46 protein-coding genes (1 of these 46 cut by a window edge) are annotated in these 44,149 nt (G+C 68.2%); 23 read left to right on the top strand and 23 right to left on the bottom strand.

Translation table 11 applies throughout. The features are described 5' to 3' along the window. The first annotated feature begins 161 nt into the window (after nt 1-161). From hypB to A5764_RS21125, 19 genes are all read left to right on the top strand, one after another. Complete coding sequence (hypB, locus tag A5764_RS21210; RefSeq protein ID WP_067116681.1) at nt 162-932, top strand: hydrogenase nickel incorporation protein HypB; 771 nt, start codon at nt 162-164, stop codon at nt 930-932. A gap of 302 nt (nt 933-1,234) precedes the next feature. After that, nucleotides 1,235-2,290 (top strand): hydrogenase expression protein HypE, encoded by a 1,056-nt coding sequence (locus tag A5764_RS21205; RefSeq protein WP_067116680.1) that lies wholly within the window; start codon nt 1,235-1,237, stop codon nt 2,288-2,290. A 75-nt stretch (nt 2,291-2,365) separates the two neighbouring features. Continuing rightward, on the top strand, nt 2,366-4,168 hold the full coding sequence (locus A5764_RS21200; RefSeq protein WP_067116675.1) for a nickel-dependent hydrogenase large subunit: 1,803 nt from the start codon (nt 2,366-2,368) through the stop codon (nt 4,166-4,168). 3 nt (nt 4,169-4,171) lie between these two features. Then, the gene (locus A5764_RS21195; RefSeq protein WP_067116672.1) at nt 4,172-5,101 is read left to right on the top strand and encodes a NifU family protein; all 930 of its coding nucleotides are present in this window, start codon (nt 4,172-4,174) and stop codon (nt 5,099-5,101) included. Between the two features lie 47 nt (nt 5,102-5,148). Beyond that, complete coding sequence (locus tag A5764_RS21190) at nt 5,149-5,790, top strand: DUF5947 family protein (RefSeq protein WP_067116669.1); 642 nt, start codon at nt 5,149-5,151, stop codon at nt 5,788-5,790. Continuing rightward, a complete protein-coding gene (locus A5764_RS21185) occupies nt 5,787-6,449 on the top strand; it encodes a DUF6084 family protein (protein WP_067116665.1) in 663 nt (220 codons plus the stop codon). The genes A5764_RS21190 and A5764_RS21185 overlap by 4 nt, the downstream gene beginning before the upstream one ends. Next, nucleotides 6,446-7,810 carry a hypothetical protein gene (locus A5764_RS21180; RefSeq protein ID WP_067116662.1) on the top strand — a complete coding sequence of 455 codons (1,365 nt, stop codon included), beginning with the start codon at nt 6,446-6,448 and terminating at the stop codon, nt 7,808-7,810. Before A5764_RS21185 ends, A5764_RS21180 begins: the two co-directional genes overlap by 4 nt. Nucleotides 7,811-7,958: 148 nt before the next feature. Then, nucleotides 7,959-8,456 carry a hydrogenase maturation protease gene (locus A5764_RS21175; RefSeq protein ID WP_067116659.1) on the top strand — a complete coding sequence of 166 codons (498 nt, stop codon included), beginning with the start codon at nt 7,959-7,961 and terminating at the stop codon, nt 8,454-8,456. Between the two features lie 3 nt (nt 8,457-8,459). After that, the gene (locus tag A5764_RS21170; protein WP_067116656.1) at nt 8,460-8,726 is read left to right on the top strand and encodes a HypC/HybG/HupF family hydrogenase formation chaperone; all 267 of its coding nucleotides are present in this window, start codon (nt 8,460-8,462) and stop codon (nt 8,724-8,726) included. A 1-nt stretch (nt 8,727) separates the two neighbouring features. Then, a complete protein-coding gene (gene hypF / locus A5764_RS21165) occupies nt 8,728-11,106 on the top strand; it encodes a carbamoyltransferase HypF (RefSeq protein ID WP_067116654.1) in 2,379 nt (792 codons plus the stop codon). Next, nucleotides 11,103-11,825 (top strand): HypC/HybG/HupF family hydrogenase formation chaperone, encoded by a 723-nt coding sequence (locus A5764_RS21160; protein ID WP_067116651.1) that lies wholly within the window; start codon nt 11,103-11,105, stop codon nt 11,823-11,825. The genes hypF and A5764_RS21160 overlap by 4 nt, the downstream gene beginning before the upstream one ends. Then, nucleotides 11,822-12,487, top strand: a complete 666-nt coding sequence (locus A5764_RS21155; protein WP_067116648.1) for an SIS domain-containing protein — start codon at nt 11,822-11,824, stop codon at nt 12,485-12,487. Before A5764_RS21160 ends, A5764_RS21155 begins: the two co-directional genes overlap by 4 nt. Beyond that, nucleotides 12,484-13,596: a hydrogenase expression/formation protein HypE gene (gene hypE / locus A5764_RS21150; RefSeq protein WP_082951830.1), complete on the top strand. Its 1,113-nt coding sequence runs from the start codon at nt 12,484-12,486 to the stop codon at nt 13,594-13,596. Before A5764_RS21155 ends, hypE begins: the two co-directional genes overlap by 4 nt. A 12-nt stretch (nt 13,597-13,608) precedes the next feature. After that, nucleotides 13,609-13,881 (top strand): HypC/HybG/HupF family hydrogenase formation chaperone, encoded by a 273-nt coding sequence (locus A5764_RS21145; protein WP_067116645.1) that lies wholly within the window; start codon nt 13,609-13,611, stop codon nt 13,879-13,881. A gap of 12 nt (nt 13,882-13,893) precedes the next feature. Further along, nucleotides 13,894-15,021, top strand: coding sequence for a hydrogenase formation protein HypD (hypD, locus tag A5764_RS21140; protein ID WP_067116642.1), 1,128 nt, complete (start codon nt 13,894-13,896; stop codon nt 15,019-15,021). Then, complete coding sequence (locus A5764_RS21135; RefSeq protein ID WP_255361117.1) at nt 15,018-15,758, top strand: DUF6390 family protein; 741 nt, start codon at nt 15,018-15,020, stop codon at nt 15,756-15,758. Before hypD ends, A5764_RS21135 begins: the two co-directional genes overlap by 4 nt. Before the next feature lie 75 nt (nt 15,759-15,833). After that, nucleotides 15,834-16,532 (top strand): hypothetical protein, encoded by a 699-nt coding sequence (locus A5764_RS28495; protein ID WP_156664791.1) that lies wholly within the window; start codon nt 15,834-15,836, stop codon nt 16,530-16,532. A gap of 40 nt (nt 16,533-16,572) precedes the next feature. Further along, nucleotides 16,573-17,694 (top strand): alkaline phosphatase family protein, encoded by a 1,122-nt coding sequence (locus tag A5764_RS21130; RefSeq protein WP_231989775.1) that lies wholly within the window; start codon nt 16,573-16,575, stop codon nt 17,692-17,694. A 104-nt stretch (nt 17,695-17,798) separates the two neighbouring features. Next, nucleotides 17,799-18,674 carry a PPE family protein gene (locus A5764_RS21125; protein WP_156664790.1) on the top strand — a complete coding sequence of 292 codons (876 nt, stop codon included), beginning with the start codon at nt 17,799-17,801 and terminating at the stop codon, nt 18,672-18,674. Nucleotides 18,675-18,680: 6 nt separating this feature from the next. Here the strand turns inward: A5764_RS21125 and A5764_RS21120 are convergent, their stop codons facing one another. From A5764_RS21120 to dxr, 12 genes are all read right to left on the bottom strand, one after another. After that, nucleotides 18,681-19,457 carry a 3-oxoacyl-ACP reductase gene (locus A5764_RS21120; protein WP_197501656.1) on the bottom strand — a complete coding sequence of 259 codons (777 nt, stop codon included), beginning with the start codon at nt 19,455-19,457 and terminating at the stop codon, nt 18,681-18,683. Beyond that, nucleotides 19,454-20,821: an aldehyde dehydrogenase gene (locus A5764_RS21115; RefSeq protein WP_067116628.1), complete on the bottom strand. Its 1,368-nt coding sequence runs from the start codon at nt 20,819-20,821 to the stop codon at nt 19,454-19,456. Before A5764_RS21115 ends, A5764_RS21120 begins: the two co-directional genes overlap by 4 nt. Beyond that, complete coding sequence (locus A5764_RS21110; protein WP_231989774.1) at nt 20,818-21,573, bottom strand: gamma-glutamyl-gamma-aminobutyrate hydrolase family protein; 756 nt, start codon at nt 21,571-21,573, stop codon at nt 20,818-20,820. The genes A5764_RS21115 and A5764_RS21110 overlap by 4 nt, the downstream gene beginning before the upstream one ends. After that, nucleotides 21,539-22,900, bottom strand: a complete 1,362-nt coding sequence (locus A5764_RS21105) for a glutamine synthetase family protein (protein ID WP_067116620.1) — start codon at nt 22,898-22,900, stop codon at nt 21,539-21,541. Before A5764_RS21105 ends, A5764_RS21110 begins: the two co-directional genes overlap by 35 nt. Nucleotides 22,901-22,917: 17 nt before the next feature. Then, nucleotides 22,918-23,469 (bottom strand): alpha/beta hydrolase, encoded by a 552-nt coding sequence (locus A5764_RS21100; protein ID WP_067116617.1) that lies wholly within the window; start codon nt 23,467-23,469, stop codon nt 22,918-22,920. Nucleotides 23,470-23,538: 69 nt separating this feature from the next. Further along, nucleotides 23,539-25,050, bottom strand: a complete 1,512-nt coding sequence (locus tag A5764_RS21095) for a cobyric acid synthase (RefSeq protein ID WP_067116614.1) — start codon at nt 25,048-25,050, stop codon at nt 23,539-23,541. Nucleotides 25,051-25,129: 79 nt separating this feature from the next. Next, nucleotides 25,130-25,987, bottom strand: a complete 858-nt coding sequence (map, locus tag A5764_RS21090) for a type I methionyl aminopeptidase (RefSeq protein WP_067116716.1) — start codon at nt 25,985-25,987, stop codon at nt 25,130-25,132. A gap of 161 nt (nt 25,988-26,148) precedes the next feature. Beyond that, a complete protein-coding gene (locus A5764_RS21085) occupies nt 26,149-27,966 on the bottom strand; it encodes a penicillin-binding transpeptidase domain-containing protein (protein ID WP_067116609.1) in 1,818 nt (605 codons plus the stop codon). Nucleotides 27,967-28,110: 144 nt separating this feature from the next. Beyond that, a complete protein-coding gene (locus A5764_RS21080) occupies nt 28,111-28,965 on the bottom strand; it encodes a GNAT family N-acetyltransferase (protein WP_067116606.1) in 855 nt (284 codons plus the stop codon). A gap of 55 nt (nt 28,966-29,020) precedes the next feature. Further along, nucleotides 29,021-30,169: a flavodoxin-dependent (E)-4-hydroxy-3-methylbut-2-enyl-diphosphate synthase gene (ispG, locus tag A5764_RS21075; RefSeq protein ID WP_067116604.1), complete on the bottom strand. Its 1,149-nt coding sequence runs from the start codon at nt 30,167-30,169 to the stop codon at nt 29,021-29,023. A gap of 23 nt (nt 30,170-30,192) precedes the next feature. Beyond that, nucleotides 30,193-31,407, bottom strand: a complete 1,215-nt coding sequence (locus tag A5764_RS21070; RefSeq protein WP_067116601.1) for an RIP metalloprotease — start codon at nt 31,405-31,407, stop codon at nt 30,193-30,195. Next, entirely contained in the window at nt 31,407-32,624 is a 1,218-nt protein-coding gene (gene dxr, locus A5764_RS21065) for a 1-deoxy-D-xylulose-5-phosphate reductoisomerase (protein ID WP_067116599.1), read from the bottom strand. Before dxr ends, A5764_RS21070 begins: the two co-directional genes overlap by 1 nt. 95 nt (nt 32,625-32,719) lie before the next feature. Between dxr and A5764_RS21060 the strand changes: the two genes are divergently transcribed. Continuing rightward, nucleotides 32,720-32,974, top strand: coding sequence for a DUF2631 domain-containing protein (locus tag A5764_RS21060; RefSeq protein ID WP_067116713.1), 255 nt, complete (start codon nt 32,720-32,722; stop codon nt 32,972-32,974). On the opposite strand, the gene A5764_RS21055 is transcribed toward A5764_RS21060, so the two are convergent. The 8 genes from A5764_RS21055 to pyrH all read right to left on the bottom strand — a co-directional run bounded on the left by A5764_RS21055 (nt 32,967) and on the right by pyrH (nt 39,370). After that, nucleotides 32,967-33,785 carry a DUF4097 family beta strand repeat-containing protein gene (locus A5764_RS21055; protein ID WP_067116596.1) on the bottom strand — a complete coding sequence of 273 codons (819 nt, stop codon included), beginning with the start codon at nt 33,783-33,785 and terminating at the stop codon, nt 32,967-32,969. The genes A5764_RS21060 and A5764_RS21055 overlap by 8 nt on opposite strands. A gap of 16 nt (nt 33,786-33,801) precedes the next feature. Next, nucleotides 33,802-34,314, bottom strand: coding sequence for a histidine kinase (locus tag A5764_RS21050; RefSeq protein ID WP_067116593.1), 513 nt, complete (start codon nt 34,312-34,314; stop codon nt 33,802-33,804). Nucleotides 34,315-34,318: 4 nt separating this feature from the next. Then, entirely contained in the window at nt 34,319-35,221 is a 903-nt protein-coding gene (locus tag A5764_RS21045) for a cytochrome c biogenesis CcdA family protein (protein ID WP_067116591.1), read from the bottom strand. Between the two features lie 4 nt (nt 35,222-35,225). Next, nucleotides 35,226-35,735 carry a protein disulfide oxidoreductase gene (locus A5764_RS21040; protein WP_067116588.1) on the bottom strand — a complete coding sequence of 170 codons (510 nt, stop codon included), beginning with the start codon at nt 35,733-35,735 and terminating at the stop codon, nt 35,226-35,228. Nucleotides 35,736-35,872: 137 nt separating this feature from the next. Next, entirely contained in the window at nt 35,873-36,967 is a 1,095-nt protein-coding gene (rlmN, locus tag A5764_RS21035) for a 23S rRNA (adenine(2503)-C(2))-methyltransferase RlmN (RefSeq protein WP_067116585.1), read from the bottom strand. Nucleotides 36,968-37,008: 41 nt separating this feature from the next. Further along, the gene (locus A5764_RS21030) at nt 37,009-37,932 is read right to left on the bottom strand and encodes a phosphatidate cytidylyltransferase (RefSeq protein ID WP_067116582.1); all 924 of its coding nucleotides are present in this window, start codon (nt 37,930-37,932) and stop codon (nt 37,009-37,011) included. 31 nt (nt 37,933-37,963) lie between these two features. Continuing rightward, nucleotides 37,964-38,521 carry a ribosome recycling factor gene (gene frr, locus A5764_RS21025; protein ID WP_067116579.1) on the bottom strand — a complete coding sequence of 186 codons (558 nt, stop codon included), beginning with the start codon at nt 38,519-38,521 and terminating at the stop codon, nt 37,964-37,966. Between the two features lie 15 nt (nt 38,522-38,536). Next, on the bottom strand, nt 38,537-39,370 hold the full coding sequence (pyrH, locus tag A5764_RS21020; RefSeq protein ID WP_067116577.1) for a UMP kinase: 834 nt from the start codon (nt 39,368-39,370) through the stop codon (nt 38,537-38,539). A gap of 317 nt (nt 39,371-39,687) precedes the next feature. Between pyrH and A5764_RS21015 the strand changes: the two genes are divergently transcribed. Together A5764_RS21015 and A5764_RS21010 are read left to right on the top strand one after the other, a co-directional pair. After that, entirely contained in the window at nt 39,688-39,924 is a 237-nt protein-coding gene (locus A5764_RS21015; protein ID WP_067116574.1) for a CsbD family protein, read from the top strand. Between the two features lie 214 nt (nt 39,925-40,138). After that, entirely contained in the window at nt 40,139-40,885 is a 747-nt protein-coding gene (locus A5764_RS21010; RefSeq protein ID WP_067116571.1) for a response regulator transcription factor, read from the top strand. 49 nt (nt 40,886-40,934) lie between these two features. Here A5764_RS21010 and A5764_RS21005 read toward each other — a convergent pair whose 3' ends face one another. Beyond that, nucleotides 40,935-41,870: a lysophospholipid acyltransferase family protein gene (locus A5764_RS21005; RefSeq protein WP_067116568.1), complete on the bottom strand. Its 936-nt coding sequence runs from the start codon at nt 41,868-41,870 to the stop codon at nt 40,935-40,937. 97 nt (nt 41,871-41,967) lie between these two features. Continuing rightward, on the bottom strand, nt 41,968-42,534 hold the full coding sequence (locus A5764_RS21000) for an MPT63 family protein (protein ID WP_067116566.1): 567 nt from the start codon (nt 42,532-42,534) through the stop codon (nt 41,968-41,970). 545 nt (nt 42,535-43,079) lie between these two features. Between A5764_RS21000 and A5764_RS20995 the strand changes: the two genes are divergently transcribed. Continuing rightward, complete coding sequence (locus A5764_RS20995; RefSeq protein ID WP_067116563.1) at nt 43,080-43,919, top strand: glucose 1-dehydrogenase; 840 nt, start codon at nt 43,080-43,082, stop codon at nt 43,917-43,919. Nucleotides 43,920-43,960: 41 nt separating this feature from the next. Here A5764_RS20995 and A5764_RS20990 read toward each other — a convergent pair whose 3' ends face one another. Next, a protein-coding gene (locus A5764_RS20990; protein WP_197501654.1) for a DUF2795 domain-containing protein crosses the window boundary here: on the bottom strand, nt 43,961-44,149 show its 3' portion. 150 nt of this gene lie beyond the right edge of the window; only the last 189 of its 339 coding nucleotides appear in the window; the start codon falls outside the window, past its right edge; its stop codon occupies nt 43,961-43,963.

Raw genomic sequence — 44,149 nt, 5'->3', positions numbered from 1 at the left:
ACCAGCCCAAGTCCTCAACCGAGTACTGTCGAACCCGACAACAACCACTGTTGCAACTAAACCCTGAATTCACCCCGAGAACGCGTCACGCAACGCACGCTCGGCGGCCCCGGCGGAAAGCGTTAAGATGCGGCCATAGCGCCACGCGAACGGATCCGGTCATGGGTAGATTTCATCGCCACGACGACGGAACCGTGCACACCCACGAACACGATGACCCGGGGCATGGGCACGGTGATCACAGCGGCTACCAAACGGGCAAGCAGCGCATCGACGTCCTGGAGGCGATCTTCGCCGAAAACGACGTGCTCGCCGATGCCAACCGGGCGGCATTCGACACCAACGGCATCCGCACGCTGAACCTGATGAGTTCGCCCGGGTCGGGAAAGACGACCATCCTGCAGGCAACGCTTGAAGAGCTCGCCGGCGAATTCGCGATCGGTGTGATCGAAGGCGACATCGCCACCGATCTGGACGCGGCCAAGCTCAGCGGTCGCGGCGCTCAGGTGTCCTTGCTGAACACCAGCAATGGGTTTGGCGGCGAATGCCATCTGGACGCGCCGATGGTCAACCGTGCGCTGCCCGGCCTCGACCTTCCCGGCCTGGACCTGGTGATCATCGAGAACGTCGGCAACCTGGTCTGCCCGGCGGAGTTCGACGTCGGCGAGCATGCCAAGGCGATGGTGTACTCGGTGACCGAGGGCGAGGACAAGCCACTGAAGTACCCGGTGATGTTCCGGTCGGTGGATGTGGTGCTGCTCAACAAGATCGACCTGGTGCCGCACCTGGATGTCGACGTGGACAGCTACATCGCGCACGTGCGCAAGGTCAACGCGACGGCCACCATCCTGCCGCTCAGCGCGCGTAGCGGGGCGGGCATGGGCGCCTGGTTTGGGTGGCTGCGACGGTTCGCGCGAGACCCCGACGCCTGATGCAATCGGTTCGCATGACGATATCTTGCGAACTACTTGCATGACAGTGGGATTGGCGGTGCTTTGTTAGCCGGGCTCGCCGGTTGGTGGCGCGCGGCCGGCCGGGCGCCGAAATCCGTTGCGGCACAAGGAGGATTGGCGTCCGCGAAAGCCTATAGAACGGCTGTGCATTTACCGGCAAGCCGTGGACCGTTGACAACGCTGAGCGGCGGGAGTAGACCCAAAACCAGCGCTGCGCAAGTGGGCCGATGGTCGACTCCTGCAGCGCAGGAGCCTTCAGCCCGGCTCCGGAAAGCTGCAGCATGCCAACAGAAGCGGCAGTCAAAGCAGAAGAGACATTGATTCATGTTCTATGGATTAATGCGGGCCTCAGTTGTGACGGAGATTCGGTGGCGTTGACTGCCGCCACCCAGCCCAGCGTCGAGGAAATCGCACTCGGTGCGCTCCCGGGCTTGCCGAAGGTCGCCGTGCACTGGCCCCTGATCGATTTCGAGTGCGGACCCAACGGGGGGGCGGACGATTTCCTCGCCTGGTTCTTCAAGGCCGACCGCGGCGAACTGGAGCCCTTCGTGCTCGTCGTCGAAGGGTCTATCCCCAACGAGAAGATCAAGGACGAGGGCTACTGGTGCGGGTTCGGCAACGACCCGGCCACCGGCCAGCCGATGACCACCAGCGAGTGGCTCGACCGGCTGGCGCCCAAGGCCACCGCGATCGTGGCAGTGGGGACCTGCGCCACCTACGGTGGCATCCACGCGATGGCCGGCAATCCGACCGGGGCGATGGGAGTGCCGGACTACCTCGGCTGGGATTGGAAGAGCAAGGCCGGCATCCCGATCGTCTGCGTTCCGGGCTGCCCGATCCAACCCGACAACCTGTCGGAGACGCTGACCTACCTGCTCTACATGGCCACTGGCCAGGCACCGATGATCCCGCTCGACGACGCGTTGCGGCCCACCTGGTTGTTCGGCAGGACCGTGCACGAGGGGTGTGACCGCGCCGGCTACTACGAGCAGGGTGATTTCGCCACCGAGTATGGGTCACCGAAATGCATTGTCAAGCTTGGCTGTTGGGGCCCGGTCGTGAAGTGCAACGTGCCCAAGCGCGGGTGGATCAACGGCGTCGGTGGTTGCCCGAACGTCGGCGGCATCTGCATCGGATGCACGATGCCCGGCTTCCCGGACAAGTTCATGCCGTTCATGGACGAGCCGCCGGGCGGCAAGCTCTCGAGTGCAGCGTCGGGACTGTACGGGGGCGTGATCCGAAGCCTGCGCGGCATTACCGGCCGCACGGTCGACAAGGAGCCGCGCTGGCGCCACAACGGCGACCAACTCACCACCGGAGCGCGCCGCACCTGGTAGGTCGGCACGCCACCCACCCCATTCGTACCGGAGCCGTAGGGCGTGAGAGCCCAAAGCGGAGATAGAAGTACTGCTATGACAACCATCACTCCCAAGCCCACCCACGCCAAGCGCGAACCCGGCCAGCTCGTCGACATGGCGTGGGACCCGATCACCCGGATCGTGGGCAGCCTCGGCATCTACACCAAGATCGATTTCGAGAACCGGGAAGTCGTCGAGTGCCACAGCACTTCGTCGATCTTCCGCGGCTACTCGATCTTCATGAAGGGCAAGGATCCCCGCGACGCCCACTTCATCACCAGCCGGATCTGCGGCATCTGCGGCGACAACCACGCCACCTGTTCGTGCTACACGCAGAACATGGCCTACGGCGTCAAGCCGCCGCACTTGGGCGAGTGGATCGTCAACCTCGGCGAGGCCGCGGAATACATGTTCGACCACAACATCTTCCAGGAGAACCTGGTGGGGGTGGACTTCTGCGAGAAGATGGTCGCCGAGACCAACCCGAGCGTGCTCTCCCTGGCGGAGAAAACCCCGGCACCGCACGCCGACGCGCACGGGTACAAGACGATCGCCGACATCATGCGGTCGCTCAACCCGTTCAGCGGGGAGTTCTACCGAGAAGCCCTTGTGGTCAGCCGCTGGACGCGAGAGATGTTCTGCCTCATGGAGGGTCGTCACGTGCATCCCTCCACGCTGTACCCCGGCGGCGTCGGCACCGTCGCCACCATCCAGCTGATGACGGACTACATGACGCGGCTGATGCGCTACGTCGAGTTCATGAAGAAGGTCGTGCCGATGCACGACGACCTGTTCGACTTCTTCTATGAGGCCCTGCCCGGGTACGAGAAGGTCGGGCTGCGCCGCACCCTGCTGGGCTGCTGGGGCTCCTTCCAGGATCCCGAGGTGTGCAACTTCGAATACAAGGACATGGAGCGTTGGGGCAACGCGATGTTCGTCACGCCCGGCGTGGTGGTCGACGGCAAGCTGGTCACCCACTCGCTGGTGGACATCAACCTGGGCATCCGAATCCTTTTGGGCAGTTCGTATTACGACGACTGGACCGAGCAGGAGATGTTCGTCAAGACCGACCCGCTGGGCAACCAGGTGGACCGGCGCCACCCATGGAATCAGCACACCAACCCGCATCCGCAGAAGCGGGACATGGAAGAAGGCGGCAAGTACAGCTGGGTGATGTCGCCGCGCTGGTTCGACGGCAAGGACCACCTGGCACTGGACACCGGCGGTGGCCCGCTGGCCCGGTTGTGGTCGACGGCGCTCGCTGGGCTGGTCGACATCGGGTATGTGAAAGCGACCGGGAACAGCGTCAAGATCAACCTGCCCAAGACCGCGCTGAAGGGCCCGGTGGAGCTCGAGTGGCACATCCCCAGGTACGGCAGCAACACGATCGAACGCGACCGGGCCCGCACCTACTTCCAGGCCTACGCGGCCGCGTGCGCACTGCACTTCGCCGAGAAGGCGCTCGCCGAGATCCGCGCCGGACGAACCAAGACCTGGGAGAAGTTCGACGTGCCCGACGAGGCGATCGGCTGCGGGTTCACCGAGGCGGTCCGCGGCGTGCTCAGCCACCACATGGTGATCCGGGACGGCAAGATCGCCAACTACCACCCGTACCCGCCCACCCCGTGGAACGCCAACCCTCGCGACAGCTACGGCACGCCGGGTCCCTACGAGGACGCGGTGCAGGGGCAGCCGATCTTCGAGGAGAACGGCCGGGAGAACTTCAAGGGCATCGACGTCATGCGCACGGTGCGCAGCTTCGACCCCTGCCTGCCCTGCGGTGTGCACATGTATCTGGGGAAGGGCAAGACCCTGGAGAGACTGCACACTCCCACTCAGTCACCCGCCGGGGAGTGACGCATGGCGGATCGCCCGAAAATCCCGGCAGGGAACCCCGAGAACGACGCGCAGTGGCGTACGGCGGGCGATCGGATCCAGACCCTCCTGGATTCCTGCGCGGCGAGTGGGCCCGCCGCGTATGAACGCGCCCAGCAGTTGGTCCGCGAGGTCGTCGGGCTTTACGGGGCCGGGCTGGAGCGGATCGTTGCGGCCTGCGACCCCGGCGTGACCGAGCGGCTGGCCGCCGACGACCTGGTGGCCAGCCTGCTGCTGGTGCACGGGCTGCATCCGCACGGCGTGCGCCGGCGGGTGTCCGACGCGCTGGAGCGGGTGCGGCCCTACCTGGGCTCGCACGGCGGCGACATCGAGCTGCTGGAAATCACGGACGGGCCGGCGGGTGCCGGCGTGCTCCTATCGTTCAAAGGGAGCTGCAAGAGCTGCCCGTCCTCGGCGGTGACGCTGGAGCTGGCCGTCGAGGACGCGATCCGCGCGGCCGCACCGGAGATCTCGTCGATCGAGGTGGTCACGGCCGAACCCGCTGGCGTGATTCCGGCCGAATCCCTGCTGGCGCCCATGCGTTCGAAGGGCCACAGCCATGCGGATGGTCACTCGCGCGCGATCTGGCACCCGGCGCCCGAACTTGCCGAGCTGCGGCCCGGCCAGGTGGCGGGGTTCCGCGTCGCCGACACCACGATGCTGGCCTGCCGGGTCGACGGTCAGACGTTCGCCTATCGGGATCTGTGCCCGGTTTGCCACGACACGCTGGCCGGTGCCGCGCTGCAGGGCGGCCTGCTCGAATGCCCGCGCTGCGGATCGCAATTCGATGTCGTGCACGCCGGCGCGGGCCTGGATCCGCACGGCGGCGCCCACCTCGAACCCCTCCCGCTGCTGACCCGCGACGGCGTGTTGTCGGTGGCGCTGCGGGACGAACCGGCGGGAGCCCCGGCATGACGCGCCGGCGACGATGCGGAGCGAAGCGATGAGGAGGAACGGCGCTCATGGCTAGCCCGTATGACGTGCTGGCCCGCGTCACCGACACCCGGCGGGCCCCCGAGCCCGAGGGCGAACGGTGCGAGATGTGCTCGGAGCTGATTTCCGACGACCATCAGCACGTGGTGAACGTGGCCGGCCGGCAGCTGCTGTGCGTGTGCCGGGCCTGCTATCTGCTGTTCACCGACTCGGAAGCCGAGCTGCGCTATCGGGCGGTGCCCGACCGGTACCTGGCGTTTCCGGGCTTCGCGCTGGATCGCCGCGCGTGGGAGGCGCTGCAGATCCCGGTCGGCGTGGCGTTCTTCTTCACCAACTCCGCGCTCGGACGCACCGTCGCGTTCTATCCCGGCCCGGCCGGGGCCACCGAGTCCGAGCTGGATCTGGACGCCTGGAACGCCATCGGCCGTGCCGACCCGCGGGTGCGGCTGCTGGCCGACGACGTCGAGGCCCTGCTGGTCCGGGTTCCCCAAAACGACGAAGCTGAAAGCGCCGAGCCGCAAACGTATCTCGTTCCGATCGACGCCTGCTACGAGTTCGTCGGGCGCCTGCGCATGATGTGGCGTGGGTTCGACGGCGGGCAGGAGGCCCGCGCGTTCCTCGACGACTTCTTCAAGCGCATCGAGGCCCGGGCGGTGACGACGCCGCCATGACCGGACAGCACATGGACGTCAACTTCGCCGTCCTCGACGTGGCCCCGGAGCCGTACACCGTCAGCCCGGTGCTGACCGCCCGCGTCAGCGTCGCCGCCGGCGGCCCAGATGGAGGGGACCCGGTGCACGCCATAGCGCTGCGCTGCCAGGTCCGCATCGAACCACTGCGGCGTTCCTACTCCGACACCGAAGCGGCCGGGCTGATCGACCTGTTCGGACCCCGTGAACGCTGGGCGAACACGCAACGCACGTTCCTCTGGCAGCATTGCACCGCGATGGTGCAGGGCTTCGCCGGTAACACGACGGTGGCGCTCCCGCTGGACTGCACCTACGACTTCGAGGTGGCCGCCGCCAAGTACCTGCACGCCCTGCGCGACGGTGCGCTACCCCTCCAATTCCTGTTCAGCGGAACCATTTTCGTCAAGTCAGAACGCGGGTTTTCGGTTCAACAGGTGCCGTGGGACTGCGAGTACCGCTACGACATGCCGGTCGCGGTCTGGCGGGATCTGATGGCCCAGCACTTTCCCAACACCGGCTGGGTGCGGCTGAGCCACGAAACCGTCGCCGCGCTGGCCGCCTACAAGTCGACGCAGGGGTTACTCGACCTCGACCACGCGATCACCTCACTGCTGGACGCCGACCGGGAGACGGCCGGATGACCTCGAACTGGGACCGGGCCCGCGCCGTCGCCGACGCGGTGCTCTACGAGGGCTATCTGCTCTACCCGTACCGCGGGACGTCGAGCAAGAACCAATCGCGCTGGCAGTTCGGCGTTCTAGGGCCGCCCGGCGCCGCCGCCACCGGCCTGGGCGAAGATGACACCCTCGCGGCGCAGTTTCTGGTCGACGGGGCCCAGGCGATCACCCTGACGGTGCGGTTCCTGCAGCTGCAGCACCGCATGGCCGAGCGCGAGATCAGCAAAGCCCAATTCGAAGCCCAATTCGAAGGCGAATTCGAGCCCGTCGGCGAGCTGACCACCCCGGCCGGGTCGTGGCTGACCTGGGACGAGGCGGTCGAATGCGAGAGGTCCTTCGGCCCTATCGCGCTGGACGGCCAGCGGTGGACGCTTCCGGTGGCGGCGGAAGAAGGAACCGACGTCGAAATCCTTGAGGGCGGACGGTTGGTACGCCAGCGGCGGGAGGTGCGTGGCGAGTTGGCGGTGACCAGCGAGCCGGACGGCGAGCTGCGCCGGGTGTCGGTGCGGGTCAGCAACCTCGGCGACGGCGGCGACGGCATGGCCGACGGAAAAGACTCGGTGATCGCACGGTCCATGATCGGAACCCACATCATCGCAGAAGTCGTTGGCGGACAGTTCGTTTCGCTGCTCGAGCCGCCGCCGGAGGCCGCCGACGCTGTGTCCCGGTGTAGCCAGCACCGCTGCTTCCCCGTGTTGGCGGGGCCGCCCGGCACCCAAGACACCCTGCTGATTTCGCCGATCATCCTCTACGACCATCCGGAAGTGGCCGAACAAAGCAGCACCGCCCTGTTTGACTGCACGGAGATCGACGAGATCCTCACCCTGCGCGTGATGACGATGACGGACGAGGAAAAGGCGCAGGCACGCGCCACCGACCCACGGGCCGCGCAGATCATCGACCAGTGTGACGCCATGTCGCCGGAGGCCATGGCTCGCTTGCACGGTGTGCTGCGGGATCCCCACGCGCTCACTGTCCAGCCTGCGCTGGTGCCCGAGATTCCCGAGGGCGTCGATTGGTGGGATCCACTGGCCGACAGCGCCGTGCGTCCCGAGATCGACGCGGTGCTGGTAAACGGGGTCAGGGTCGCCCGGGGCAGCCGGGTCCGATTGCGGCCACGGCGCAATGGCGACGCGCAGGACATCTTCGTCGCCGGCAAGACCGCCCGCGTCACGTCGGTGCATGAGGACGTGGAAGGCAACAAGCATGTCGGGGTGGTCGTCGACGACGACCCCGCCGCCGACATGCACGACTGGTACGGCCGCTATCTGTACTTCTCCCCCGACGAAGTGGAGCCACTCGAAGCGGGACAGCCCGCAAGGTGAAAGGAAATCGAAATGGAAGTCTTGGGTTGGATATTCATAGCCATCCTCGCGCTGATGGTCACGATCGGGCTCGTGCTCGGAGTGGTCTCGTTACCTGATGCCCGGCGCTACCTCAAGCTGAGGCGGATGTAGCCGACCGGACAATCAGATGACAGCACGCATCCTGGTGGCCGGCATCGGAAATATCTTTTTGGGTGACGACGGATTCGGTTCGGAGGTGGTCCGCAACGCCGAGATCCCGCAGGACGATCCCCGTGTCCGCGTCATCGACTACGGCGTCAGAGGCATGCACTTGGCCTACGACCTGCTCGAGGAATGGGACACCCTGGTGCTCGTCGACGCGGTACCCAGCCGGGGCAACCCCGGCACGCTGCACGTCTTCCAGGCCGACTGCGAACCCGATTCCTGCGCACAGGGTCTCGACGGCCACAGCATGGATCCGGCCGCGGTGTTCGCCAGCCTTCGAGCGCTGGGCGGCAATCCGCCCTACACGGTCGTCGTCGGCTGCGAGGCGGGCAGCGTCGAGGGGGGGATCGGCCTCACCGAGCCCGTGGCCAGGGCGGTCCCGCGGGCCGCGCGGGCCGTCGAGGAGATCGTCGCGGCGTTGCAAGCCCCCACGGCACCCACCGCGCCGGTGGACGGCTGAGCCATGTGCCTCGGCATACCCGGCGAGGTGATCCGGATGCTGGACGGCTACGAGGGACAGCTCGCGCTGGTCGACGTCGTCGGCGAGCGGCGCAAGGTCAACGTCGGCATGCTGCCGGAAGAGACGTTTTCGCCCGGCGACTGGGTGATCATCCACATGGGCTTCGCGGTCGAGAAGACGGACCGCGCCGGGGCGGAGCAGGCGATGGCCGGCCTCGAACTGATGGGCAGGGGCGGCACCGATCCGACGGACGGCCCGGGGGGCGGTTGAGATGACCGAGTCCCCCCTGATGATGCGGCCCGACGTCCGGCAGCGCGTCACGGTGACCGGTGTGGTCCAGGGGGTTGGCTTCCGGCCTTTCGTCCACCGAATCGCCAGCGAGCTGGGTCTGGCGGGATTCGTCGGAAACGATTCGGGCGCGGTCTTTCTCGAGGTGCAAGGCGACCGCGCGCGCGTGGACGAGTTCGGTCGACGGCTGCGCGCCGAGGCCCCGCCGCTGGCGCACATCGGCACCATCACGGTCGCCGACCTCACCGCCGACGCCGCGTGCGGACGTGATTTCCGCATCGTAGAAAGCCGAGTGAGCCGCACGGTCGCCGGCGGGACAACACCGATTCCGCCCGACATCGCGGTGTGCGACGACTGTGTCGCCGAGCTGTTCGACCCGCACGACCGGCGCTACCGGCACCCGTTCGTGACCTGCACCAACTGCGGGCCGCGGTTCACCATCATCCGCGAGCTGCCATACGACCGCCCCGCCACCACCATGTCGGCGTTCGTCATGTGTGAGCGGTGCGCCGCCGAATACCATGATCCGGCCGATCGCCGGTTCCACGCCCAGCCCATCGCCTGCCCCGACTGCGGGCCGTCGCTGCGGTTCCGATCGGCGGCCGGCCGCGTAGACGGATCGGATGCCGCGCTGGCGGCCACGCAGCGGGCGCTGGCCGCGGGCGCGGTGGTGGCCATCAAGGGCATCGGCGGCTACCACCTGGCCTGCGCCGCCGACGACGACGCGGCGGTCGGCGCGCTGAGGGCGCGAAAGGCGCGGGGCGCCAAGCCTTTCGCCATGCTGGTCCGCGACCTCGACGTCGCGCGCCGCTACGCGCACATCGGCGACGACGAGGCCGCAGTGCTGTCCAGCCCCGCGCGCCCGATTGTGCTGCTGCGGCGGCTCGCACGAAACGACACTGCGCGGGTAGCCGACGCCGTCGCGCCCGGCAGCCCGCTGCTTGGGCTGATGCTGCCCTACTCCCCGATCCATCACCTGCTGCTCGCGCCGGTGCCCGGTGCCGCCGAGCGGGTGCCCGACGCGCTCGTGCTGACGAGCGCCAACCGTTCCGACGAGCCGATCTGCTTCACCGACGGCGATGCCGCCGAGCGGCTTTCGGTGCTGTGCGACGCCGTCCTCGAGCACAACCGGCCGATCCACGTCCCGTGTGACGACTCCGTGGTGCGCGTCATCCGAGACCAGGACGGCGCTCGCGAACTGCCGATCCGCCGGTCGCGCGGCTACGCGCCGCTGCCCATCGATATGGGCCGGCCGGCTCCGGCCGTGCTCGCCGTGGGCGGCGAGCTGAAGAACACCTTCTGCCTCACCGACGGCTCGCGTGCCTACATGTCCGCCCACATCGGCGACATGGGCACCTGGGAGACGACGCGCGCGTTCGAGCGCGCGGTGAGTCAGCTCAGCGAAATACGGGGCGCACCAAGCCGAATCGCCGCCGATCTGCATCCCGGCTACCACACCCGGACCTGGGCGGAGCGTCACTCGGGCGATCGACCGCTGGACCTGGTGCAGCACCACCACGCGCACGTCGTCTCGCTGCTGGCCGAGCACCGGCGGATCGGAGAACCCATCGTCGGGGTCTCCTTCGACGGGACCGGTTACGGCTGCGACGAAACCATCTGGGGCGGAGAGATTCTGGCGCTCGGAACCGACAGCCACCATTTCGTCCGGGCCGGCCACCTGTTGCCGGTACCGCTGCCGGGCGGGGACGCCGCGGTGCGCAATCCGTGGCGCATGGCGCTGTCCCAGTTGTGGGCGGCCGGCGTTGACTGGACTGGCGACCTGGCGCCGGTCGCCGCGGCGGCTCCCGATGAATTGCGGCTCGTCCGTTCGCAATTGGAGAGCGGTTCGGGATGCGTGCCGTGTTCGAGCATGGGCCGGCTGTTCGACGCGGTCGCCTCCCTGCTGGGGGTGCGGCAGCGGATCGACTACGAAGGCCAGGCCGCCATCGAGCTCGAGGCGCTCGCGGAGTCGGTCGGCGCGCCGGCCGGACCGTCGCTGCCGCTCGTCGTGCGCGGCGACGGGGTGATCGACCCCGCCCCCATGGTGCGGGCGATCGTCGCGGCCCTGCGCGCCGGCACGCGCCCGGCGGTGCTGGCCGCGGCCTTCCATGACGCGGTCGCGGGCGCCGTTGCACAGCTGGTCGGTCAGGTGGCCGGCGAGGTGCGCCTGGTGGGCCTGACGGGCGGGGTGTTCCAGAACGTGCTGTTGCTGTGCGCGTGTCGTAATCGGTTGCGGCGGGCCGGATTCGAGGTGTTGACCCACCACACGGTGCCGCCGAACGACGGCGGCCTGGCGCTGGGCCAGGCCGCGATATCGATGCTCAAGGGGTGGGAAGAGGGCTGGAGAGAGGGGGACCGATGACCACCACCACCGCCATTGACCGCGGGCTGGGCGCCGAGTTGGCCGAGGACTTGGCCGCCACCGCCTTGACGCTGGCCAAGCGGTTCGCCGCGGGCGCCACCATGTGGTCCATCGCGCCGTCGTGGGAACCGCACGCGCTGCACATCGCGGTCGAGTTCGTGCACCCGGTGATCATGGGGAAACGGGCCCTGCCCGCGGTGGCGCTGACCGGGCCCGACCTGGTGGATCTGGTGCGGGTGTCGGCGCGACCCGGCGACATCGTGATCGCGGTCTCCGGCGCGGACGACCCGCAGGTGCGCTCGGTGATGCGCCGCAGCCCGGCGTGGGGGGCCACCACCATCTGGATCGGCTCCGGTGCACGACCCGCGGCGGGAATGGCCGACCACGTGCTGTGGCTGGACGATCCCGACCCACGGGTGCCGGCGACGGGTGGGTTCGTGTTGTTCTACCACCTGCTGTGGGAGCTGACCCACGTCTGTTTCGAGCATTCCGGGCTGCTCAAACCCGAACCCTCCGAGGAGGTTTGCCTCACCTGCAGCGACGAGGGGCGCCTCGGCGAGGTGGTGAGCCTGTCGGAAAGCGGGCAAGCGGCGGTGCGCACGGCGCAGGGCGTCGAGAACGTGGTCACCACGCTCGTCGACCCGGTGGCCGCCGGCCAGCTTGTCCTGGTGCACGCCGGCACGGTGATCAGTCGACTCGACGAGGAGGACGTCTCGTGAGTGACGAACCCACCAACTTTCTGTACCCCTTCATCGACGCCGAGGAAGATGACCCGCAATCGCTGCTCGCCGACCTGGCCGCGTCGGCGCAGGCCAAGGCGGCCGAAAGCCTGGCCCTGCGGCGCTCCAGTCTGGAAGCCAACGCCGACCTGTTGGAGGGGGCCGCCACCGAGATGGCGCGGCGTTTCGCGGCGGGCGGTCGGATGTTCACCTTCGGAAACGGTGGCAGCTGCACCGATTCCACGACATTGGCGCGGTTATTCGCCCGGCCACCGATGGGAAGGCCGTTACCGGCGTGGTCGTTGACCGCCGATCAGGCGGTCATGACGGCGCTGGGCAACGACGTCGGGTTCGAGCTGGTGTTCGCCCGCCAGTTGATCGCCCGCGCCAAGGCCGGCGACATCGCGATCGCCATGTCGACCAGCGGCGGTTCGCCCAACCTGCTCGCCGCGCTGGCCGAGGCGCGCCGGCGCGGCCTGTACACAATCGGTTTCGCCGGCTACGGCGGCGGTGCGTTCGTCGACAACCCAGACGTGGACGCCTGCTTCGTCGTTCGTTCCCAAAGCGTGCACCGGATCCAGGAATCCCAAGCGCTGCTGGGCTATCAGCTGTGGTTGAGCGTGCACGAACGATTCGGGGATAAGGGTTTGGGGGCAGCATGAGCAACCACGCGGGCGAGTACCTGTCGTCGGGACCGCGGTTCGGCGAGGGCGAGGTGATCGAGCGGATCGAGTCGTTTCGCCGGCGCCGTCCCCGGTTGCGCGACGAGCATGTGACGCTGGCGCACGGCGCCGGGGGGAAGGCGTCGGCGGCGCTGGTGGATGCGGTGTTTGTGGAGGCGTTTCGCAATCCGGTGCTGGAGTCGCTGGGTGACGGCGCGGTGCTGGCGTTGCCCGGTGGCGAGCGGCTGACGATGTCCACGGATTCGTTTGTGGTGTCGCCGCGGCGTTTTCCCGGCGGGTCGATCGGAGAGCTCGCCGTGAACGGCACCTGCAACGACGTGGCGATGGCCGGCGCGGTGCCGGCCTGGATCGCGGCGGCGTTCGTGCTCGAAGAGGGATTCCCGGTCGCGGAGTTGAAGGAGATCGTCGCCGACATGGCCGCCGCGGCCGCGGCGGCGGGGGTACAGGTCGTCACCGGCGACACCAAAGTGGTGCCCAAGGGCGCCGCCGACGGGCTGTTCATCACCACCACCGGCGCCGGCGTCATCCCGGAAGGCCGCGCCTTGTCGGCGTCGCTGGTGCGCACCGGGGACAAGGTGTTGTTGTCGGGGTCGATGGGCGACCACGGCATGGCCGTCATGCTGGCCCGCGGCGACCTGGCGATCGAGGCCGACATCGCATCCGACACCGCGAGTGTGAGCCCGCTGGTCGAGTTACTGCTGGCCGCCGCCCCATCGACGCGGTGGCTGCGTGACGCGACCCGGGGCGGGGTGGGCACGGTGTGCAACGAGTTGGCGCAGGCCTGCGGCCTGGGTGTGTTGCTCGACGAGGAGCGGCTGCCGGTGGCGCCCATGGTCAATGGGGCGTGTGAGTTGCTGGGGATCGACCCGCTCTATGTGGCCAACGAGGGCAAGTTCGTCGCCGTCGTCGCCCCCGAGGAAGCCGAGACCGGGCTGGCGGCGCTGCGCTCGCACCCGCTGGGCGCCCAGGCGGCCGAGGTTGGGCAGATCGTGACCGAACCGGCCGAAAGCGTCGTGTTACGAACCGGATTCGGCGGCACCCGCATAGTCGACATGCTCGTCGGCGATCCGCTGCCGCGAATCTGCTGAAAGGAGACTGAGATGTGTTTGGGGATTCCCGGCCGGATCGTCGAAATCACCGATCCGGCAAACTATCTGGCGAAGGTCGACGTCAGTGGGGTACAGCGCACGATCAGCGTGCGGCTGCTGGCCGACGACCTGCCCATCCCCGACGAGTGGGTGTTGGTCCATGTCGGGTTCGCGATGGCCAAGATCGACGAGACCGAGGCTCTGCTCACCCTGGCGGCCATCAAGAAACTCGGCGAGGCCTATGCCACCGAGATGGAAGCCTTCGACTCGTCCGCGATCGTCTGAGGAGGCGCCGCAATGAAATTCGTTGACGAATTCCGTGATCCGGCCGCGGCCCGCAAGCTGCTGGGCGCCATCGAGCATCTGGCGAGCGGCGGTGAGGAGTTCAAGTTCATGGAGGTGTGCGGTGGGCACACCCACACCATCTACCGCCACGGCATCGAACACCTGCTGCCCGACAACGTCGAACTGGTGCACGGCCCGGGGTGTCCGGTGTGCGTGATTCCGATGGGCCGCATCGACGACGCGATGTGGCTGGCCGGCCAGCCCGAGGTGATCTTCACCTGCTTTGGCGACATGATGCGGGTGCCCGGCTCGAACGGGAGCCTGCTGGACGCCAAAGCCAAAGGCGCCGACGTGCGGTTCGTCTACTCACCGCTGGACGCGCTGAAGATCGCGGTCGACAACCCCGACAAACAGGTGGTGTTCTTCGCCATCGGTTTTGAGACCACCGCACCCTCGACCGCGGTGACGCTGGTCCGGGCCCGCGACCTCGGACTGCCCAACTTCAGCGTGTTCTGCAACCACGTCACCATCGTCCCGCCGATCAAGGCCATCCTGGAATCCCCGGATCTGCGGCTCTCGGGGTTCATCGGCCCCGGGCACGTCTCGACCGTGGTGGGCAACCGGCCCTACCGGTTCGTGCCGGAGGTGTATCGAAAGCCGTTGGTGGTGGCCGGGTTCGAGCCGCTCGATATTCTGGCGGCGGTCGCCATGCTGTTGACCCAGATCCGCGAGGGCCGCTGCGAGGTGGAAAACCAGTACAAGCGGGTCGTGCCCGAGCACGGCAACCCCGCCGCGCTGGCGCTGCTGGGCCGCGTGTTTGCGCTGCGCCCGCACTTCGAGTGGCGCGGCCTGGGGTTCATCTCCCAAAGCGCCCTGCGGCTGCACGACGACTTCGCGGAGTTCGACGCCGAGTTGCGGTTCGCCATGCCCGGCGTGCGGGTCGCCGACCCCAAGGCCTGCCAATGCGGCGAGGTGCTCAAGGGAGTGCTCAAGCCCTGGGAATGCAAGGTTTTCGGCACCGCCTGCACCCCGGAGACGCCGATCGGAACATGCATGGTCTCCCCCGAAGGAGCCTGCGCGGCGTACTACAACTTCGGGCGCATGCACCGTGACGCCGCCAAACTCGTAGGCCGAACTTGACCACCACCCACACCCGCGGCGCCGAGATGTTCGCCCGATACGCGTATGCCCCCAACGCCCTGGGTTACTGCGGTCCCCCGCTGGGGGCCACGCTGCGCGATGGCTCCGTCGACGAGGTGCGCCGCGCGGCGACCAGGTTTTCCGGGGCCTGGCCATACCTGCGTGTGCTGTCTCAACTGACCGGAATCGCCGATCCGCTGGATTATCGGCTCGTTGAGTCGTACTGGCTCGGCGGCGGTCTCGGCGCCGAGCTGGACCCCCTAGACTTCTTCGACGCGCTGCTGGCCGTCATCGGCCCCCAAGCCGGCCACTACTGGACCCACCTCACCCCCGACCTCGCCCGCGAAGCCGCCCCCGACCACAACTTCCACGTGTTCGGCGTCTACCCCTGGACCCGGTTCTTGGGCCGGGGCATGGATGAGCAGCCACTCAATGTCCTCGACAACTGCCGAATCACCTGGGGCACAGTGGTTTCCCGCGCCGACGATGACGTCGAGGTGTTGTGCCGGAAGCTGGCGTGGAACGGCCGGGAGCTCGCGCTGTCCGAGCCGTCGGTGCGCCGGCTCGACATCTGGGCCGACGGGTACAGCGCGGTGCCCGACGTCGCCGTCGGCGACGAGGTCGCGGTGCACTGGGGCCGGCTGTGCGGCCGGCTCGCGCCTGAGCAGCTTCGCGCGCTCGCCGACAGCACCGAACGTCAGCTGCGGGTGACGAGCCAGCGGCTCGCGCACGTGTAGTTCAAGCCGGGCTGTCAGCGCCGGGATATTTGACGGCCGCTCAAAGGGGATGCGCGGCGAAGTAGTCTGTGCCACATGACCCAAGGCACTTCGCCACCGCCGAACGGGCCTGAAGAGGAGCCGGACAAAGCAAGCCCGGACAACTCAACCAAAGATGCCGGTCCGCCGCGGCCGAGCACCCGCGAGCAAGAAGCGGCCAAGTCACGCTCACGCCGCTCAAACGAGTTCTGGTTAGCGCTGGCGGGAATATTTGCGACCGTAGTGGTGGGTGTGACGGCCAGTAGCCTGGCCTACCGTGCATCCGGCAACCAAATCAAAGCTGAGACGGACCGCGTCGCCGTCCAATTCAGCAAGGAGCAGCGAAAGTCCGCGTACGCAGATTTTCTCACCGCATATACCGATTTGTCAGAAGTAGAGTTCGAATTCACTCATCAATTGGCGAGAACCGATGACTTCGAGATGAGTGCGGTGGTCGACAAAAGCGCTGCTTACGCCACCCAGAGCGGCAAGTGCCGAAGCGCCTCGGCGACAGTCGAACTCATCGGTTCAGCTGCAGTTGATAAAGCGCGAGGAGAACTCGTTGATAAGCATAACGATATACAGAACTTAATCCAGCCGCTGGCTCTGGCGATTGCCAAGGCCGGCAATCCCCGAAGTTACGGAGGCAAGGTGTCAGAATTGCAAAGAGTCGTAGAAAAGGTGCAACGCGATGACGACCGTCTGCGACAAGCTTTTATCGAGGCAGCCAAGAGAGATCTTGGCTTCGTCGACTAGCGGCGCGACTCGCCGTCAAACCGGTCCAGCGCCCGGTTCGATCTGCGACGTGCTGCCCGCCGCGGCGGCGTTGCTCGGTGCGCCGGGCGCTGTCGACAGCCTCGGCGTCGCGGAATCGGTGGGCGCGAAGGATCGCGTAGCGGTGGTATTGGTCGACGGACTTGGTTGGCACCTGCTCCCGCAACTGGCCGGCAGCGCACCCCTGCTCGCGTCCGTCCTGGCCGGTGGCGCGGGACGGCTCAGCGAACTCACCTGCACCTTTCCGTCGACCACCCCGAGCAGCCTGGTGTCCCTGGCCACTGGAGCCCAGCCCGGCGAACACGGCATCCTCGGTTTCACGCTCAACGTGCCCGGCACCGACAGGGTGCTCAATCACATCCAGTGGCGCGACGACCCGCCGCCCGCCGAATGGCAACCGCTGCCCACCTGGTTCGAACGGCTCGGGCGGGCCGGCATCGGCGCGCGCGCCGTGCTGCCCGCCGCTTTCCTGGGCAGCGGACTGACCGACGCGGCGTATCGCGGCGCCCGCTTTCGCCCCACATATCCGGACGACGACTACGCCCAGCAGCTGACTGACGAGCTGAACGCGGCGCCGGGCCTGGTCTATGGCTACATCGCCGACCTGGACACCGCGGCCCATGTGTTCGGCATCGGCTCCGTCCAGTGGCACGAAGCGGCGGCTCGTGTCGATGCGCTGCTGACCCGGCTCGTCGAGGCGCTACCCGCGAGCGCGGCGCTGCTGGCGACCGCCGACCACGGCGGTCTCAACGTCCCGCCGGAGGCCCGCTTCGACCTCGACACCGACCCCCGGCTGGCGGCGGGGGTGCGGGTGGTCGTCGGCGAGCCACGGGTGCGCTACTTGCACACCCAACCCGGGGCCGCCGCCGACGTGCAGGCGGCGTGGAGCGAGGCGCTCGACGGTTCGGCACAGGTGTATAGCCGTGAGCAGGCCGTGGCCACCGGCATGTTCGGGCCGGTCAACCCAAGACATCTGCCGCGGATCGGCGACGTCGTCATCGTCTGCACCGGCGACGCCGCCGTGCTGGCGACCGGCCACGAGCCGCCGGAGGCGGCCCGCCTCATAGGTTTTCACGGCGCCGCGACCGCGGTGGAAATGGCCATCCCGTTAATCGCTTTCACGGGCGACCGCAATCACAGCTGAAATGGGCTAGCGCCTCGTCGGGGACCACGCGCGACGCGCTGGGGTGTGTGAAGCATTACATGAACGAGGCGATGTAACCCCGACGTCTATGGGTTGAAGTAGACGTGAGTGTTTTGGGGCAGACGCAGATGAATTTCATGATGCTGGCGCCGGAGATCAACTCCGGACGCATGTACCGAGGTGCCGGCTCGGGATCGATGATCAAGGCCGTCATTTCTTGGGACCGGCTGGCCGCAGGCCTGCACGCCGCAGCGGCCAAGACGCCAAGGACGGAAGCCACGGCGCCCTACATCGATTGGCTGAACGCGAGCGCGGCACGGGCCGGGCAAGCCGCCGCCCAGGCCGCGGCGGCCGCCAACGCCCATCAGTCGGCGTTGGCGGCGATGGTCGCCCCGCCGATAATCGACGCCAACCGTGCGGAGCTGAGGTCGCTGGTCGCGGCAAACCGCCTCGGCCAAGCCGGCCCGGAAATCGCGGCGACCGAGGCCGAATACGAACGGATCTGGGCCCAGGACGTCGCCGCCATGTACGCCTACGCCACCGCCTCGGCGAAGGCATCGACCATGACGCCCTTCACCCCGCCGCCCACTTCCGCCGCCGGCGGAGCGCCTCGCACGTGGGCACTGCGATCGGCGCCGGAGGTCGTGTCGACCGGCCTAGCTGTGATCACAACCATTCCCCTGGCGCTGCAGGCGTTTTCGCTGTCGCCGGTGGCCTCGCTCGATGCGTCCCTGGGTCCGGTGACGTCGTCCCTGTCGAGGCTGGGCTCGCTGAGCGCGCCGTCGGGCGTGGCGATCAGTCAACTGAATTCGCTCAACAAGGCGGCGGCCTTGCGCTGGCTCCTACCGAACCAGGGTGGCGCCCGTGGCGCGCCGATCGCTGCGGCGTTCGGCAGCGCGACGTCGATCGGCGCCCTGTCGGTCCCAGCGGCCTGGGCGGCCGCGGCACCAATCCCCGTCTACCGTGGCACCGTCGCGTAGGGGCGCTCAGAGCGGAGTGACGTAGGCGGAGCTGATGCCGCCGTCCACCAAGAACGTCGACGCGGTGATAAACGACGCGTCATCGCTGGCCAAAAATGCTACGGCGGAAGCGATTTCGTCGGGCTCGGCGAAGCGGCCCAACGGAACGTGCACCAGCCGGCGGGCGGCCCTTTCGGGGTCATTGGCGAAAAGCTCTTGCAACAGTGGGGTGTTGACCGGTCCTGGGCACAGCGCGTTGACCCGGATGCCCTGCCGGGCGAATTGCACACCCAGCTCCCGCGACATGGCCAGCACCCCGCCCTTGGAGGCGGTGTAGGAGATCTGCGACGTCGCCGACCCCAGCACGGCGACGAACGACGCAGTGTTGATGATCGAACCCTTCTGCGCGGGCACCATGTGGCGCAGCGCGGCCCGGCAGCACAGGTACACCGAGGTGAGGTTGACGTCCTGGACTCGTTGCCACGCCGCAAGTTCGGTGTTCTCGATCAGGTCGTCCTCGGGCGGTGAGATCCCCGCGTTGTTGAACGCGACGTCGACCCGGCCGTAGGTTTCGGCCGCGGCGTCGAACAGCGCGTTGACCGCGGCCTCGTCGGAAACATCCGTGGGCACAAACAAACCCGACAGCTCCCGCGCCGCCCCGGCGCCGGCGTCGCGGTCGATGTCGCCGACGACGATGGTCGCGCCTTCGGCGCGCATCCGCCGTCCGCCGGCCAAACCGATTCCGCTGCCACCGCCGGTGATGACCACTACCCGGCCGGCCAGCCGTCGCGTCAGGTCCATCACGGTCCCTCCTTGATCGCGATGAAGACGTTCTTGGTTTCCGTGAAGTGCAGCGGCGCGTCCGCGCCTAGCTCGCGGCCCAGCCCCGACTGCTTGAAACCGCCGAACGGCGTGTGGTACCGGACCGACGAGTGCGAATTCACAGACAGGTTGCCGGCCTCGACCGCCCGCGATACCCGCAGCGCCCGGGACAGGTCGTCGGTCCAGACCGATCCCGACAGGCCGTAGGCGGTGTCGTTGGCCAACGTGATGGCGTCGTGTTCGTCGCCGAAGGGCAACACGGTGACGACCGGGCCGAAGATCTCGTCGGTGACGCTGCGGTCGGTGCGCTGCGGGGTCAGAACCGTTGGTGGGAACCAGAATCCGCGGCCGGCCGGTGCGGTGCCGCGGAACGCGACGGGGGCGCCGTCGGGCACGTAGGAGGCCACCTTGTCGCGGTGCGCGCCCGACACCAATGGGCCCATCTCGGTGTCGCGGGAGCTGGGGTCGCCCACGGCGATGGCCTTCACCGCGGGCTCGAGCAGTTCCATGAACCGGTCATAAACGCTGCGCTGCACCAGGATCCGGCTCCGTGCGCAGCAGTCTTGCCCGGCGTTGTCGAACACGCCGGCGGGCGCGGTTGCCGCCGCGCGCTCGAGGTCGCAGTCGTCGAAAACGATGTTGGCGCTCTTGCCGCCCAGCTCCAGCGTCACCCGCTTGACGTTCGCCGCCGCGCCGGCCATCACCCGCTTGCCGACTTCGGTGGAGCCGGTGAACACGATCTTGCGAACGTCCGGGTGGGTGACGAACCGCTCCCCCACCACCGCGCCCCGTCCCGGCAGCACCTGCAGCAGGTCGGCGTCCAGCCCGGCCTCGACGGCCAGCTCGCCCAGCCGCATCGTCGTCAGCGGCGTCCATTCGGCGGGCTTGACCAGCACCGCGTTGCCCGCGGCCAGCGCGGGCGCGATGCCCCAGGACGCGATCATCATCGGAAAGTTCCACGGCGTGATGATCCCGACCACGCCCAACGGTTCGTGAAAGGTGACGTCGAGTCCCCCAGCCACGGGAATCTGCTTGCCGGACAAGCGCTCCGGGCTGCCCGCGTAGAACGCCAGCACGTCGCGCACGTGACCGGCCTCCCACTCGGCCGCGGTGATCGGGTGTCCGGAATTGGCCACCTCGAGGGCGGCCAGTTCGCCGGTGTGGGCGTCGACCGCGGCGGCGAACGCCCGCAGGGCCGCCGCGCGGTCGGCCGGCGCCAACCGCGCCCAGCGCCGCTGGGCCACCCGCGCCCGCCGCACGGCGTCGTCAACCGCGGCGGCGTCCAGCAACTCGACCGAACGCAACGCTTCCTCGGTCGCGGGGTTGATCAGCTCCGTCGCGGTCATCGGCCGGCCGCGTGCGATCGAGCCGCCTCCACCACCGCCTTGAACAGCCGCAGGTCGTCGAGCGACTTCTCCGGGTGCCATTGCACCGCGAGCATGAAGCTTTCGCCGGGCAGCTCCACCGCCTCGACCACGCCGTCGGGGTCCCACGCGCTGACCACCAGCCCCTCTCCGACCTTGTCGATCGCCTGGTGGTGGTAGCACGGCGCGTCGGCGCATTCCCCGATCAGCGCGGCGAGTCGGGTGCCCGCCACGGTGCGAACCGGCAGCCTGGTGAACACCCCGTTGCCCGCCCGATGGCCGCTGTGGCCGAGGACGTCGGGAAGGTGCTGGTGCAGCGTGCCGCCGAACGCGACGTTGAGCACCTGCGCGCCGCGGCAGATGCCCAGCACCGGAAGCCCACGGTCCAGCGCCCCGCGCAGCAGCGCGAATTCCCAGGCGTCGCGGTCGGTGCGGGGGCGATCGGTGGCCGGGTGCGGTTGCTGGGCGTAGCGCTCGGGGTCGACGTCGTAGCCGCCGGTGATCACCAGGGCGTCCAGGCCGTCGAGCAGGCTTTCTACTATCTCGGGGTCCAGCGGCTGCGGCGGCAATAGCACCGCGATGCCCCCGGCCATCGTGACGCCCTCGAAGTAATCGGCCGGCAGGTAACCGGCGGGGATGTCCCAGGCCCCGGTCTGGATCTGTTCGAGATAGGCCGTCAGGCCCACCACCGGCCTCGCCCTACAGCCGCTCAAAGCCACGCATCCTTTCCCAATCGGTGACCGCTGCGTTGTACGCCGTCAGCTCCACGTGGGCGTTGTTCAGGTAATGCGCGACGACATCCTCACCGAACGCCTCGCGGGCCAGCGCCGACCCGGAGAACAGCGTGGCGGCCTCGGCCAGCGTGGCCGGCAACCGCTCGACTCCCGTTGCGTCATAAGCATTGCCGGCGTAGGGCTCGGGCGGCTCGAGGCCCCGTTCGATACCGTACAGGCCGCCGGCGACGAGCGCCGCCACCGCCAGATAGGGATTGACATCGCCGCCTGGGACGCGGCATTCCACCCGTTTGTTGCGCCCGTGCCCGACCACCCGCAACGCACAGGTGCGGTTGTCCAGCCCCCAGGCCACCGCGGTGGGCGCGAAGCTACCGTGGGCGAATCGCTTGTAGGAGTTGATGTTTGGGGCGTAGAACAGGGTGAACTCGCGCAACGTCGCCAGCAGCCCCGCCAGGAAGCCGGAAAATGTCGGCGACATGCCGTGCGGGCGGGAGCTGTCGGCGAACACGGGGCTGTTCTCGGCGCCGTCATTGCCGCGCAGCGAGAGGTGAATGTGGCAGCTATTGCCTTCGCGCTCATCGTATTTGGCCATGAACGTCAGGCTCTTGCTGTGCTGGTCGGCAATCTCCTTGGCGCCGTTCTTGTAGATGGCGTGGTTGTCGCAGGTGACCAGCGCCTCGTCGTAGCGGAAGCCGATCTCCTGCTGTCCCTTGTTGCATTCGCCTTTGACGGCCTCGAACCGCAGGCCTGCCCCCTGCATGCCCCGCCGGATGTCGTGCAGCAGCGGTTCCATCCGCGACGACGCCAGGATCGCGTAGTCGATGTTGTAGTCGCTGGCCGGTGTCAGCCCGCACCAGCCGGCGGCCCATGCCTCGCGATACGACTGGTCGAACACGATGAACTCCAGCTCCGTCGCGACATCGCCGACCAGCCCGCGCTCGCGGAGCCGGTCGAGCTGGCGCCGCAGGACAGCCCGGGGCGCGACCGCGACCTCGCTGCCGTCGGCCCAACCCAGGTCGGCGATCACCAGGGCCGTGTTGGGCAGCCATGGGGTCAGCCGCAGGGTGGACAGGTCCGGCCGCATCACCATGTCGCCGTAGCCGGTGTCCCAGCTCGACATCGCGTAGCCGGCCACCGTGTTCATGTCCACGTCGACGGCGAGCAGATAGCTACAGCACTCGGCGCCGTCGGCGGCGACCTCGTCGAGGAACAGCCGGGCGGCCACCCGCTTGCCGACCAGCCGGCCCTGCATGTCGGTGAACGCGACGATCACGGTGTCCACCGCGTCGCTTGCCACCAGTTCTTGCAGCGCTCCCAACGACAACATCGGGGAATCCCGACCAGCTACCAGGTGCTGGTGCGCAAGACGATCTCGGCCGCCAACTGCGCGGTCGACTCCTGCACGTTGCGCCGGCCCAGCTCGACCAGGCGGTATTCGGCGTACACGAACCGCTGGCTGGCCCGCGCCACCGACCGAGCCGCCGCGGAGCTGACCAGCACGGTGGTGCCGATCTCCACCGGGGGGCAGTGTTCGTCCTGAACCACACCCTTGGGGTCGGCCACCTGCGGATGTCCGCGGTCGATCACCACCAGCCCGACAAACCGGCCCAGCTTGGTTGCCGCGAGTTCCCAGGCGAGCTCACCGCCGGCGCGGTCGCCGACGACGACGGCCCAGCCGATGCCCAAAGCATCGAGGATGCCGACGACGGACTTGGGGGTGAGCCGCTCATGGTGGCCGATGACGACGGTGCGAAGCGATGCGGTATGCAGCCGCTCGCACACCGCGTCATAGGCGACCGGCGCACGCTGACCGTCGCCCAGTATGACGACGACAATGCCGTTCTCCGGGCCGGCTACGGCCACCGGGACAGGAAACCCGTCGAGCGTGGTCATCATGGAGGACACTCACGCACGCTACAGGCAATGGCCTGCGCGCGCGAGGCTTCCGCCGCTCGCCAGCTCCGCCTACGGCCGCAACCCGGTTGCGATACGGGGTCGCCGCGGCGGTGGCCCGTCGAGCAGCCCGAGGACGGTGTCGACGTCGAGGTGGGCCGCCAGCAGGTCGGCGATCAGATCGAGTTGGGCATCGCGGCGCGCGGCGACGTTGGTCTCGCCGACCACGAATCCGGTGCGGCCGGCCGCCTCGGCGACGCGGGCGAGCCATGCGCGACGGAAGTCGTCGTTGTCGAGCAGGCCGTGCCAATGGGTGCCGAACACCGCGCCGCGCAGGATGCCCTGCGGCTGCGAGTCGGCCGCGAACCAGGTCTCCTCGGCGCACCGGGAGAGCCGCCCATGATGGATTTCGTAGCCTGACAGAGGGCCGTCGTGCGGCCGCTGCCAACGGCGCAGCACCTTGGCCTCCGCGAAGGCGACGTCGGCGTCGAGCAGGCCGAGCCCGGCGACCTCCCCCGCGCCCGATTCGACCGTGTCCTCGATGCGCCGGCAGAGCATCTGCAGTCCGCCGCAAATGCCCAGCACCGACTTGCCGGCCCGGGCACGCTCGGCGATGGCGCCGGCCAGGCCGCGATCGCGCAGCCAGGACAGGTCGGCGACGGTGGCCTTACTGCCCGGAAGCACGATCAGGTCGGCGTCGGCCAGATCGGCGGGGTCGGTGATCCAGCGCACCAGCACGCCGGGCTCGCAGGCCAGGGCCTCGACGTCGGTGGAGTTCGAGATCCGGGGCAGCCGGACCGCGGCCACCCGCAGCCACTCGTCGCCGCGCGGCGGGGCGGGCGTGCCGACCACGCGGTGGGCGACCACCGACAGCGAGTCCTCGGCGTCCAGCCACAGCTCGTCGGCGTAGGGCACGACCCCGTAGGTCGGGCGGCCGGTCATGGCGTGCAGCTGCTTGAGCCCGGGTTCGAGCAGCGCCGGGTCGCCGCGGAATTTGTTGACGACGAAGCCTGCGATCAGCGCTTGGTCCTCGGGCTCGAGCACCGCGACGGTGCCGAACAGGTGGGCGAGCAGGCCGCCGCGGTCGATGTCGCCGACCAGGATCACCGGCAGGTTTGCCGCGCGGGCCAATCCCATGTTCGCCAGATCGGTTGCACGCAAGTTGATCTCGGCCGGCGAACCGGCTCCCTCGCAGATCACCGCTTCGAATTCGGCGCGCAGGGATGACAATTCGTCTCCGACGATGCCGGCGAGCCGGTCGCGATGGTTCACATAGCCCGCGGCGGTGACGGATTCGGCGACCCGGCCGCGGATCACCAGCTGGGCGGACCGGTCGCTGCCGGGCTTGAGCAGGATCGGGTTGAATCGCACGCTGGGCTCGAGCCCCGCCGCCCGCGCCTGGATCGCCTGGGCGCGGCCGATCTCGCCGCCTTCGACGGTGACCACCGAGTTGTTGGACATGTTCTGCGCCTTGAACGGCGCCACGCGAATCCCCTTGCGCGCCAACAACCGGCACAGGCCAGCCACCACCACCGATTTCCCGGCGTCGGAGCTGGTGCCCGCGACCAGCAGCGCGCCACTCACCTTTTTGTGGCGAGCAGACGCAAAAGCCCCCAATGTGGGGCCCAAATAGGGGCTTTTATGTCTGCTCGCGCCGAAAGCCTCACAGCTGAGTCAGGATCTCGACGCCGCTGTCGGTGACCAGCAACGTGTGCTCGAACTGCGCGGTCCATTTGCGGTCCTTGGTGACCACCGTCCAGCCGTCGTCCCAGATCTCGTAGTCCAGCGCGCCGAGGTTGATCATCGGTTCGATGGTGAACGTCATGCCCGGCTGCATGATGGTCGAAACGGCGGGCTGGTCGTAGTGCAGCACGACCAGCCCGTTGTGGAACGTGGTGCCGACGCCGTGGCCGGTGAAGTCACGAACGACGTTGTACCCGAAACGGTTTGCATAGGACTCGATGACGCGGCCCACGACCGACAGCGCCCGCCCGGGTTTGACGGCGTTGATGGCGCGCGTGGTGGCCTCGCGGGTCCGCTCCACCAACAGCCGGTGCTCCTCGGAGACGTCGCCGGCCAGGAACGTGGCGTTGGTGTCGCCGTGCACCCCGTCGATGTAGGCGGTGACGTCGATGTTGACGATGTCCCCGTCTTCGATCACGGTCGAGTCGGGGATGCCGTGGCAGATGACTTCGTTGAGCGACGTGCAGCACGACTTCGGGAATCCCTTGTAGCCCAGCGTCGAGGGGTAGGCGCCGTTGTCGATCATGTACTCGTGGGCGATCCGGTCCAGCTCGTCGGTGGTCACCCCGGGCGCCACCGCCTTGCCCGCTTCGGCCAGCGCGCCGGCCGCGATCCGGCCGGCCACGCGCATCTTCTCGATCACATCAGGCGTCTGCACCCACGGTTCGCTGCCTTCCCGGGCCGTCGGCTTGCCGACATATTCCGGACGCTCGATGCGGCCGGGCACCGGCAGCGTCGGGGAGATCACTCCGGGGGAAAGCGCGGTCCGAGCAGGCATGGCGACCAGCATAATCGCGCGCGCAGCGCCGGCTCAGCCTCGCGTGTGAATCGGCGGCTTTGAGTGTGAGCGTGGGTCGCCACCTGTTCACATTCCCCGCCGTCAGCGCACACGCAAAGCCGTCACCGCACACGCAACGCTGCGGCAGGGCCAGACCCACGCTAAGCGAGGTAGTCCCGGGGCAGCGATTCGAACATCACCTTGGTCATCCGGACCGCGTATTCCGAGCTGCCGCCCCCGACGATCAGCGCCGCGAACGCCAGGTCGCCGCGGTACCCGGCGAACCAGGAGTGCGAGCCGCCGGGGAACTCGGCCTCACCGGTCTTCGCGTATATCTCGCCGCAGCAGCCGGAGATCTCCTTGGCGGTCCCGTTGGTCACCACCAGCCGCATCATCGGCCGCAGCGCGCCGATCATCTTCTCCGAGATCGGCGTGTTGTCGCCGTCGACCGTCGTCGGCCGCCCGGCGATCAGCTGCGGCACCGGGGTCTTCCCGGCGGCTACGGTGGCGGCGACCAAGGCCATGCCGAAGGGGCTGGCCAGCACCTTGCCCTGGCCGAAGCCGTCCTCGGTGCGCTCGGCCAGGTCCACCGTCGGCGGCACCGACCCGGTCACGGTGGTGATGCCGTCCACCTGGTAGTCCAGACCGATCCCGTAGCGGTTGGCCGCCTGCGTCAGGCCGCGCGGCGGCATCCTGCTGCTCAGCTCGGCGAACGTGGTGTTGCAGGAACTGGCGAACGCGCGCGACATCGACACCACGCCCAGGTCGAAGCCGCCATAGTTGGGAATGGTCCGGTGCCCGATGTCGATGTGGCCGGGGCAGCCCAGCATCGTGTTGGGCGTGGCCATGTCGCGGTCGACGGCGGCGCCGGCGGTGATCATCTTGAATGTCGACCCGGGCGGGAACAGGCCGGTGGTGGCGAGCAGGCCGTCGGCGTCGGCGCCCTTGTTCTGCGCGATCGCCAGGATCTCCCCGGTCGACGGCTTGATCACAACGATCATCGCCTTGCCGCCGCGGGTGTCCACCGCGCGCTGAGCGGCGTTTTGCACGGCCCGGTCCAAGGTGATCGACACCGACGGCGCCGGCGAGCCCTCGATTTCCTGAAGCACGGCGACGTCGACGCCGTTCTGGTTGACGCTGACCACCCGCCACCCCGCCTGGCCGTCGAGCTGGTCCATCACGGCCTTCTTCACCGCGTTGATGACGGCCGGCGCGAAATGCGGGTCGGTCGGCAGCATTTCGGCCTGGGGGGTGATCACGATGCCGGGCAGTCTTCCGATCGCCGGGAAGACCTTGTCGTTGTCGTCGGGCTGCAGCGTGACGCCCAGGTCCAGCGGATGGGGGGCCGAGGTGGCCTGCTCTGCGAGCAGCTGCGGGTCCACGAGCGTGTTGTTGAAGGGCCGCAACACGTCGACGATCGCGTGCGTCGTCCCGATCAGCGCCGGCCCGGCCTGGGTGGCGTCGAGCGTGTAGTGGTACAGGTAGCCCGGGGCCAGCACGTCGCTGCCGCCGAGTTCGTTCACCGAGGCGCGCCGCGGCGGATCGGAGCGCAACGCGAACGTCTGGTGCTCACCCAGCTTGGGGTGCAGGCCGGTGGTGGCCCACCGGACCTCCCAGCGCCCCTCGTCGCGGGCCATCTTCAGCTGCCCGTCGTAGCTCCACGTCCGGTTCTTCGGCAGGTGCCAGGTGAAGCGGTAGTTGACCGTGCCGGTGTCCTCGGCGTACTTGGAGCTGAGGATCTGCGCATCGAGGTGGGTGGCCTGCAGCCCCGCCCACGCGGCGTTGAGCGCCTCGCGGGCTTCGTTGGGGTTGTCGCTGAGCTGGGCGGCCGTCGCGGTGTCGCCGATGGACAAGGCGCGCAGGTACTTTTCGGCGGCCGGCCCGGGGCCCTCCGGTCGAGGCGTGCACCCGGACAGGGCGATGACCCCGACCAGCAGCAAACTCAAGACGCATGAGGCTAATGTTCTTTTTGTTGCCATCGTTGCTGATGTTAAGAACTGCGAGCCCAACACCAGCGCCGACACACCGAGACCCGACCGTTATGGGCAGATAGGGCGCGGCCCCGACTGTGCGGCCAGCCGCACTTTGGGTGCCTAGCGTGCGGCCAGCCGCACCTTCGCGGATCAGTCCAGCAGCACCGTGGCGAACGTGCCGACCTCGGTGAAGCCCACGCGGGCGTAGGCGGCGCGCGCGACGGTGTTGAAGTCGTTCACGTAAAGGCTGGCGATCCGTCCGCTGCCGACGGTGACGGCGGCCACCGTCGCGGTGCCGGCGGTGCCCAGGCCCAGGCCGCGCCACTCCGGGTGCACCCAAACCCCTTGGATCTGGCCGACCCCGGGAGATTGCGACCCCACTTCGGCCTTGAAGACGACCTGCCCGTGCTCGAAGCGCGCCCAGGCCCGCCCCGCCGCGATCAGGCTGGCCACCCGTCGGCGATAGCCGCGACCGCCGTCACCGAGCCGCGGGTCGACGCCCACCTCCCCGATGAACATGTCGACGGCGGCTACGAGATAGGCGTCCAGCTCGTCGGGCCGGACCTGACGCACTTCGGGATCGATGTCGCAGTTCGGGTGCCTGGTGAGCGCCATCAGCGGCTGGTTGTCGCGCACGTCACGCGCCGGACCCCACGCCGGCTCGAGCCGCTCCCACATCGGCATCACCAGGTCGGCCCTGCCCACCAGCGACGAACAGCGCCGCGTTCCGCTCATCGCCTCGTCGGCGAAGGCGGTCAGGTCGGCCGGTCCGCCGCGCAGCGGGATCAGATTGGCGCCGGCGAAGCACAGCGACTCCTCCGGGCCGCGGCGAGTCCACAGCTCCCCGCCGATCGAATTGGGTTCGATGCCGTGGTCAGCGACGCGGGCCGCAACCATGCAGGAACCGACCGGGTCGTCTTCGAACACCCGCCAAACGGCGGCGGCGTCGCGCACCACAGACACCCGCCGCTCGCCGACTAGGCGAAAGAGTGGCGGAGCCGACATCTGGCGAGACTCTCTGTGGTGCGAACTGAAGACCAGCAGAAGCGAACTGGCCCTATCAGCTTACGGTCACAATAGGCGAACCGCTCGTTTCTGTTCCCGGACCGTGATCGCTGCCCTGCTCCGCGGCGAGCCGCATGGCCTCCTCGATCAGCGTCTCTACGATTTGCGCCTCGGGCACCGTCTTGATCACTTCGCCGCGAACGAAGATCTGCCCCTTGCCATTTCCCGACGCCACGCCCAGGTCGGCCTCGCGGGCCTCGCCGGGACCGTTGACGACGCAGCCCATCACGGCGACCCGCAGCGGCACGTCGAGACCGTCCAGGCCGGCGGTGACCTCGTTGGCCAGCGTGTAGACGTCGACCTGGGCGCGACCGCACGACGGGCAGGACACGATCTCGAGCGACCGCGGCCGCAGGTTCAGCGACTCCAGAATCTGAGTGCCGACCTTGACCTCCTCGACCGGCGGCGCCGACAGCGACACCCGGATGGTGTCACCGATACCCCGCGACAACAGCGCGCCGAAGGCCACCGCGGACTTGATGGTGCCCTGGAACGCGGGACCGGCCTCGGTGACGCCGAGGTGCAGGGGGTAATCGCATTGGGCGGCCAGCTGCTCGTAGGCGGCGACCATCACGACGGGGTCGTTGTGCTTGACGCTGATCTTGATGTCGCCGAACCCGTGCTCCTCGAACAGCGAGGCCTCCCACAGCGCGGATTCGACCAGCGCCTCGGGGGTGGCCTTGCCGTACTTCTCCATGAAGCGCTTGTCCAGCGAGCCGGCGTTGACGCCGATGCGGATCGGGATGCCGGCCGCGGCGGCGGCCTTGGCGACCTCGCCGACCCGGCCGTCGAATTCCTTGATGTTGCCGGGGTTTACCCGCACCGCGGCGCACCCGGCGTCGATGGCGGCGAAGATGTACTTCGGCTGGAAGTGAATGTCGGCGATCACCGGGATCTGGCTGTGCCGGGCGATCTCGGCCAGCGCGTCGGCGTCCTCCTGGCGCGGGCAGGCCACCCGGACGATGTCGCAGCCTGCGGCGGTGAGCTCGGCGATCTGCTGCAGCGTCGAGTTGACGTCGTGCGTCTTGGTGGTGCACATCGACTGCACCGAAATCGGATACTCGCTGCCCACCCCGACGTCCGCGACCATCAGCTGCCGCGTTTTGCGCCGGGGGGCCAGCGTGGGCGCCGGCGGCTTCGGCATCCCCAGTCCGACGGATCCCGTACTCACTGGAACAGCCTGATCGGGTTCACCAGGTCGGCGGTCACGGTCAGCAGCATGTAGCCGACCACGAAGACCAACACCACGTACGTGGCGGGCATGAGCTTCAGGTAGTTCACCGGCGCCGCCGCGACCATGCCACGGGCCGACCGGATCAGGTTGCGGATCCTCTCGAATACCGCGATGGCGATGTGGCCGCCGTCGAAGGGCAGCAGCGGCACCAGGTTGATCGCGCCCAGGATGAGGTTCAGCTGGGCCAAAAAGAACCAGAACGCCACCCACAGGCCGTGGTCGACGGTGTCACCGCCGATGATGCTGGCCCCCACCACGCTCATCGGCGTCTGCGGGTCGCGTTGCCCGCCGCCGATCGCATGCACCAGCGCCCCGACCTTGGTCGGGATCGTGACCAGCGCCTTGCCCACCTCGACTGTCAGCTCGCCGGCGAAGGCAAAGGTGGCCGGTATTGCCGAGAGGACGTTGTAGTGAGTGGGCGCGACCCTGACGGCACCGACGCCGATGGCGCCGACCGTGGCCGCCTCGGGTTGGCCGCCCTGGCCCTTGGTGAGAAAGCGTTGGGTGGGCGTGACGTCGACGTAGGTGGTGATGGCGGCGCCGTTGCGCTCGACGACCACGGGAACGGTGCCATGCAGCTTGCGGACGGCCGCCGCCATGTCGTCGAAGGTGGACACCGGGGTGTCGCCCACCTTGACGACGACGTCGCCGGGGCGGATCCCGGCCAGCGCCGCCGGGCCTGCCCCGGAGCAGTTGCCGACCTTGCCGGGCGCGACTTCGGGTGCGACGCAAGCGGTTTCGCCGACGATGGCCTTGGTGGGCGGGTGCAGGTTGGGCAGCCCCCAGACCAGCGCGATGCCGTAAATCAGCACCAGGCAGATGACGAAGTTCATGCCGGGGCCGGCGAACAGCGTCGCCACCCGCTTCCAGGTCGCCTGCTTGTACATCGCGCGGTCAGCCTCGTCGGGCGCCAGGTCCTCGACCGGGGTCATGCCGGCGATATCGCAGAAGCCGCCCAGCGGCACGGCCTTGACGCCGTACTGGGTCTCACCGCGCCGGGTTGACCACAGCGTGGGGCCGAAGCCGACGAAATAGCGGCGCACCTTCATGCCGGTCGCGCGGGCGACCCACATGTGGCCGCACTCGTGCAGGGCCACCGAGATAAGGATGGCGAGCGCGAACAGCACAATGCCGATTGCGAACATCATCAGGCGCTAAAGACCTTTCTGGATACCATTCCGGAACCCTTGGCGGGGCCCGCACTGGCGACCGCGCGCTGCGCCCGCTCCCGTGCCCAGCGTTGCGCGTCCAGTACCTCATCCACGGTAGCGGGTGATGCGGCCCATTGGTCGGCGGCGCTCAGCACGTGGGCGATGGTTTTGACGATGTCGGGGAAACCGATCCGACCCGCCAGGAAGGCCGCCGCCGCCTCTTCGTTCGCGGCGTTGTAGACCGCGGTCATGCAGCCGCCGGTCACCCCGGCGTGCCGGGCCAGCTCGACGGCGGGGAAAACGTCGCTGTCCAGCGGCTCGAATTCCCAGCTGGCGGCGGTGCTGAAGTCGCAGCTCGCCGCCGCGCCCGGAACCCGGCGGGGCCAGCCCAGGGCCAACGCGATGGGCAGCTTCATGTCCGGGGGGCTGGCCTGGGCGATCGTCGAGCCGTCGACGAAGGTGACCATCGAATGAACAATTGACTGCGGGTGCACCACGACCTCGATCCGGTCGTACGCGATGCCGAACAGCAGGTGCGTCTCGATGAGCTCCAGCCCCTTGTTGACCAGCGACGCCGAGTTCAGCGTGTTCATCGGGCCCATCGACCATGTGGGGTGGGCGCCGGCCTGCTCGGGGGTGACGTGCTCGAGGTCGGCCGCCGACCAGCCGCGGAACGGCCCGCCGGAGGCGGTCAGCACCAGCTTGGCGACCTCGTCGGGGGTGCCGCCGCGCAGGCACTGGGCCAGGGCGGAGTGCTCGGAGTCGACGGGCACGATCTGGCCCGGCCGTGCCGCCCGCAGCACCAGCGGACCCCCGGCAACCAGCGATTCCTTGTTGGCCAGCGCCAGCCGGGCGCCGGAGGCAAGCGCGGCCAGCGTCGGTCGCAGTCCCAGCGCCCCGACCAGCGCGTTGAGCACGACGTCGGCCTCGGTCTCCTCGACCAGCCGGGTGGCCGCGTCGGGACCGCAAAAGGTGACCCCCCCGATTTCGTCGACCCGCTGCGCCGCCCGCTCGTCGGCGACGGCGATGTTGGTGACCCCGGTCTCGGCGCGCTGGCGCACCAGGGTGTCCACGTTCGCGCCCCCGGCGGCCAGCCCGACGACCTCGAAGCGGTCCGGATTGGCCGCGATGACCTGCAGCGCCTGGGTACCGATGGAACCGGTGCTGCCCAGCACCAGCACGCGCAGGCGGCGCTCGGCGGTGGGGTTGCTCACTCACCTATTGTGCCCCGCTCGGCGACGCCGAGGGTCTCGCGGCCGGTATGCCAGAATCTTGGATACCAGCCGATCCGATCCGAAAGGGATTCGCCGTGGCCAGTACCGAGGTGGAGCACTACAACGGCGTCGACGTCGCCGAGGTGCCGTCGGCAGCCTGGGGGTGGAGCAAGATCAACATCCGCACCTGGCACATCACCGGGGTGGTCATCGTCATATTTCTGCTGGCGATGCTGCGCGGCAACCACGTCGGCCATGTCGAGAACTGGTTCCTGATCGCATTCGCCGTCCTCACGCTCTTCGCCCTGGGCCGCGACTGGTGGGGCCGCCGGCGCGGCTGGATCAGGTAGCGGGCACGGTTTCGCGCGCCGGGTTCGCCCGCCGGACGCTCACATCCCCGGAGCCGCTGCGCACCTGAAGCACGAGGGTTTCGTCGCCCTGATGCGGCCCGTCCGACGCCTGCAGGTCATTGCTGACGGCGCCGGATCCGGTGACGATGTCCAGCCTTGCCGCGGTGCCCTCGGCAACGCCGACCGTGACCTCGCCGCTGCTGGTGTGGGCGGACACGCCGCCACGAACGGCGGCAGCCACCTCGACCGATCCCGACGCGGTGTGCGCCTTGAGGTGTCCGCTCAGCCGGCGGACGGTCAGGGAGCCGCCGGCGGCCTTGAACTTGAGGTCGCCGTCCAGCTCCCCGACGCTGACCTCGCCGGAAGCGGTGGCGATCCAAGCGTTCCCGTGGACGGTGTGCACGGTGAACGAGCCGGACGAGTTGGTCGCCTTGATGTTTCCGGTCACGGCGTCGATCTGGACATCTCCGCTGGCCGTCGCGATCCGAACGTCGCGGAACTCACCCGCGGCGCGCAGATCGGCCGACCCAAGCGATGCCTGCAACCGCGAGCGTGCCGGCAGCGCGATCTCGACGTCGGTGGCGCAGTTCCGAAAGAACGCCAGGCCCCGTTTGGCGCCCGAGACGACGAGCTTGCCGTCGCGAAAGTCCACCCGCGTGTGCTCGGAGGCCCAGACGTCGGAATCCCGGGAAAAATCGCGAGGCAGGACCTGTACCACGGTGTCTGCGCGGTCGGTGGCCACGAGCCGGATCGAGCCTTCGATGGCGTCGATTCGCACCGCGATCGGCTCTGGGGTGGCAAAGGTAGGCATGCGTTTCTCCTCGGTGTCAGCGGACCCAGCCGGTCACGCGGTGGGCGGAGGTACGTGCGGGTCGACCGGCGTCGGACTTGGCGTTGCCATTGGCGGCCCCCTGACTGGCCCCCTGACTGGCCACCGCGGCGGCGCGCACCAGCCAGGAGTTCAACGACGCCCCTTCGCGACGAGCGGCCGCCTCGACGCCCGGCCGGAGGCCCGCGGGCAGCCGCAGCGTGACCCGCCAGGTGCCGCCGTCGTCGTCGTACTGCGCGACAACCGCGTCCTCGTCGGGCGCTTCGTCGAGCGCAGCGGTGACGATGAACTCCGGATCACGGCCGCGCAGCCGCACCTCCACCGACCGCGGCGCCAGCTCACGGGTGATCTCTTCGGCCGCGGCCGACACGGCCTCTAGCAGTGCCAGCCGCATGGCCGACTCCAAGGGGGCGCTCAGCCGCTCGGCCAGCTCTTGGGCCTCCGCGCCGCCGGCCGCCGCGGCGACGGTCAGCTCGTGGCGGACGGCGTCGACGTAGGGCTGCAGATCCATGGTGTCATGGTGACACTATCTTGACGTCACCGCAAGTGTCGCGATGGTGCTGGCGGCGGGCCCGGCGGTACCACGCGCCCCCGAACGCGCCGACGGCTACCACCACCAGCGCAACCGCCCACGGCCAAGCGCCGTGCTGGTGCACCCACCCGGCCAGCGCCCCCTGAAGCCGGCCCGCCGCGGCAATCACGGCATCGTGGGGGTTCGCCTGGGCGCTGAAGAGGCGCACCTCGTAGACGCCGTAATAGGCGACGTACAGCCCGACCAGCACCAGCAGCGCACCACCGATCCGGTTGACGAACGGCAGGGCTCGCCGGAATCGGTCGGCCATCGCCGAAGTGGCCGTCGCCGCGGCGATCGCCAGCACCCCCACGACCAGGCTCAGGCCCGCGACGTAGGCGAGGTAGATCGACGCGCCCGTGAGAACCGATCCGGCACGGAAACCGGCGGCGGTGACCGCCAGGAACGGCCCGACGGTGCACGACAGCGAGGCGATCGCGTAGCTGACGCCATAGGAGTACATCGACACCAGCCGCGCATCCGGCGCCCAGCGCGGGCCGAGCGACCGGGGTGTCAGGGCCGCCAACTCCCGACCCGACAGCAGCCAAACCCCAAGCGCCACAAGGATAATGCCGATCACCGCGGTGCCGTACGGCAGGTACCGCTGCACCGTTGTGGCCGCCGATATGGTCAGCGCGCCGAACAATCCGAACACCGTCAAAAAGCCGAGCGCCATCCCGATGGTGGCGGCCAGCGCCCGGCCGAGCGCGGCCAGTCCGGCCCGCTCGCGGGCTTGCTGCCCGCGCACCACGAGGAGGAGGTACGCCGGCAGCATCGCAAAGCCGCACGGGTTGAGGGCCGCGACCAATCCGGCGGCGAAGGCCAGACCGACGAGACCCCGATCCACGGCGTCAGGACGCCAGCGCGGCGACCCGGCCGGACAGCTCCTGCTGTGACATCGCCGAGGTCGGGTTGTTGACGAACGTCGAGCTGCCGTCGGGCCGATAAAACACCCACGCCGGCTGCCACGGCACGTTGTAACGGGCCCAGATCGAGCCGTCCGCGTCGTTGAGGGTGGTGAAGTTCAGGCCGTACTTGGAGACGAAGTTCTGCATCGCGCCAACGTCGGAGTGCGCGGCGACACCGACGAACGTGACACGCGGATTAGCGGCCGCCACCTGGCTGACGCCGGGGGCCTCGGCGTTGCAGAACGGGCACCACGGCGTCCAGAACCACAGCACCGCGGGCTTTCCCTGCAGACTGGCGCCGTTGAACGGCGCACCGCTGAGCGTGGTTGCGGTGAACTGCATGCGATCGTCGGCGGCCGCCGCCCGGGGCGGTTCGGCCAGACCGAATATCAGGGCAGCCGCGAACACCGCGGCGGCAAAGAATTTCAATGGAGACAACAAGCGAACAATCATGGCTCACCTCGTTTGCTGGTGTTATGCCTTTACGACGTTCGAATCGCCTCCGCGGTTCAGCCGACGGCTCGCCGAACGTGCAGCCATTGCGAGTTTTTCGCGAGTTTTTCGCAACGGCTGCACGTTCGGCGCGGCTGCTACCCGCCTTCGGCGGCCAGCTGTCCGCAGGCGGCGCTGATCTCACGACCCCGCGTATCGCGCACCGTGCACGACACCCCTTTGGAGCGGACTCGCCGCACGAATTCCCGCTCCACCGCCTTCGGGCTGGCGTCCCAATCACTGCCCGGCGTCGGGTTGAGCGGGATCAGGTTCACATGCACCAGCTGCCCGAGCGCCCGATGCAGCCGCTTACCCAGCAGGTCGGCCCGCCAGGGCTGGTCGTTCACGTCGCGGATCAACGCGTATTCGACCGAGACCCGGCGACCGGTCACGTCGGCGTAATACCGGGCCGCGTCCAGAGCCTCCCCGAGCTTCCACCGGGTGTTGACCGGGACCAGCGTGTCGCGCAGCTCGTCGTCGGGCGCGTGCAACGAGAGCGCCAGGGTCACCCCCAGCCCTTCGTCGGCGAGTTTGCGGATCGCCGGAACCAGGCCCACCGTCGACACCGTCACCGAGCGGCCCGAAATGCCGAAGCCGTCGGGCGGCGGTTCGGTGATGCGCTGCACCGCGGCCACCACCCGGGCGTAATTGGCCAGCGGCTCCCCCATGCCCATGAAAACCACGTTCGACAGCCGATCACCGAAGTCGTCGCGCAGGGCCGCGGCGGCCGCCCGCACCTGTTCGAGAATCTCGGCCGTGGACAGGTTGCGGGTCAGCCCGCCCTGGCCGGTGGCACAGAACGGGCAGGCCATGCCGCAACCGGCCTGCGACGAAATGCACACCGTGTTGCGTTGCGGATAACGCATCAGCACCGACTCGACGGTGGCGCCATCGATGGCGCGCCACAACGTCTTTCGGGTTTGGCCGGCATCACAGCTCACCTCGGCGGCGGCGGTGAGTAGGTCGGGAAACATCGCCTCGGCGATGGCCGAGCGCACCGACGCCGGTAGGTCCGTCATCGCTTGGGGATCGGCGATCAGCCGTCCGTAGTACTGGTGCGCGAGCTGCCTGGCGCGAAACGGAGGCAAACCCAGCTCGGCGACGGCCGACGCGCGGCCCGCCGCGTCGAGATCGGCCAGGTGTCGCGGCGGCCTGTTGCGGCGGGGCTCGGAGAAAACCAACTGTTGGGCCATGACCTGTCCAGTATCCGTCCTGTCAGGGCACCCCGAAAAATCTAGGGAAGCAGCGTCAGCACCGTCCAGGCAGCGACGGCCGACGGAAGTACCCCGTCGAGCCGGTCCATCAGGCCGCCGTGGCCGGGCAGCAGCCGGCCCATGTCCTTGATCCCGAGGTCGCGTTTGACCTGGGACTCCACCAGGTCGCCCAGCGTGCAGGTCAGCACGAGGACGACACCCAGCACGGCACCGATCCACGGCGGCTTTTCCGCCAGGAAGGTCGCGGTCAGGATCGCGGCCGTGATCCCGAACACCAGCGACCCGGCGAATCCCTCCCAGGACTTCTTCGGGCTGATCGCCGGGACCATCGGGTGCTTGCCGAACAGCACGCCCACCGCGTAGCCGCCCACATCGGAGGCGACAACGGTGACCATCAGGCAGAACACCCGCCCGGCGCCGTCGTGCGGGTACACCAGCAAGGCGCCGAAGGACGCGAACAGCGGCACCCAGGCGGCCAGGAAAACGGTGGCCGACGCGTCCCGCAGGTAGTTCGCCGACGGCGAACCGGCGAACGGCTCGGTCCGTTTGCTGTTGTCCTGCATGAACAGCCGCCAGAAGTTGCACACCACCACCGTGCCGCCGAACCCGGCCAGCGCGCCCGCGGCGTGGAACGGCCAGGTCAGCCAGACGGTCACCTGCCCACCGACCAGCAGCGGGATGACCGGGATGACGTAGCCCGCCTCGCGCAGCCGCCGCACCACCTCGTGGCTGGCCACCAATATGGCCGCCGCGACGAGGGCGACCCAAAAGCGGGGGGCGAACAGCAGCGTCACGACGAGAACGCTGCCGATGCCCACACCCACCGCGATCGCGGCGCGCAGGTCGCGGCCGGCCCGGGACGTCTTCTTGGCCGGTTCCTGCACCGTCTCCTTGGATCCGCGCGCGGGCTCGTCGGGCGGGGTGGCTGCGCCGGTAGTCGCCACTGACCTGAACGAGTTAGCTGCTGATCGGCCGCTAGACCTCCAGCAGCTCGCCTTCTTTGTGCTTTACCAGCTCATCGATCTGGGTGACGTACTGATGGGTGGTCTTGTCCAGATCCTTTTCCGCCCGGCCCACCTCATCCTCGCCGGCCTCGCCGTCCTTGCGGATGCGGTGCAGCTCCTCCATCGCCTTGCGACGGATGTTGCGCACCGAAACCCGGGCTTCCTCGCCCTTGTGCTTGGCCTGCTTGACCAGATCCCGCCGGCGCTCCTCGGTGAGCTGCGGCACGGCCACCCGGATCAAGGTGCCGTCGTTGGTGGGATTGACCCCGAGCTCGGAGTTGCGGATCGCGGTCTCGATCGCGTGCAGCTGATTGGCCTCGTAGGGCTTGATGACCACAAGCCGCGCCTCGGGGACATTGATGCTGGCCAGCTGGGTGATCGGGGTGCTGGTGCCGTAGTAGTCGATCGTGATCCGGGAAAACATGCCCGGGTTCGCGCGGCCGGTTCGAATGGTCGCCAAGTCGTCACGGGCCACCGCCACGGCCTTCTCCATTTTCTCTTCGGCATCGAAGAGAGCCTCGTCGATCATTTGCGCGTCTTCCCCTCAGGTGGTGACCAGTGTCCCGATCTTCTCACCGGCGACCGCGCGGGCGATATTCCCATTGGTCAACAGGTTGAACACCAGGATCGGCATGCCATTGTCCATGCACAGGCTGAATGCCGTGGCATCGGCCACTCGCAGACCGCGGTCGATCACCTCACGATGGCTGATCGCGGTGAGCAGCTCGGCCTCCGGGTTTTGCCGCGGATCCTCGGAAAACACGCCGTCGACCGCCTTGGCCATCAAGACCACCTCCGCGCCGATCTCCAGCGCGCGCTGGGCGGCCGTGGTGTCCGTGGAGAAGTAGGGCAGGCCCATGCCGGCGCCGAAGATCACCACCCGGCCCTTCTCCAGGTGGCGAACGGCGCGCAGCGGCAGGTAGGGCTCCGCGACCTGGCCCATCGTGATCGCGGTCTGGACCCGGGTCACGATGCCTTCCTTTTCCAGGAAGTCCTGCAGCGCGAGGCTGTTCATGACGGTGCCGAGCATGCCCATGTAGTCGGAGCGGGTGCGCTCCATGCCGCGCTGCTGCAGCTGGGCACCGCGGAAGAAGTTGCCGCCCCCGATCACCACGGCGACCTGCACGCCGTCGCGGACCACCTCGGCGATCTGGCGGGCGACCTGGGCCACGACGTCGGGATCCAACCCGACCTGACCGCCGCCGAACATCTCGCCGCCGAGCTTGAGCAGCACCCTCGAATACTTGGATCCGCTCCGCGGCTGGCCGGGAGCGTGCCCGGTCTCCGGTGCGGACGCCGGGACGCTGTTGCCGCTTTTGGTCGGCTCCGGCTGCGGAGCCGCCACGTCGGCGACTCGGGCCTCGCTGGACTCTGTCATCAGACTCCTCGCATGCAAGCGCCATCCCGGGCGACCTCGTCCGGAACGGCATTTCACATCCTGCCTCATCGCAGCACAATATGGGCCCGGCGGGGTGCATTATCTGCGAGTAGGCGATTCATGCGTCGGCGCTGCCGGCGTACCAATCGGATGTTTGAGCGGGCGACGGCAACGGGAATACGCGCCAACGCGGGGCGGCGAATCACGGTCTTGAGAATAAGGACCAGCCTCGCCGTGTGAATGAGGCCGATCGTTCGGTCGGTCGGCGTTGAGCGGCAATCGCTCAACCAGTTACGCCACTGAGGAGGAATGGATCCATGGCGGATAACAACTCTGGACCTGCAGAAGCCGTGAAGGGCGTCGTCGAGGACGCCAAGGGCAAGGTCAAGGAAGCTGTCGGTGCGGTGGCGGGTCGCGACGACCTCACCCGCGAGGGCCAGGCCCAGCAGGACAAGGCCGAAGCGCAGCGTGACGCGGCGAAGAAGGAAGCCGAAGCGGAGGCCGCTCGCGGCGGTGCCAAGGCGGCCGAGGAGCGCCAGAGGCAAAACCAGTAGCAGCTTGTCGCGAAGATGGGTCCGGTCCGTGAAAAACGGACCGGACCCGTCGACTTTTCCGGGTCGGAGCAACGGTAAGGCGTTGATGCCCGAAGGTGAGGGCATAAACTTGGCATAGTTTGCTCTGAACCGGGTACCCAGCTGCGCTGCAGACATCTCCCGGCGAGGTGCCTACGGGGTCGGGGGCGATGGCAAAGCCTCACGAGGTTTGGAGATGTCTTTGGACGTTGTACTGCTGACCGATGAAGACGATTTCGAATCGGCCCTACCGACACTGAAGTCGTTCACGCAAACCCTGCGGCGAGTCCCCCTCACCCACCACATCGACGGGCATCGCGCGGCCGCCGACGTGGCGATCATCGACGCGCGCACCGACCTCGAGGCGGCCCACCGGGTATGCCGCCGACTGCGGGCCGACGCGCCCGGAGTCGCCGTGGTGGCCCTGGTCGGCCCCGCCGACTTCGCGGCCGTCGACGTTGACTGGAACTTCGATGACGTGCTGCTGCCGGCCGCCGGGGCGGACGAGCTGCAGGCGCGGCTGCGGCTGGCGATCGCGCGACGGCGCAGCGCCATGGACGGCACGCTGAAATTCGGCGACCTCAGGCTTCACCCGGCCAGCTTCACGGCGTCGCTGGGCGGCAACGACCTGGGCCTGACGCTCACCGAGTTCAAGTTGCTGAATTTCCTTGTGCAGCACGCGGGCCGGGCGTTCTCCCGCACGCGGCTGATGCACGAGGTGTGGGGCTATGACTGCAACGGTCGCGTCCGCACGGTGGACGTTCACGTGCGACGGCTGCGCGCCAAGCTCGGAGTCGAACACGAATCGATGATCGACACCGTCCGCGGTGTCGGCTACATGGCGGGGACGCCGCCGCAGCCGGAGTGGGTCCTCAGCGAGTCGACGCTGACTCCGGTGTGGATGTCCACCGCGCGACCCGCCACCGATCCGGTCGCGCGGTGACGGCTGACGCGAGCTCGAAAGCCGTTATTGCGCCTAACCCTTCGCGGGGTCAGCCGAAGAGCGGCAATGCGCGCTTGCGGGCCAGCGCATCCATCCCTTCCTGGATGGCGTCTTCCACTTCGTGATACTTGCGCTCGACGTAGTCGTCGTCCTCGGCGCGCGCGGGATCGTGGTCGAGTTCGACGGGCGGCATGAACCTGGTCCTGATCTTGGCCGGTAGCGGCAGCTGCGGTAGCGCCGCCGGCGCGATCCCCCAGGGCAGAGAGATCGCCACCGGGAAGACCTTGAGTCGCAATATTCGGTCGAGCTTCAACGCCTTCGAGAGGCGGTCCCCGCGGATCAGCACCGGCATCGCGTCGGCCCCGCCGACGGTCGCGATGGGCACTATCGGCACACCAGCACGAATCGCCATCTTGACGAACCCTTTTCGCCCCGCCAGGTTGGCGCGGTCACGCTCGACCCACGGACGCAGCGAGTCCACTTCACCGCCGGGCCACAACGCGACGTCGCGTCCCTCCGCCAACGCCGTGGCAATCGCGTCGGGGGCGGCCGGAAGCACACCCATCGAACGGAAATAACGCCCAAAGAGCGGGATGGCCATCAGCGCGTCGTGCGCCGTGCCATGCAGCGGACGATCCTGGCCGAATCGCCGCCACCACTGCATGCCGACGGTCCACGCGTCCCACACGAACGGGGCGCCGGAGTGAATCCCCACCAACAGCGACGGCGGTCTCGGGATGTTCTCCCATCCGTCGATCTCCATCCGAAACCAGTAGTCCACCAGCAGATTCCACAGAAACTTCTGCCGCTGCAGCGTGGTCTCATCCTGCCCGCTGAGATCCCAGCGGCCGGCACGCTCGGCGACCCAGCCGCTGAGCCCGCCCTCCTGCCCGCTGCGCACTTCCTCCATCCTGGATCGCGCCTGCTCGGCGTGGCGCTGCGCTTGGGCACGTACTTTGGCTGGCCTGTGATCGGGATTACTCATGAGGGTCGGATACCCGGTTCGGGCGCGCAGGATGCCCCCAAGCACAAATCTCCCCACACCACTCGGTGTGGCGCGGGGAGATCTGCGTTGAAGCGGATTACGCGTGCGGCGCCGGCGCGGGCGGTGCACCCGGTGCCGGACTTGCGCCCGGCGAGTTCGGTGCGCCTGGCGTCGAGGACCCTGGCACGTTCGACGTCCAGATCAGAATGTCCTGCATTCCGTCGTTGTAGACGACGCCGTTCGGCGGTGCGCCGGTCACGTCGAAGTACAGGGTGCCGGTCGATTCCTGGCCCTGCGCGATCGGCGCCGGGTTAAGGCCGTTCGGGACGGGGTGCTTGTCGATCACCCGGTAGTTCTGCCCGTTCGGTCCGCGGGCGATGAAGTCGTTGACCATGGGGGTCACGACGCCACCGTCCGACCTGGCGGTGATGTCCGCCTGGTAGAGCGTTCCCTTAGGGGTGTAGCCGGGAATCGAGGCGTTGCTCGGCTGCAGGTTGCTCACCGTGTAATTGGTGATCATCGGTCCATCGATGAGTTGTTCGCTGGTGCCGAATCCCTGAATGTTGGGCGGCGCAGCGGAAGCGGTTGCCGCAGCGAAAACGCCGGCCGCCGCTATCCCCCCAGCAGCAACAGCTGTCTTTACAGCGGTGGTGTTGAACTTCATGATTTTCCTTTCGTGTCGAACAATCGCTCCCACGCAGGGCGATATACGCACAAAAGACGGCATAACCCATCGGCTCCGGGCCTAAACACGGACGAACCGATAATTGCCACAGCAGGCTTACTGCCTGCGTGAACGGCACCGGTGTTGTATTTGTGCCGCAGCGCCTTTGGGGTCACAGAATTCACATGGGCATCAGTGCTATCACTCGGCCACTCTCCCACGCGGCGATTAATCGCGGCGACGGGGGGTAGCCGGAGCCATAGAAGTTGCCTGTCGGCACAACCTGAAAGTGAAACGTAAAGGGGGCCGTCGATGGAACGTGGGAGCGCCAAGCACAGTCCATGCGAAGACGACGAATTGAAGCACGAATTGAAGCGGGACGATACGCGGGAACAGGTCGAGTCGAAGCGAGGAATGGCGTGATCCGGAGCCGCCGGCCGACGACGATCCGGATGTCCCCACCGCGGGTCCAACGACCCGCGAATCCTGATGAACTTTGCCGGCTCAATGCAGAACTCACTTGACTCACGAAAGGGTAAGCCGCAATGAGCTTTCCGCCGCAGCAACAAACCGTTCCCGGCCTGCAGTCCGAGATGAACCCCGTTCCCGATTGCGGCGAAAACAGTTACCGGGGTTCGGGAAAGCTCACCGGAAAAAAGGCGATCATCACCGGGGGCGACAGCGGCATTGGCCGCGCCGTGGCGATCGCGTACGCGCGCGAGGGCGCCGACGTGCTCGTCTCCTATCTCAATGAGGACGAGGACGCGCGCGATGTCGCCCGCTATGTCGAGGAGGCGGGGCGCAACTGTGTGCTGGTTCCCGGCGATCTCTCCGATCCGGCCCATTGCCGCGCGGTTGTCGACCGGGCCGTCGAGGAACTCGGCGGCATCGACATCCTGGTCAACAACGCCGCCTTCCAGATGATGCACAAAAGCCTGGAAGAGATCAGCGATGAGGAATGGGAGTACACCTTCCGGCTCAACGTCGGCGCCTACTTCTACCTCGTCAAGGCCGCCGTGCCACACATGAGGCCGGGGTCGTCGATCATCGGCAGTTCGTCGGTCAACTCCGACAGCCCCAATCCCACCCTGGCGCCGTACGCGGCCACCAAGGCCGCCATCGCCAACCTTTCGGCCAGCCTCGCTCAGCTATTGGGCGACAAGGGAATCCGTGTCAACAGCGTGGCCCCGGGCCCGATATGGACACCGCTCATCCCCTCGACGATGCCTCCGGACAGCGTGGAATCGTTCGGGGACAACGTGCCGCTGGGGCGGGCCGGCCAGCCGGCCGAGCTGGCGCCGGTCTACGTGCTCCTGGCCTCTGACGAGGCGAGCTACATCTCCGGGGCGCGGGTGGCGGTGACCGGCGGCCGACCGATCCTGTAACCGGCCGCGCCCGGACTGTGCGGCACAAGGGCTTTGGGTCGTCAGGAGCCGCGGTTTTCGCCTAACTCGTCGACGATGGGGCTTCGGCTTTCGATGTCCTTGGCGGTTTCGGCGAGACCGGGCTTGGTGTGTGACCGGCGGGCGGCGGCCTTGTCGCCGTCATGAGCCTGTTGGTCGATGGTGACCGACGCCAGGATCTGGTCGAGGTTGTTGTAGGTCTCGGGTGGGAT

The sequence above is a fragment of the Mycobacterium sp. 852002-51057_SCH5723018 genome (genome assembly GCF_001667035.1).
Lineage (GTDB): Bacteria > Actinomycetota > Actinomycetes > Mycobacteriales > Mycobacteriaceae > Mycobacterium.
Note: the sequence above shows the minus strand (reverse complement) of the source record. Positions and strands in the feature narration are given on the sequence as shown.

Bases quoted from the DNA above. Each gene is read 5' to 3' on its own strand.
- A5764_RS21170 (WP_067116656.1), top strand. From the start codon at position 8,460: ATGTGCCTCGGCATACCCGGCGAGGTGATCCGGATGCTGGACGGCTAC.
- A5764_RS20995 (WP_067116563.1), top strand. From the start codon at position 43,080: ATGAGCTTTCCGCCGCAGCAACAAACCGTTCCCGGCCTGCAGTCCGAG.
- map (WP_067116716.1), bottom strand. From the start codon at position 25,987: ATGCCTGCTCGGACCGCGCTTTCCCCCGGAGTGATCTCCCCGACGCTG.
- A5764_RS21015 (WP_067116574.1), top strand. From the start codon at position 39,688: ATGGCGGATAACAACTCTGGACCTGCAGAAGCCGTGAAGGGCGTCGTC.
- A5764_RS28495 (WP_156664791.1), top strand. From the start codon at position 15,834: ATGACCCAAGGCACTTCGCCACCGCCGAACGGGCCTGAAGAGGAGCCG.
- A5764_RS21040 (WP_067116588.1), bottom strand. From the start codon at position 35,735: ATGATTGTTCGCTTGTTGTCTCCATTGAAATTCTTTGCCGCCGCGGTG.
- pyrH (WP_067116577.1), bottom strand. From the start codon at position 39,370: ATGACAGAGTCCAGCGAGGCCCGAGTCGCCGACGTGGCGGCTCCGCAG.
- frr (WP_067116579.1), bottom strand. From the start codon at position 38,521: ATGATCGACGAGGCTCTCTTCGATGCCGAAGAGAAAATGGAGAAGGCC.
- A5764_RS21070 (WP_067116601.1), bottom strand. From the start codon at position 31,407: ATGATGTTCGCAATCGGCATTGTGCTGTTCGCGCTCGCCATCCTTATC.
- A5764_RS21085 (WP_067116609.1), bottom strand. From the start codon at position 27,966: ATGGCAACAAAAAGAACATTAGCCTCATGCGTCTTGAGTTTGCTGCTG.
- A5764_RS21010 (WP_067116571.1), top strand. From the start codon at position 40,139: ATGTCTTTGGACGTTGTACTGCTGACCGATGAAGACGATTTCGAATCG.
- A5764_RS21100 (WP_067116617.1), bottom strand. From the start codon at position 23,469: ATGATGACCACGCTCGACGGGTTTCCTGTCCCGGTGGCCGTAGCCGGC.
- ispG (WP_067116604.1), bottom strand. From the start codon at position 30,169: ATGCCGAAGCCGCCGGCGCCCACGCTGGCCCCCCGGCGCAAAACGCGG.
- A5764_RS21115 (WP_067116628.1), bottom strand. From the start codon at position 20,821: ATGACCGCGACGGAGCTGATCAACCCCGCGACCGAGGAAGCGTTGCGT.
- hypF (WP_067116654.1), top strand. From the start codon at position 8,728: ATGACCGAGTCCCCCCTGATGATGCGGCCCGACGTCCGGCAGCGCGTC.
- A5764_RS21175 (WP_067116659.1), top strand. From the start codon at position 7,959: ATGACAGCACGCATCCTGGTGGCCGGCATCGGAAATATCTTTTTGGGT.
- A5764_RS21005 (WP_067116568.1), bottom strand. From the start codon at position 41,870: ATGAGTAATCCCGATCACAGGCCAGCCAAAGTACGTGCCCAAGCGCAG.
- A5764_RS21185 (WP_067116665.1), top strand. From the start codon at position 5,787: ATGACCGGACAGCACATGGACGTCAACTTCGCCGTCCTCGACGTGGCC.
- hypE (WP_082951830.1), top strand. From the start codon at position 12,484: ATGAGCAACCACGCGGGCGAGTACCTGTCGTCGGGACCGCGGTTCGGC.
- A5764_RS21080 (WP_067116606.1), bottom strand. From the start codon at position 28,965: ATGTCGGCTCCGCCACTCTTTCGCCTAGTCGGCGAGCGGCGGGTGTCT.
- A5764_RS21180 (WP_067116662.1), top strand. From the start codon at position 6,446: ATGACCTCGAACTGGGACCGGGCCCGCGCCGTCGCCGACGCGGTGCTC.
- A5764_RS21160 (WP_067116651.1), top strand. From the start codon at position 11,103: ATGACCACCACCACCGCCATTGACCGCGGGCTGGGCGCCGAGTTGGCC.
- A5764_RS21200 (WP_067116675.1), top strand. From the start codon at position 2,366: ATGACAACCATCACTCCCAAGCCCACCCACGCCAAGCGCGAACCCGGC.
- hypB (WP_067116681.1), top strand. From the start codon at position 162: ATGGGTAGATTTCATCGCCACGACGACGGAACCGTGCACACCCACGAA.
- A5764_RS21195 (WP_067116672.1), top strand. From the start codon at position 4,172: ATGGCGGATCGCCCGAAAATCCCGGCAGGGAACCCCGAGAACGACGCG.
- hypD (WP_067116642.1), top strand. From the start codon at position 13,894: ATGAAATTCGTTGACGAATTCCGTGATCCGGCCGCGGCCCGCAAGCTG.
- A5764_RS21055 (WP_067116596.1), bottom strand. From the start codon at position 33,785: ATGCCTACCTTTGCCACCCCAGAGCCGATCGCGGTGCGAATCGACGCC.
- A5764_RS21105 (WP_067116620.1), bottom strand. From the start codon at position 22,900: ATGTTGTCGTTGGGAGCGCTGCAAGAACTGGTGGCAAGCGACGCGGTG.
- A5764_RS21000 (WP_067116566.1), bottom strand. From the start codon at position 42,534: ATGAAGTTCAACACCACCGCTGTAAAGACAGCTGTTGCTGCTGGGGGG.
- rlmN (WP_067116585.1), bottom strand. From the start codon at position 36,967: ATGGCCCAACAGTTGGTTTTCTCCGAGCCCCGCCGCAACAGGCCGCCG.
- A5764_RS21190 (WP_067116669.1), top strand. From the start codon at position 5,149: ATGGCTAGCCCGTATGACGTGCTGGCCCGCGTCACCGACACCCGGCGG.
- A5764_RS21205 (WP_067116680.1), top strand. From the start codon at position 1,235: ATGCCAACAGAAGCGGCAGTCAAAGCAGAAGAGACATTGATTCATGTT.
- A5764_RS21145 (WP_067116645.1), top strand. From the start codon at position 13,609: ATGTGTTTGGGGATTCCCGGCCGGATCGTCGAAATCACCGATCCGGCA.
- A5764_RS21050 (WP_067116593.1), bottom strand. From the start codon at position 34,314: ATGGATCTGCAGCCCTACGTCGACGCCGTCCGCCACGAGCTGACCGTC.